Annotated in this window: 51 protein-coding genes (2 of these 51 cut by a window edge); 35 read left to right on the plus strand and 16 right to left on the minus strand. The window is 55.1% G+C overall.

Annotation, left to right across the window (positions count from 1 at the left end):
• Nucleotides 1-1,125 carry the 3' portion of a DUF4397 domain-containing protein gene (locus NNL38_RS21005; protein ID WP_255390811.1) on the plus strand. 267 nt of this gene lie to the left of the window's left edge, so 1,125 of the gene's 1,392 nt are visible here — the last part of the coding sequence; the start codon falls outside the window, past its left edge; the stop codon is at nt 1,123-1,125.
• A gap of 431 nt (nt 1,126-1,556) precedes the next feature.
• Here the strand turns inward: NNL38_RS21005 and NNL38_RS21010 are convergent, their stop codons facing one another.
• The gene (locus NNL38_RS21010) at nt 1,557-2,168 is read right to left on the minus strand and encodes a TetR/AcrR family transcriptional regulator (RefSeq protein ID WP_255390812.1); all 612 of its coding nucleotides are present in this window, start codon (nt 2,166-2,168) and stop codon (nt 1,557-1,559) included.
• A 108-nt stretch (nt 2,169-2,276) separates the two neighbouring features.
• On the opposite strand from NNL38_RS21010, the gene NNL38_RS21015 reads away from it, so the two are divergent.
• From NNL38_RS21015 to NNL38_RS21040, 6 genes are all read left to right on the plus strand, one after another.
• A complete protein-coding gene (locus NNL38_RS21015; RefSeq protein WP_255390813.1) occupies nt 2,277-3,440 on the plus strand; it encodes an MBL fold metallo-hydrolase in 1,164 nt (387 codons plus the stop codon).
• A 144-nt stretch (nt 3,441-3,584) separates the two neighbouring features.
• Nucleotides 3,585-4,052, plus strand: coding sequence for an arsenate reductase ArsC (locus tag NNL38_RS21020; RefSeq protein WP_255390814.1), 468 nt, complete (start codon nt 3,585-3,587; stop codon nt 4,050-4,052).
• A gap of 591 nt (nt 4,053-4,643) precedes the next feature.
• On the plus strand, nt 4,644-6,308 hold the full coding sequence (locus NNL38_RS21025; RefSeq protein ID WP_255390816.1) for a GGDEF and EAL domain-containing protein: 1,665 nt from the start codon (nt 4,644-4,646) through the stop codon (nt 6,306-6,308).
• A gap of 80 nt (nt 6,309-6,388) precedes the next feature.
• On the plus strand, nt 6,389-6,679 hold the full coding sequence (locus tag NNL38_RS21030) for a DUF3303 domain-containing protein (RefSeq protein ID WP_255390817.1): 291 nt from the start codon (nt 6,389-6,391) through the stop codon (nt 6,677-6,679).
• Nucleotides 6,680-6,890: 211 nt separating this feature from the next.
• The gene (locus tag NNL38_RS21035; protein ID WP_255390818.1) at nt 6,891-7,313 is read left to right on the plus strand and encodes a GFA family protein; all 423 of its coding nucleotides are present in this window, start codon (nt 6,891-6,893) and stop codon (nt 7,311-7,313) included.
• A gap of 172 nt (nt 7,314-7,485) precedes the next feature.
• The gene (locus NNL38_RS21040) at nt 7,486-8,208 is read left to right on the plus strand and encodes a hypothetical protein (protein WP_255390819.1); all 723 of its coding nucleotides are present in this window, start codon (nt 7,486-7,488) and stop codon (nt 8,206-8,208) included.
• Between the two features lie 94 nt (nt 8,209-8,302).
• Here the strand turns inward: NNL38_RS21040 and NNL38_RS21045 are convergent, their stop codons facing one another.
• Nucleotides 8,303-9,616, minus strand: coding sequence for an anaerobic C4-dicarboxylate transporter family protein (locus NNL38_RS21045; RefSeq protein WP_255390820.1), 1,314 nt, complete (start codon nt 9,614-9,616; stop codon nt 8,303-8,305).
• Between the two features lie 336 nt (nt 9,617-9,952).
• Here NNL38_RS21045 and NNL38_RS21050 point away from each other — a divergent pair, with 336 nt between their 5' ends.
• Entirely contained in the window at nt 9,953-12,328 is a 2,376-nt protein-coding gene (locus NNL38_RS21050) for a Lon protease family protein (RefSeq protein ID WP_255390821.1), read from the plus strand.
• Nucleotides 12,329-12,421: 93 nt separating this feature from the next.
• On the opposite strand, the gene NNL38_RS21055 is transcribed toward NNL38_RS21050, so the two are convergent.
• Together NNL38_RS21055 and NNL38_RS21060 are read right to left on the minus strand one after the other, a co-directional pair.
• Nucleotides 12,422-13,684 carry a hydroxymethylglutaryl-CoA reductase gene (locus NNL38_RS21055; protein WP_255390822.1) on the minus strand — a complete coding sequence of 421 codons (1,263 nt, stop codon included), beginning with the start codon at nt 13,682-13,684 and terminating at the stop codon, nt 12,422-12,424.
• A 91-nt stretch (nt 13,685-13,775) separates the two neighbouring features.
• On the minus strand, nt 13,776-14,186 hold the full coding sequence (locus NNL38_RS21060; RefSeq protein WP_255390823.1) for a helix-turn-helix domain-containing protein: 411 nt from the start codon (nt 14,184-14,186) through the stop codon (nt 13,776-13,778).
• Between the two features lie 101 nt (nt 14,187-14,287).
• Here NNL38_RS21060 and NNL38_RS21065 point away from each other — a divergent pair, with 101 nt between their 5' ends.
• On the plus strand, nt 14,288-15,196 hold the full coding sequence (locus tag NNL38_RS21065) for an aldo/keto reductase (RefSeq protein WP_255392300.1): 909 nt from the start codon (nt 14,288-14,290) through the stop codon (nt 15,194-15,196).
• Nucleotides 15,197-15,316: 120 nt separating this feature from the next.
• Here NNL38_RS21065 and NNL38_RS21070 read toward each other — a convergent pair whose 3' ends face one another.
• A complete protein-coding gene (locus NNL38_RS21070; protein WP_255390824.1) occupies nt 15,317-16,267 on the minus strand; it encodes a universal stress protein in 951 nt (316 codons plus the stop codon).
• Between the two features lie 144 nt (nt 16,268-16,411).
• Nucleotides 16,412-16,786 (minus strand): DUF3316 domain-containing protein, encoded by a 375-nt coding sequence (locus NNL38_RS21075; protein ID WP_255390825.1) that lies wholly within the window; start codon nt 16,784-16,786, stop codon nt 16,412-16,414.
• A 309-nt stretch (nt 16,787-17,095) separates the two neighbouring features.
• Here NNL38_RS21075 and NNL38_RS21080 point away from each other — a divergent pair, with 309 nt between their 5' ends.
• The 9 genes from NNL38_RS21080 to NNL38_RS21120 all read left to right on the plus strand — a co-directional run bounded on the left by NNL38_RS21080 (nt 17,096) and on the right by NNL38_RS21120 (nt 29,235).
• Nucleotides 17,096-18,433, plus strand: a complete 1,338-nt coding sequence (locus tag NNL38_RS21080; protein WP_255390826.1) for a glycine cleavage T C-terminal barrel domain-containing protein — start codon at nt 17,096-17,098, stop codon at nt 18,431-18,433.
• A gap of 68 nt (nt 18,434-18,501) precedes the next feature.
• Nucleotides 18,502-19,386, plus strand: coding sequence for a methylenetetrahydrofolate reductase (locus NNL38_RS21085; protein WP_255390827.1), 885 nt, complete (start codon nt 18,502-18,504; stop codon nt 19,384-19,386).
• Nucleotides 19,387-19,488: 102 nt separating this feature from the next.
• On the plus strand, nt 19,489-21,210 hold the full coding sequence (locus NNL38_RS21090) for a formate--tetrahydrofolate ligase (RefSeq protein ID WP_255390828.1): 1,722 nt from the start codon (nt 19,489-19,491) through the stop codon (nt 21,208-21,210).
• Nucleotides 21,211-21,305: 95 nt separating this feature from the next.
• The gene (locus NNL38_RS21095) at nt 21,306-22,286 is read left to right on the plus strand and encodes a dipeptidase (RefSeq protein WP_255390829.1); all 981 of its coding nucleotides are present in this window, start codon (nt 21,306-21,308) and stop codon (nt 22,284-22,286) included.
• A 52-nt stretch (nt 22,287-22,338) separates the two neighbouring features.
• Nucleotides 22,339-22,977 (plus strand): 4-vinyl reductase, encoded by a 639-nt coding sequence (locus NNL38_RS21100; RefSeq protein WP_255390830.1) that lies wholly within the window; start codon nt 22,339-22,341, stop codon nt 22,975-22,977.
• Between the two features lie 9 nt (nt 22,978-22,986).
• Nucleotides 22,987-25,047: an NADH:flavin oxidoreductase gene (locus NNL38_RS21105; RefSeq protein WP_255390831.1), complete on the plus strand. Its 2,061-nt coding sequence runs from the start codon at nt 22,987-22,989 to the stop codon at nt 25,045-25,047.
• 57 nt (nt 25,048-25,104) lie between these two features.
• A complete protein-coding gene (locus NNL38_RS21110) occupies nt 25,105-27,045 on the plus strand; it encodes a (Fe-S)-binding protein (RefSeq protein WP_255390832.1) in 1,941 nt (646 codons plus the stop codon).
• A complete protein-coding gene (locus tag NNL38_RS21115) occupies nt 27,042-28,421 on the plus strand; it encodes an electron transfer flavoprotein subunit alpha/FixB family protein (RefSeq protein ID WP_255390833.1) in 1,380 nt (459 codons plus the stop codon). Before NNL38_RS21110 ends, NNL38_RS21115 begins: the two co-directional genes overlap by 4 nt.
• The gene (locus NNL38_RS21120) at nt 28,408-29,235 is read left to right on the plus strand and encodes an adenine nucleotide alpha hydrolase family protein (protein ID WP_255390834.1); all 828 of its coding nucleotides are present in this window, start codon (nt 28,408-28,410) and stop codon (nt 29,233-29,235) included. The genes NNL38_RS21115 and NNL38_RS21120 overlap by 14 nt, the downstream gene beginning before the upstream one ends.
• 9 nt (nt 29,236-29,244) lie before the next feature.
• On the opposite strand, the gene gbdR is transcribed toward NNL38_RS21120, so the two are convergent.
• On the minus strand, nt 29,245-30,288 hold the full coding sequence (gbdR, locus tag NNL38_RS21125; protein WP_255390835.1) for a choline metabolism transcriptional regulator GbdR: 1,044 nt from the start codon (nt 30,286-30,288) through the stop codon (nt 29,245-29,247).
• 622 nt (nt 30,289-30,910) lie between these two features.
• Here gbdR and betI point away from each other — a divergent pair.
• The 7 genes from betI (at nt 30,911) to NNL38_RS21160 (ending at nt 40,632) form a co-directional block, all read left to right on the plus strand.
• Entirely contained in the window at nt 30,911-31,513 is a 603-nt protein-coding gene (betI, locus tag NNL38_RS21130; protein ID WP_255390836.1) for a transcriptional regulator BetI, read from the plus strand.
• A gap of 70 nt (nt 31,514-31,583) precedes the next feature.
• A complete protein-coding gene (gene betB / locus NNL38_RS21135; protein ID WP_255390837.1) occupies nt 31,584-33,044 on the plus strand; it encodes a betaine-aldehyde dehydrogenase in 1,461 nt (486 codons plus the stop codon).
• Between the two features lie 65 nt (nt 33,045-33,109).
• On the plus strand, nt 33,110-34,831 hold the full coding sequence (gene betA / locus NNL38_RS21140) for a choline dehydrogenase (protein WP_255390838.1): 1,722 nt from the start codon (nt 33,110-33,112) through the stop codon (nt 34,829-34,831).
• A gap of 193 nt (nt 34,832-35,024) precedes the next feature.
• Nucleotides 35,025-35,975 carry a choline ABC transporter substrate-binding protein gene (locus tag NNL38_RS21145; protein ID WP_255390839.1) on the plus strand — a complete coding sequence of 317 codons (951 nt, stop codon included), beginning with the start codon at nt 35,025-35,027 and terminating at the stop codon, nt 35,973-35,975.
• A gap of 114 nt (nt 35,976-36,089) precedes the next feature.
• Entirely contained in the window at nt 36,090-36,935 is an 846-nt protein-coding gene (gene choW, locus NNL38_RS21150) for a choline ABC transporter permease subunit (RefSeq protein WP_255390840.1), read from the plus strand.
• A gap of 2 nt (nt 36,936-36,937) precedes the next feature.
• The gene (gene choV / locus NNL38_RS21155) at nt 36,938-38,131 is read left to right on the plus strand and encodes a choline ABC transporter ATP-binding protein (protein ID WP_255390841.1); all 1,194 of its coding nucleotides are present in this window, start codon (nt 36,938-36,940) and stop codon (nt 38,129-38,131) included.
• Nucleotides 38,132-38,400: 269 nt separating this feature from the next.
• A complete protein-coding gene (locus NNL38_RS21160) occupies nt 38,401-40,632 on the plus strand; it encodes a DUF7151 family protein (protein ID WP_255390842.1) in 2,232 nt (743 codons plus the stop codon).
• 81 nt (nt 40,633-40,713) lie between these two features.
• Here the strand turns inward: NNL38_RS21160 and NNL38_RS21165 are convergent, their stop codons facing one another.
• Together NNL38_RS21165 and NNL38_RS21170 are read right to left on the minus strand one after the other, a co-directional pair.
• Nucleotides 40,714-41,328 carry a glutathione S-transferase family protein gene (locus NNL38_RS21165; protein ID WP_255390843.1) on the minus strand — a complete coding sequence of 205 codons (615 nt, stop codon included), beginning with the start codon at nt 41,326-41,328 and terminating at the stop codon, nt 40,714-40,716.
• On the minus strand, nt 41,325-42,650 hold the full coding sequence (locus NNL38_RS21170) for a YbfB/YjiJ family MFS transporter (protein ID WP_255390844.1): 1,326 nt from the start codon (nt 42,648-42,650) through the stop codon (nt 41,325-41,327). The genes NNL38_RS21165 and NNL38_RS21170 overlap by 4 nt, the downstream gene beginning before the upstream one ends.
• 166 nt (nt 42,651-42,816) lie before the next feature.
• Between NNL38_RS21170 and NNL38_RS21175 the strand changes: the two genes are divergently transcribed.
• Entirely contained in the window at nt 42,817-43,698 is an 882-nt protein-coding gene (locus NNL38_RS21175) for a LysR family transcriptional regulator (protein ID WP_255390845.1), read from the plus strand.
• Nucleotides 43,699-43,763: 65 nt separating this feature from the next.
• Nucleotides 43,764-44,429: an SDR family NAD(P)-dependent oxidoreductase gene (locus NNL38_RS21180; RefSeq protein ID WP_255390846.1), complete on the plus strand. Its 666-nt coding sequence runs from the start codon at nt 43,764-43,766 to the stop codon at nt 44,427-44,429.
• Nucleotides 44,430-44,515: 86 nt separating this feature from the next.
• Here the strand turns inward: NNL38_RS21180 and NNL38_RS21185 are convergent, their stop codons facing one another.
• Entirely contained in the window at nt 44,516-45,472 is a 957-nt protein-coding gene (locus NNL38_RS21185; protein ID WP_255390847.1) for a GlxA family transcriptional regulator, read from the minus strand.
• Between the two features lie 123 nt (nt 45,473-45,595).
• On the opposite strand from NNL38_RS21185, the gene NNL38_RS21190 reads away from it, so the two are divergent.
• Together NNL38_RS21190 and NNL38_RS21195 are read left to right on the plus strand one after the other, a co-directional pair.
• Nucleotides 45,596-46,114, plus strand: a complete 519-nt coding sequence (locus NNL38_RS21190) for a cysteine hydrolase family protein (protein WP_255390848.1) — start codon at nt 45,596-45,598, stop codon at nt 46,112-46,114.
• Between the two features lie 396 nt (nt 46,115-46,510).
• Complete coding sequence (locus NNL38_RS21195; protein WP_255390849.1) at nt 46,511-46,840, plus strand: hypothetical protein; 330 nt, start codon at nt 46,511-46,513, stop codon at nt 46,838-46,840.
• Nucleotides 46,841-46,890: 50 nt separating this feature from the next.
• On the opposite strand, the gene NNL38_RS21200 is transcribed toward NNL38_RS21195, so the two are convergent.
• The 5 genes from NNL38_RS21200 to NNL38_RS21220 all read right to left on the minus strand — a co-directional run bounded on the left by NNL38_RS21200 (nt 46,891) and on the right by NNL38_RS21220 (nt 51,048).
• Entirely contained in the window at nt 46,891-48,066 is a 1,176-nt protein-coding gene (locus NNL38_RS21200) for an alpha/beta hydrolase (protein ID WP_255390850.1), read from the minus strand.
• Between the two features lie 216 nt (nt 48,067-48,282).
• Nucleotides 48,283-48,900 (minus strand): SCO family protein, encoded by a 618-nt coding sequence (locus NNL38_RS21205; RefSeq protein ID WP_255390851.1) that lies wholly within the window; start codon nt 48,898-48,900, stop codon nt 48,283-48,285.
• The gene (locus NNL38_RS21210; RefSeq protein WP_255390852.1) at nt 48,893-49,294 is read right to left on the minus strand and encodes a hypothetical protein; all 402 of its coding nucleotides are present in this window, start codon (nt 49,292-49,294) and stop codon (nt 48,893-48,895) included. Before NNL38_RS21210 ends, NNL38_RS21205 begins: the two co-directional genes overlap by 8 nt.
• Nucleotides 49,287-49,856: a hypothetical protein gene (locus tag NNL38_RS21215; RefSeq protein WP_255390853.1), complete on the minus strand. Its 570-nt coding sequence runs from the start codon at nt 49,854-49,856 to the stop codon at nt 49,287-49,289. The genes NNL38_RS21210 and NNL38_RS21215 overlap by 8 nt, the downstream gene beginning before the upstream one ends.
• Nucleotides 49,857-49,866: 10 nt before the next feature.
• The gene (locus NNL38_RS21220) at nt 49,867-51,048 is read right to left on the minus strand and encodes an MFS transporter (RefSeq protein ID WP_255390854.1); all 1,182 of its coding nucleotides are present in this window, start codon (nt 51,046-51,048) and stop codon (nt 49,867-49,869) included.
• Nucleotides 51,049-51,228: 180 nt separating this feature from the next.
• Here NNL38_RS21220 and NNL38_RS21225 point away from each other — a divergent pair, with 180 nt between their 5' ends.
• On the plus strand, nt 51,229-52,203 hold the full coding sequence (locus tag NNL38_RS21225; RefSeq protein WP_255390855.1) for a LysR family transcriptional regulator: 975 nt from the start codon (nt 51,229-51,231) through the stop codon (nt 52,201-52,203).
• Here NNL38_RS21225 and NNL38_RS21230 read toward each other — a convergent pair.
• Nucleotides 52,200-52,610: a VF530 family protein gene (locus tag NNL38_RS21230; protein WP_255392301.1), complete on the minus strand. Its 411-nt coding sequence runs from the start codon at nt 52,608-52,610 to the stop codon at nt 52,200-52,202. The genes NNL38_RS21225 and NNL38_RS21230 overlap by 4 nt on opposite strands.
• Nucleotides 52,611-52,819: 209 nt before the next feature.
• On the opposite strand from NNL38_RS21230, the gene NNL38_RS21235 reads away from it, so the two are divergent.
• The 5 genes from NNL38_RS21235 to NNL38_RS21255 all read left to right on the plus strand — a co-directional run.
• The gene (locus NNL38_RS21235) at nt 52,820-53,680 is read left to right on the plus strand and encodes a hypothetical protein (protein WP_255390856.1); all 861 of its coding nucleotides are present in this window, start codon (nt 52,820-52,822) and stop codon (nt 53,678-53,680) included.
• A 232-nt stretch (nt 53,681-53,912) separates the two neighbouring features.
• A complete protein-coding gene (locus NNL38_RS21240; protein ID WP_255390857.1) occupies nt 53,913-54,365 on the plus strand; it encodes a TlpA family protein disulfide reductase in 453 nt (150 codons plus the stop codon).
• A gap of 75 nt (nt 54,366-54,440) precedes the next feature.
• Nucleotides 54,441-55,694: a hypothetical protein gene (locus NNL38_RS21245; RefSeq protein WP_255390858.1), complete on the plus strand. Its 1,254-nt coding sequence runs from the start codon at nt 54,441-54,443 to the stop codon at nt 55,692-55,694.
• A 200-nt stretch (nt 55,695-55,894) separates the two neighbouring features.
• Nucleotides 55,895-57,562: an Lcl C-terminal domain-containing protein gene (locus NNL38_RS21250; protein WP_255390859.1), complete on the plus strand. Its 1,668-nt coding sequence runs from the start codon at nt 55,895-55,897 to the stop codon at nt 57,560-57,562.
• On the plus strand, nt 57,559-57,671 hold the beginning of the coding sequence (locus tag NNL38_RS21255; protein ID WP_255390860.1) for a cytochrome c peroxidase. 2,500 nt of this gene lie beyond the right edge of the window; 113 of the gene's 2,613 nt are visible here — the first part of the coding sequence; its start codon is at nt 57,559-57,561; its stop codon lies off the right edge, out of view. The genes NNL38_RS21250 and NNL38_RS21255 overlap by 4 nt, the downstream gene beginning before the upstream one ends.

Below are 57,671 nucleotides of genomic sequence, written 5' to 3' on the forward strand. Positions count from 1 at the left end.
GTTGCTGTCGATGCGCTGCTTCCCGGTGATGAACAAAGCAGGGTGATCGAAGTCAACTTAGATTTCGCGCCGGAGATGCAGTATGACATCATTGCCCTTAATAATGCGGCCAATATTGAGCCGGTGGTGCTGAGCCGGGAAGATATTGCCCCCGGCAGTGAAGAGATCCGCCTGGATGTGCTTCATGGCCATCCTGATGTCGGTGCGGTTGACATTTACTTGACCACTGCAGAGAGTCTGGATGACGCGTCTCCGGCCATCAGCGGGTTGGACTTTAAGCAAGACAGCGATGATTTGCCGGTCACTTTGCCTGCCGAGACCTACCGAATCCGGGTGACCTTGAGTGGCGATCCGAACGTTGTGTTTGACAGTGGTGAGCTGGCCTTGAGTGGCGGCAGTGATTTGATGATTACCGCTGTGCCGAATGTGGATGCCGGAGCCGTGTCGCCGGTGAACCTGTTGGTCGTCGATGGGGAAGCCAGTCAGGTGTTCCGTCATGTTGATGAGCAAGCGATTGTCAGAGTGGTTCATGCTGTTTCGGATGCGACGGGGACGCCGGTGGACGTACTGGCTTCCGGTAGTGCCGTTGAGGGGCTGACCAATATCGGGTTTGGTGAATTTCGCAGTCAGGCGTTGACGCCGGAGAGCTATGATCTGAGCGTCGTGGATACCGCCACCCAGTCTGTCGAACTGTTTGCTGCGCCCGATACATCGTTTGATGCCGGAACGGCAACCAGTATTTATGCGGTCGGAAAGCTGACGGATATGTCGATCGAGCCACTGGTGATCGCTGAAGACCTGCGTCCTGTCGCCTTGTACGGCAAGGTACGGGTCGTCCATGCCAGCCCAACGGCGGGTGAGCTGGGCGTGGTGGATGTTCATGCATCTACCGACGGAATGTTCAGTGAGGCCACCGTCATCCTGGATAATGTGGACTTCAAGGATACGGCCACGTTGAATGTGCCTGCCGGGACCTACTCGCTGGCGGTTATTTTCGACGGGGACACAACGTTCATCCCGGCAGTAGAAGCCATGGTGACGATTGATGCCGGACGTGTGTACTCGGTGGTGGCAACGGATGATTTCACAGGGCTGCTACTCAATGTCGATAACATGCTGCCGTAGCCCGTTCCGCGGGTAAACGCGCGGTGGCGTTGTAAATGTTGTTGTAAGTGTTGTTTGATGCGCCTGTGTCGGCTAAGCCTGCCGGCACAGGCGTTTTTTGTTGGACAATCATGGTGAGTGCCGGTTTAGCAGGCGCTTATGTTTGAAAAGGCAGGCTTCAGGAGGCAAAAAAAAGGGAGCGTTGGCTGATACTCCCGAGCCTCCGAAGTCGGAGGGGCCATAAAATGTTGAACTTGCCTCAAGGGATGGCTTTCAGCGCAAAGTGCCGTCAGGCAAGTTGGTTCAAGAGCACTAACCATTACGGCGAACTTCAGCATACAGATCACCCAGTCGCGAAAAAATTCCTGCGACTTCGCCGGTATTCCATTTCATTGCCATGTACATTGCGATTGGGCGGTAGTCCCGCCCGGTGATGACGATACTTTTTGGGTTTAAGCGGCGATCTCGTACGTGTTCACAAACTGTTTTACTGCCATCCGGATGGCAAGTTCTCTTTCGGGCTCACTGGTCGGCGGCTGGTGGGCAAACAGCTGCGGATAGAAAGTAATGCTCTTGAGCGAGGCGAGAAATTGCTCTGAAGCAATATGCGGGCACTCAACGCTGAGCTTTCCGGCTTCGATCCCGCCTCGGATCCATTTCTCCAGTCCCTTGCAGTTCTCCAGTTTTTGCACATCCTGCAGGATCAGCGAGGCGTATTTTTGCGAGCGGATAGACTCCGAGCACACCACGCGGGCCAGCGAAATAAAACAGTCGCTTGAGACCAGCGCCACTTCCTGCCGGGCAATATCAGTCAGCTGCGCCTCGACACTCTGGTCAGGGTCGAATGATATCTGGTTAATGTGGATCACATTGGCAAACAGCTGCTCGACCATGGCGCTGAACAAGGCTTCTTTAGTGGGATAGTACTTGTACAGCGTCCGCTTGGACACTTCTGCCTTTTTCGAAATGGCTTCCATACTGGCTTGTTCCAGTCCCTTGGCCTGGAAAATCTCGATGGCGGCGCAAAGAATATTTTCTTGTTTAATTTCAGTTATTTTAACCATTTCAGTACCAATGACGAATAAAAAAGTAAACGGCCGTGTTTACTTTGGTCGGATTATCGTTATGATTATAAGTATACACCACCGTTTACTTTTGGGGCTAGCTGAAAAATGAAGACTTCACTCAAGGCATCTGTAACCGCTGTCATTGTTGCGCTGGGCCTGGGCGCGGGTTGCAGTGGCCAGGTCAATGGTGACTATGTACAGAGCGAAGACACCCGACTAGCGCGGATTGCAGCTTCCCCCCAATTTGTGGACGGTAAGGTGGTGTCCCGCCTGCCGCAGGTTGAGACGAAAGAAGGGATGCTGAAAACGATGTGGAAGTTCTTTACTCAGCGTAAGCAATACAAGCCGGGGAAAGCGCTGGCGTTTGAACCGGTTGATACCGAATTGCTGGCAGAGCGAAGCAGCTCGCTGCGGGTGACCTGGCTGGGGCACTCTTCCTTGTTTGTCGAGCTGGATCGGTCCCGGATCCTGATCGACCCGGTATTTGAATACGCTTCACCCAGCCTGTTTTCGTCCTGGTTTGGCCGCAATGTCCCGGCGCCGGTCAGTCGTGAGGACTTGCCTCAGCCAGATGTGATCCTCATTTCTCATGATCACTATGATCATCTCGAAGAGAGTACGGTCCGTTTCTATGCCAAGCAAGATGTGACCTTTTATGTCCCGCTGGGGGTCGGTCGCTATCTGGAAACATGGGGCGTTCACCCTGAGAATATCCAGGAGTTTGACTGGTGGGAGAGTGAGCAGCTCAATGGCGTAACCTTTACCGCGGCGCCGGCCAACCACAACTCCGGACGTGGCCTGTTTGACCACAATACCACACTGTGGTCATCCTGGGCGATCCAGGGCAATGCCGGCAGCGTGTTCTACAGTGGCGACTCTGCCTATGGTGAGCATTTTAAGGAGATCGGTGAACGTCTGGGGCCGTTTGATTTGTCCTTTATTGAAGTGGCGGCCAATGTGAAAAACGGCAAAGGCTATCCGGTGGAAGGCTGGGGTCATATGCAGGCGAGTCATACCCTGCAGGCTCACCAGGATGTGCGGGCTGATCAGCTGATGCCGGTTCACTGGTCGACTTACGAGCTGTTCCTACATCGCTGGGACGAGCCAGTGACCGATTTGATTGCCGAAGCGGAAACATCCGACGTAGCGCTGGTCACCCCGATGGTCGGCCAGTCACTCGATTTTGCTCAGCCGGTGCAGACTACGTACTGGTGGCAGAAAGATAGTGGATGGCTGGATTTCTCGAAGCTGGCGCAAGTAGCGTACTGAAGCGCTTCTGACTTCCTGCGTCAAATGTTCAGGCGGTGAGGTGTAGTCTCGAGATGACGCCGGGGGCGATTGCAAGAAAACTGTCATCATGTATCCCGAGCTTATTCTCTACACTCATCAGTGATACCTCAGTAGGGGAAGCCGATGAAGATTCTGTTCATTTGTCGTCATAATGCCTGCCGCAGTATTCTGGCCGAAGCCATAGCTAAGCGTTTTTTGCCGGAAGGTTTCGAAGTGGCCAGTGCCGGTAGCGAGCCCTTGGGTGAGCTCCATCCATATATGAATACTTACCTCAAAGCGATGGGGCTGGATCCGACGGATTTTCGTAGCAAGTCGTGGGAAGAGCTGACCGGTTTTCATCCGGACATTGTGATTTCGGTGTGTGATGAAGCCCATGGCGAAGCCTGTCCGAACTGGCTGGCTGATGGGATCCGGGTCAACTGGGCGCTGAATAATCCCTTGGAAGCGACCAGCCAGGCTGATTTTGACAAGGAATGCCACGTGGCGTCCTTGTCGCTGAAGCGGCGCATAGACAAGCTGGCCAGCTTTGATTTGGCGGCGATGAGCCGGGAAGATATCACGGCCGCGCTGGCGCAGCTGCATCGTATATAATACCAATCGTAGTAAATAACTGGTCATCCTAGCTTGTTAAAACGCTCGATAACTGCGTTAGAATTTTTAATTGTAGAATCACTACTTATCTAAAAATTCCGCTTTGCTCTCAAGCTTTTTTCCTACGCTATTTCTGATCACTTACTTACTGTGATTGGTATAATCCCAGTCAAATTGCATCTGAGATTTTCCTTCTGATCATGCGCAACGATTTGAAAGGATACACTGTCGATGAATCGACAATACTGATGTGATTGCGGCCGGCGGCGTAGCTGGTTGTTGTCATTGGTGAAAATATCGCCAAGCTCACAATAAGGAGTATAAAAAGTCCACCATAGCCTCCAGTCCCTCTAATGATTAATTACCTATTAAAAGTTAGCGGCTTAGGGAATAGGCAGGTTATCGTTTGTTGATTTTATGATGATAGGGGATGTCCCGGTGCTCTTTTGTGCAGAAAATATAGTTGGCGCGAATTGATTCAGTCTGTATCTTGTTGGCTGAATCTGGGGGGATTGTGCTCACTGAGTCGTGTCAGGCCAACCAATAAGTGTCTCAGTGGTGTGCTGATAATAATAAGAGATGAGAGTACACATGGAAGATGTATTGCAATTGCTGCCGGTGCTGGAGGTCGAACACAGCATTGTCACTGCGTGTAATGAGGCCTTTACGGAGCAAGTCGGCTATTCTCCGCAAGCGGTTGTCGGAAAACCGCTCGCGTCGATTTTGTCTCAGGTCCGGAGTTCACCTCGCCGGTCGGTCACAGTTGACCAATTCCTTGCCCAGGTTGCGCGTGGCGGGTCTGGGGAGCTGGCGCATGCCAGTTTGTCCGACAGCCATCACTACCCACTGCCGGTGAAAGTGCATTGTGCCTGTCATGGTGAGCCCGGTCAGTACCGGCTTTGTTTTCAGATCCTGGAAAATAAATCAGTCGATCCGATCACCGGGTTGCGCAATGGCTGGGCGATTCGTTGCCGGACCAATCACTTGCTGGAAGTTGCTAACCGCCATCCGATCAACCTGGCGTTGATTGTCCTGAGTGTCGATAACTTTTCGGCGATTAACTTTCGTTATGATTTTGATATCGGCGATTTGTTTCTTACCGTAGTCGGGCAGAAGCTGCAGCAACTGGTGGGGAGCCAGAGCCTGGTGGTGCGTTATTCCAATGCCAAATTCGGTCTGCTGGTCGAAGATCAGGCCGGGGTTCCTGCATCTGTCTTTAATGCCCGGGTGAGCCGGTTGTGTAAGGCCCTGTGCCAGATCGGGGATAAGCCGCTGCAGCTCAGTGCTGATCTGACTATCCAGCGTTCGGTGAGTATTGGGGTCAGTGCCGAGGGGATCTGTTATCCGGACTATCATGCCATGGAAGTGGCTGCGGAAAATGCGCTACAGGAAGCCAAGAAAGTCAGCCTGTCGAATTTTGTCTTTGCCGAGAAGCAGATCAGTGGCGGGATTGTGTATCACAAGCTCATCATCGATGCGTTTCCGCAGGCCATTGAAAACCATCAAATCCAAATCCATTACCAGCCCCAATACTCACTGAGCAGCGGTCGGCTGATTGGCCTGGAAGCCCTGTCCCGCTGGCATCATGCCGAGCTGGGCTATATCGCCCCGGATGTGTTTGTCGCCATTGCTGAAGAGATAGGGTTGCATTATGAGTTTGATCTCTGGGTTTTCCAGCAAGTGTGCCGACAGCTCGCGGCATGGCAACATCAGCAGATTCCGGTGGCAAAGGTGGCGATCAATATCTCGTTCAAGACCCTGGAAATGGCGACGTTTATCGAACGTCTCGAGCAGATCCTGGCTGTGACGCACTGCCCGACCGATCATCTTGAACTGGAAATTACCGAAACGGCCAATGCCAGGAATATCACGCAATTACGCCAGAATATTGTCCGGGCCCGGCACTTGGGGATCAGTATTGCTGTGGACGATTTCGGAACCGGATATTCCTCACTTCAACTGATCCGCAATTTCTGCCGCTTCCTTGATAAACTCAAGCTTGACCGAACCCTGACGGAAAATATCTGTAATACCGCATTGGATCGGGAGTTCGTGCAGCAGATCATCGCCCTGAGCCGGGTGCTGAATGTGAAAGTGCTGGCTGAAGGGGTCGAAACATCGGAGCAAGCGCAGTTGTTACGCGAGCTAGGATGTAATTACGCCCAGGGCTATTATTATCACAAAGCGTTGCCGGCCCATGCGATTGAGCCACTACTTTGTCAAAGCCTGGCCCAGGTGCACCAGCGGGCTGACTGAGCCGGGTGTGCAACACATCGTTTCTCGGTCGCTGAACACCACCTATACTTATCGTCAGTCCTGCCACGAGGGTACAGACGATGACCTTTCTTGTGACCTGGCAGCTGCATCAGGGCAAGCTGCATCCCATTCTCGCCCATTTTTCCCAACTGACTGATGAACAGGATCAGGAGATGATGGGGGAGCACGTCAAAATGATTGGCCGCTGGCATGATTTGGTGAGTGGCACCGGGGTGGCCGTGTGTGAATCCGATAATATCGAGGAAGTCATGGCTTACGCACTGCGCTGGAATAATGATATGGATATCTCGGTTCAGGTGGTGGTGGATGATGCTCAGGCGAAAGTGCTGGGAAGTCAGCTGCTGTCTTAATTTTCACATCCTACTGTCATCTTGGATTGTTAAATGTGTTCATCATCAGCAGGTTTGCTGCGGGTGGACACATTTTTTGATGCCTGTTTGATGTGCTCAATGGTTTTATTTTTATTCCGTCTGGTTTTGCTGAAAGCCAAAGCGGGTCACGGTAATTTCCCGTCTGCTTGAGTAGAAAGGGAAATTGTCCCGACGTCTGAACAAGGAGTAAATGATGGAACAACACCAAGCGGTGTCAGGCAGTTGCCTGTGCGGAAAAGTGACCCTGAAAGCCGAACAGGCGGATTTGCATGTTGGCGCCTGTCATTGCGGGATGTGCCGCAAGTGGGGCGGCGGCCCTTATCTGGCCGTGGAAGCCGGTGATCAGGTGACCATCGACGGTGAAGCCTTTGTGAGCCGTTTTGCCTCATCCGAATGGGCAGAGCGCGGTTTTTGCAGTGTGTGCGGTACCCATTTGTTTTATCGGTTGAAAGACAAGAATCAGTATATTGTGCCGGCCGGACTTCTGGATCAGCAGGATAAGCTGGTGATGAGTCATCAGATATTCATCGATAAAAAGCCTGAGTATTATGCGTTCAGCAACTCGACCGAAAATATGACCGAGGCGGAGGTTTTCGCCAAGTACGCCCCTTAACACTTGGCAACTTGTCTACACTTGAGGTATCTGACGACGTCGATATGAGGCCGGATACTTCAAGTTTTTCAAATATACCAATCGAACAACGCTCTTATTTCATCCCACCCTGTGTCTTTGTTTCTTTTCCATCGTTGGCATTCACCGATTGATACAAAAAAGGATTGAAATCATGCTCAATTTTGCGAATAGCCAGGCCTTGAAAACAAAACAAACGAAAGTGACCACGGCTGCCAATATTATCAAAGATGTGATTTTGCCGGATTTGAATGAGCTATATTCCCCGGCCGAGATTGAGATCCTGCAACAAGCCCAGCAGCTGATGGACGACGGCAAGCACCGGATCCGGCAGTTGAAAGACAAGCGGCGCCGGGAGGAAAAACAGCGGGAAGATGTCGAATCTGACCTCCACCACAGAGCTTATCAGCAGGCGTTTAAAGCCCTGGAGCGGATGTCGCTGTCTGAACTGTACCGGCTCAACGTCAGCCTGGGTAGCCAGTGCTCGTCGATTGAGGAGTTGATTGAAGAGTATGACCACCGACATCACCTGGCGACCGTGCAGAGCTGGCTGGATACTGAAGTTGATGCTGAACGTTACCTGGCCCTGACGCCGGAAGAAGCCCGGGAAACCTGGCGGGTGGGGATTGCCAGGGCGGCCGTTGAGATCATTAGCTGGCCGAACCTGAAATATCACCGCGACTACCAGGCGCGGGGCGGACGTTTTACCGAGCCGCTCGGGATACCGGACGACTTCCCGCAGGCCATCTACGCTGAAAGCCGCGAGGCCAGTCGTTACAAGCTGTCTCTCGGGTGCTGTCAGGTGCTTCGGGCGCTGAAACGCTATGAAGCCAACCTTGAGCAGGTGCGGTTGATCCTGGCCGGTCTCGGCGCCTGAACCGGGCAAGCGCTACGGATAACTCTACTAACAGTAAAAAGCCCTGCGAATGCAGGGCTTTGTTGTTGGGGTTTTATCGTTAGGGCTTGGGCGCTCAGAGCACAATTCCGGCAAACAGGAAGCCGAACAGGATACTGAACACCATGCTCAGCAGGCCCGGGATCATAAAGCTGTGGTTAAAGATATATTTACCGATCCGGGTGGTGCCGGTGCGGTCAAAATCAATTGAGGCGATGATCGGGCCGTAATTCGGAATAAAGAAGTAGCCATTGACGGCCACAAAGGTGGCAATGATCACTGTTGGTGGCAAGCCGAGGGTGATGGCAACCGGAACCAGCACGGCAGTGGTCGCGCCCTGGCTGTTGACCATGACCGACAGGGCGAACAGGGCAAAGGCGAAGGTCCACGGCGCAACTTCTACCAGACCGGCGACCGCTTCTTTGACCATCTCGTCATGGCCACCGATGAAGGTATCCCCCAGCCAGGCAATCCCGAAGATGGCGACAATTGCCCGCATCCCGGCGTGGAACACAGAGCCCTGAGTGATCGCATAGCCGTCCGGCTTGCACAGCAAGATGATCAGGGCAGCCACGGAGAGCATCACGATTTCAATGGTGTGCGCCATCCCCATGGCGTGGCCGTCAAACTGCGGCCGCAGCGACGGAAACGCACCCATTACGACTACGGTCAGGGCTCCAAGCAAAAACAGGGATACGGCTTTTTTGGCTTCCGGCTTGATTTCCAGCTCGGCCACTTCCAGTTCCTGCTCCATTTCGGCACGAAAAGCCGGATCGGCCATTCGGCGCTGAAACTCCGGATCGTCTTTCAGCTCTTTGCCCAGTTTGTTGACAATCACGCAAGCGGCGGTCAGACCTAAGCTGGTGCCGGGAATCGTGACCATCAGGACATCGGCCAGGGTAATGCCTTGCGGCTCTAAGAAGGCCACCAGGGCGACCACGGCGGCGGCAATCGGGCTGGCAACAATCGCAAATTGTGAGGCGATCACGGCCATGCCCATCGGGCGCTCCGGACGGATCCCGCTGCGGCGGCTGACTTCGGCAATCACCGGCAGCACGGAGTAAGCCACGTGCCCGGTCCCGGCCATCATGGTGAACACATAGGTCACCACCGGTGCAATAAAGGTGATGTATTTCGGATTGCGGCGCAGGATCTTGGTGGCGATCTTGATCAGTAAATCAAGGCCACCGGCAGCTTGCATCGATGCAGCGGCTGCAACCACCGCCATGATCATCAGCATGACATTGATTGGCGGGCTGGTCGGCTCGATGCCGAAAATAAAGCTGAGGACGGCCAGGCCGATCCCCCCCATGACACCGAGGCCAATGCCGCCGATGCGGGCCCCGATTAAGATACATAATAAGACAATCAATAATTCTACAATAAACACACCAATCTCCTTGATGACCACGTTTAAGACTGGGATCCATGATATCGGTTTACGGTATTGCACAACCGTATGTCCATCACACTCCTATATCATAACCATATAAAATAAAAGGACATTTGTTATGGACTGACTGTGCTTGTAATGCGTTAGTTGTGGGTTGTGTGGCCGGAGTTAAGCAGCTGGAAGCTGGGTGTTAAATAAGTCAGGGTTGTACATAAAACGAGCGGTTGGTTCCTGATGCAGGTGGCTTTGCCCGGTAAACGTAAGGTAAGTCACTAAAATATAATCATTTGCTGTCTACACTGAGGATATCTGAGGTCATAAAGAGGGATGTTTATGTCAGTGAAACCTCTGCGCAGTGACAAACTGTATCGCGCATCAGCCCTGAACGGGCTGGCGGCGGACTGTACCTCGACCAAGCATTTAACACCGCTGGATGAAATTGTGGGCCAGGAACGGGCCCAGAAGGCGGTGGAGTTTGCCATGTCGATAAAAGAAAAGGGCTACAACATCTACGCCATCGGCCGCAACGGGCTGGGGAAGCGGACGATGATTTTGCGGTATCTGAACCGGCATGATCCCAACGGCAGCAGCGTGCCGTTGTATGACTGGTGCTACGTGGCGAACTTTGAAGAAACCCGCAGCCCGAATGTGCTGAAGTTGCCGCCGGGAACCGGTCATCAGTTCAAAAAAGAGATTGAAAAACTGATGACCCGGCTGGTCAAGGCGTTGCCGCTGGCGTTTGACAACGAGATGTATTACAGCCGCTCGGAAACGCTGAAAAACCAGCTGACCCAGAAGCAGGAGAGCTCGCTGCTGACGCTGACCAATGAAGCCAAAGAGAAAAGCGTCAGCCTGTCATTGACCACCCAGGGCGAATACCAGCTGGTGGCGATGAACGGCGAAGAGCCGCACACCGAAGAAAGTTTTGCAGAGCTGTCGGATGAAGAGCAACAGCAGTTTGATCACATCATCAGCGATCTGGAGAAAAAGCTGCGGGGGATCGTGCGTCAGCTGACGGAAATGGAGGAAGAGTTTTCCGATAAAATCCAGAAGCTGAATGAGGAAGTGGCGCTGGATGTGGTGGTGCACTTTATCAAGCCGTTGAAAAAAGTCTACAAAGGGCTGCCTGAGGTCAAAGCCTATCTCACGGCGATGCAAAAAGACATTCTGGAAAACCTGGACATCTTTCTCGAAGAGAGTGAAGAGCAGGTGGCGCTGGCCTACGCTGCGCTGGATAAGAAAATGCCGCGCCGCTACCAGGTGAATGTGCTGGTGAACCAGGATCCGGAGGCCAAATTTCCGATCGTGGTGGAAGACAGTCCGAGCTATCACTCAATTTTTGGCTATGTCGAAAACGCCACCTACAAAGGTACGGTGTTTACCGACTTTTCACTGATCCGCGCCGGCAGCCTCCACCGTGCCAATGGCGGCGTGTTGCTGATGGATGCGGTCAAAGTGTTGGAACGACCGTATGTCTGGGATGGCCTCAAACGTGCGCTGCGGGCTCGCAAGCTGAATGTGAATTCGCTGGAGCGCGAAGTGACGTTGTCCGGCACCATTTCGCTGGAGCCGGAAGATATTCCGCTCAACGTGAAGATTATTCTGTTCGGGGACTATCAGACCTATCAGCTGCTGCAGCAGTACGATCCGGATTTCAGCGAGTTGTTCCGGGTGACCGCCGATTTTGAAGATGAAATGGCGCGCACGGATGCATCAGAGGAGCAGTATGCCCGGTTCATTTCCAGCATCGTCAATGAGAGCGAGATGCTGCACTGTGACCGCAAGGCGATTGCCCGGATTATCGATTACAGCTCTCGGCAGGCGGGGGATCAGAACAAGCTGTCGCTCCACTCAGCCGATATTGCCAACTTACTGCGTGAGAGTAATTACGTGGCGAAATCATCCAAGGCGACGATGATCCGTGCCAACCACGTTGAGCAGGCGCTGCAGAGTCAGGAAATGCGGGTGAGCCGGCTCAAAGATCAGGTGATGCAGACATATCAAAATGGCACCACCCTAATTGATACTCAGGGCGCGGTGATCGGCCAGATCAACGGCTTGTCGGTGATCTCGACCACAGATTATCAGTTCGGTGCGCCGAACCGGATCACCGCCAGCACCGCGTTCGGCGATGGCGAAGTATTCGATATCGAGCGCCAGGTCAAGCTGGGCGGGCGGATCCACTCCAAAGGCGTGATGATCCTGTCTTCTTACCTGGCGTCGGTCTTTGGCCGGACCAAAGCCATTCCGCTCAAAACCCACCTGACCTTCGAGCAGTCTTACGGTGGCGTGGACGGCGACAGTGCGTCAATGGCGGAGTTGTGCGCCATTGTGTCAGCGTTTTCCCATATGCCATTACGTCAGGATGTGGCGATCACCGGTTCCATGAACCAGTTCGGTCAGGCGCAGCCGATAGGCGGGGTCAACGAGAAAATCGAAGGCTTCTTTGATGTCTGCGTGATTAAGGGACGTCAGCCGACGCAAGGGGTGATTATTCCGCAGTCCAATGCCCATAACCTGATGCTGCGTAAAGATGTGGTCGAGGCGGTGGAAAAAGGCGAGTTCCATATCTGGGCGATTAGCCATGTCTCGGAAGCGATTGAGATCCTGACCGGCAAGCCTGCCGGAGCATGGTCGGAAGAGACTGGCTATCCGCTCGATTCCGTATTCGGCCAAGCGCAGGTCAAGCTGAATGCGCTGCGGGTTTAGCGGGACAGCAAAAAGTCATACCAATTAAAGTAAGTAAGTGATCAGAAATAGCGTCGGCAGTCGTGCCGACGCTTTCTTTTATGCGGGCATGGGTCAGCCGCGCGCGAGCTTGTGGTGGGCACGCGAGAAGTGGCCGGCACAAAAAGCGCCGACGATCGACAGCTCGCCCGCCAGGCACAGGGTGGCGCAGACTTCGGCCAGCGCCTGCGACTGGCCGCTACCGGCCAGGCCAAGCAGATCCAGACAGGCATGCTGGCTCGGCAGGGAGGTGCCGCCGCCGACGGTGCCCAGCATCAGGTTCGGCAGCGTCACCGAAGCATAAAGATCACCATTCCGAGCCACCTCAATCCGGGTGATACCGACCGCTGACTCAGCCACGCAGGCGGCGTCCTGGCCGCAGGCAATATAAAACGCAGCCAGGGCATTGGCATAATGGGCGTTGATCCCGATGCTGCCGCTGAGCGTGCCGCCGACTGTGGTCATGCGGGTGAAGTCGGCCATTTGCTCGGGGGTGGTGTGGAGATACTGTTTCACCAGTGCCGGACTGATGTGAACTTCAGCCGTGACTTTCTTGCCGCGCACACTGCGCAGGGTCTGTGCGGTGGCTTTTTTATCGCCGGACAGGTTGCCGTCCAGATAGGCCTGCTCGGGTTTCACCGGGGTATTGTGGAGAATATATTCAAACACCGCGTTGGTCGAAATGGTCACCATGTTCTGGCCTGACGCATCGCCGGTCAGATATTCGAACACCAGGTAAACGTGGTTGCCTTCAATGTTGACACTGATATCCGACAGTTTGCCGTGGCGGGTCGTGGACTCGGCCACTTGCTTGAAGTCGCCATACCGGGTGACGGCCCAGGCGACGAACTGCCCGGCGTGGGCCAGATCGGCAAAGGCAAAGCATGGCGTGCGGGTGACCCCTTCGTTCAGCAACATGGCGGTGGCCCCGCCGGCCTGGGTGATCAGCTGGGCGCCGCGATGATATGAAGCAACCAGGGCTGCTTCCGAGGTCGCCAGTGGTACGGTGTAGTCGCCTTGGGCAAACAGGCCGTTGACGCGCAGCGGTCCGGCAATCCCGACCGGCAGTTTGACCGTGCCGATAAAGTTTTCGATATTTTTCTGATAGCGGGACATTTGCGCCTGCGTCGCGGGATCGAGCAACTGGGCTTTGGCGCCGTCGTTGTCCAGGATCTGCCAGCGCTTCGCCACACTGTTTGGGGTCAGGAACGGGGAGCGGGGAAGTTTCCGCACCGGGGTGGTGTGATCCGGGCTCAGGCGTTGCTGCATTTCTTCGGCAGACAAATGGCTGAGCACGGAGGTCAGGTAATCCCGGCGGTGCAGGTTGAGTTTCGGCATAGCAATACTTCTTCGCTAAAGTTGGCCGCTGATTGTACCGGGAAACAGCGCAATGACTACTCCTGCCAGCGGCTTGGGGATGATTCGGAACTTAGTGGCCGGGCTCATCTTGCCGAGCCAGCGCCAGAAAACTCGCCATGGCGCTGAGGTCGAGGAAGCCATCTGCTTTCTTATGGGCCCGGAGAAACTGGTATCCGGTGACGAACTGGTGCAATCTTGCCGCGTCTTCAGTCGACACTTCATGGCCATGAACATGGGCATAGGCAGCATGCAAGGCGTCGCGGTCCACCACTTCGGCCTGGCGGTACAGATAGCCGCAACCCGTGGCCAGCCATTCGAGCGAGCAGTTGGCTTTCATCGCAATTTGGTTGGCTTTGCTCAGGCTCGGCTCGCTGCCGTTTAAGTACTTGCGGATCAAGGCTTCACTGAGCTCGACCCGGCGGGCAAAACCGCTGATGCTCTCTTCACCAATCAGCGACTTCAGGCGGGATGCAAATGACATAGTTCGTACTCCGGTTCGAAGGGAGGGGGTTATAACATTGCGACAGGGGTGAAACAAGCCTAGGATGGTCGGCAATGATTACGCAAGAGGGAGCCGACCACATGGTGGCAAAAGTTGAGTTAACGCCGCAGGGGCCGCAATTTTCTGAGCTGGTCCAGGGCTATTGGCGTCTGGCGGACTGGGGAATGACCCCGGCGCAGCGGCTGGATTTTCTGAAGCAGCACCTGGATTTGGGGATCACCACGGTGGATCACGCCGATATCTATGGCGACTACCGCTGTGAAGCCCTGTTTGGTGAGGCGCTGGCGCTGGATCCGAGCGTGCGCGATCAGCTGGAGATTGTCACCAAGTGTGATATCAAGCTGTGCTCCGATCAATATCCGGCGCGCCGGATCAACCATTATGACACCAGCAAGGCGCATATTGTCGACTCGGTTAACAATTCCCTGGCCCGTCTTCAGGTTGAAACCATCGATGTCTTGTTGATCCACCGCCCGGACGTGTTGATGGCAGCCGATGAGGTGGCCGAGGCGTTTGCCGAGCTCAAGCAACAAGGCAAAGTGCAGTACTTCGGGGTTTCGAACTTTACCCCATCGCAGTTTGAACTGCTGCAATCGCGCCTGGATGCGCCGCTGGTGACCAACCAGGTGGAGATCAATCCGCTGAACTTTGAAGTGGCCCATGACGGTACGCTGGATCAGTTGCAGATGAAACGCACCAAGCCAATGGCCTGGTCGTGTCTGGCCGGGGGGGAGATATTCATCGGTCAGTCAGAACAAGCCGTCCGTGTGCGCAACGAGCTGGAAGCGATCGGCGAGGAAGTGGGGGAACAAAGCATTGATCAGGTGATTTATGCCTGGGTGCGCCGCTTGCCGTCCAAACCGCTGCCGATTATCGGCTCTGGCAAAATTGACCGGGTGCAGGCAGCCGTGGATGCACTGAAGATTGAACTCAGCCGTGAACAGTGGTTCCGGGTTTGGGTGGCTTCCAAAGGTCACGGGGTGCCTTAATACCAATCGCAGTAAATTTCGCTGTCAAACAAATCATGGCCTCGCGAATACTCGTGAGGCTTTTTTTGGATTGCTGTAAGTGACGTTGTCACTGTCCTGCATTGTGATCGACTGTTTCCGTCAGCCCTGATCCCCCAGCAACGGGCTGCGGAAACGATCCGGTTTGAGGGTCAGCACTGAACACTGGATTTTATCCAGCATAAACTCGGCGGTGTTCCCCATGACAAATCCGGCAATCCCGGTCCGGGACAGGCTGCCCATAATCACCAGGTCAATGTCGTGATTGTTGATATACTCCGGCAGCACGGTTTTGGCACTGCCTTCCAGCATAATCATCTGCATCGGTACCCGGTTACGCGAATAGTCAGCCATCAGTTGTGCCAGTCGGTCTTCCCGAACATCGCGGAGCTGTTGGGCGATCACTGCAATCTCCAGATCGCTGCAACGGCTCCACTCGCGCAGATAGCCTTCACTTTCCAGTTCCCAGGCGTGGCACAGCGACAGCCGGGCTTCATTGATGAGGGCAAACTCATAGGCATACTGCAGCAGTTTTTCATTCAGCGCAGTATTGTCGACGTGGGTGACATCCATTGAAACCAGGATATTGTCGAGTTTCGGCGTCTCCTGCTGCTGATGCAGTGCCCAGATTGGCACTTCGGACTCACGCATCAGGTGCCGGGTGGAAGTGCCCCATTGGCAGGCTGATTCTTTGTGAACCCGGTGGGCATCAATCACGATCATATCCACCTGAAGCTGCGAGGCCGATTTAATGATCTCTACATAAGGCACCCCGGTCACCACCTGAGTGTGAAAATCAATATCCGGATATTGGGATTGCAGCTGCTGTACGTGCTGATCCAACAGCTTCTGACATTCACGGGTGGCGTTTTCAAGCAAACTGAGAGTCGAAACCGAATAGCGGCTGAGATCCGCCAGTTCGGCTAACTCTTCGATCACGGTCAGGAGCGTCACACGGGCCTGCACCTGATTTGCCACATGCAGGGCCTGATGAAATGCAGCATCAAGCGCCTGTTTGGGGGCCAAGGGAAAAAGAAAGTGGCGGTAAGTCATTTCAGCCTCCGGAGCTCTGTTGGTCTATCAGACAGTTTGGTCTACCGGCGGCTGATTTTTCCACTTAGATCTGAAATTTATCGGTAGTTGGGTTGGCAAGGCGAAGGGGAAAACGGGCATGGAGTGATAAACCGCTGATCGGGATCAGCGGTCGGCATGGGTCCGGTAGTGATAACGCACGACTACCATCCCCTGATACTCAATTTGACCAGGATCGCGGGACAGCTCCTGAACGGTGACATAGCTGTCGTCGATCTTGACCGACCGGACATCGAGTCGGTTGACGGGCACCCGCAGGGTCCGGTGCAGCTGATAGGCACTCTGGCGTGACAATGCAGATTTGATTTGATGGCCCTGCTGATAGGCGGTTTCTTTGCTTGCCACCAGGTCGGTCCGCAGGGTTGAAGTGCCGTTCTGGCGTTGATAGCGGTCGATCGACTCAAAGTGATCGGCGGCAAGGCCGGTGCTCAATAAAGTGCCGAGAAATACCAGGGCGGGGATCGTGAGGTTTTTGTTCATAGCTGTTCTCCTCCACGCGAAGTCTGAGTATGTAAGACAGTGAGTCTGTCGCGGCTGGAGGAAATCGCGCAGTCTGCCTCGTGATGTGCCCCTACTTTTTGTGAGTTATTTTAGAACGCTAATTTATATTCCTAATTTTACGACTGAAGGTCCGGGGCCGCAAATCATGCGGGTCTGAAAGTCCCCCGAAAGAAGTAGTCGTCTGTCGTCGCGACGCTTTTAGTGCGTTTTATGTCGTAGACGGACAGCTTGATTTACCCAGAAGCGTCACATTTAAGGGGGACACCATAAGGGAATGAGGGCTACGAAATGACCAAGTACGACAGACGTTTACTGCAAGCTCGCGCTGGCGCCGCGCGGCATGAAAGCCGGGTGGATCAATCTCACCGCCGAGTGCCGATCAATCTCAGGCAATCCGGTCCGACGCCGGTCGAAATGCTGATTTCGACCCGGGTACGTAAATCGCCATACTGGCATTTATCGGTGGAAGCCGGTTGCTGGCGGGCGACCGTGTATAACCGGATTTATCACCCGCGTGGTTATGTGCTGCCGGAAGATGGCGGCGCCATGGTGGAGTATGACTCGCTGGTGAACGATGTCACGATGTGGAATGTGGCGGTGGAGCGCCAGATTCAGGTCAAGGGACCGGATGCCGAAGCCTTTGTCGATTACGTGATCACCCGCGACGCGACCAAGATCGAGCCCATGCACGGCAAATATGTGATTTTGTGCAACGACGAAGGCGGAATCCTTAATGATCCGGTGTTGCTGCGTCTGGCTGAGGATGAGTTCTGGTTCTCAATTTCCGACAGTGATCTGGAGATGTGGCTGCGCGGGGTCAATATCGGCAAGCAGTTCGATGTCTCGATCGCGGAAATTGATGTTGCCCCGGTGCAAATCCAGGGGCCGAGGTCGGAAGCCCTGATGGTGGATCTGTTCGGGAGTGCGGTCAGCGAAATTCCGTACTACGGCCTGATGGAAGCGGAGATCGCTGGCTGTGATGTGGTGATTTCGCAAACCGGCTTTACCGGAGAGAAAGGTTATGAAATCTACTGTCGCAATGTGACCGAAAATGCCGAAAAACTTTGGTACACCGTGTTGGAAGCCGGCAAAGCCCACAATCTGCGGGTGATCGCCCCGGCCCATCACCGCCGGATTGCCGCCGGGATCCTCTCCTGGGGACAGGATGTGGATCAGGAAACCCTGCCGTTCCAATGTAACCTGGCTTACCAGGTGCCGCGGAATAAAGCAGCGGATTATATCGGCAAAGCCGCGTTGGAGCAGGCCCGGACGCAGATTGAAGCTGGTAACCCGCCCTTTACCCTGACCATGGTCGGCCTGGTGCTGGGCGGCGAGCCGGTGACCGATTATGCCAACGACTTCTGGCTGGTGTATGACGAGGCTGAACAGGCACCTCTGGGCTATGTTTCTTCCCCTTGGTATTCACCGGAGCTGCAAACCAACATCGCCCTGGCGCATGTACCCTGGACAATGCGCTCGGTCGGGAACCGGTTCATGGTCGCACTGCCTTCGGAGTATGGCGGTGAGCTGGTGGCCGCGGAAGTGGTGAATGTCCCGTTCCGGCCTTCGGTGAACCCGAATTCGCGGGAAGTGGCGAAATCACGCGGCAGTGATTTTGTCGATTAGTCACTATGCACGAGAAGCTATGCGCGAAAAGCCATGCACCAAAAGCCATGCACGTAACGGGAGCAGTAATGAAGCCAGATGCCTTACAACATCCCGGTTGGGAGCATTACGAAGTCGATGTCGAGCCGACCATGCGCCAGCTGATGGCACAGGCTTCACTGGAAGCGACGCCGAGCCAGGTGCTGGGACTGGCCGCTGCGCCGGAATGGCTGATGCCGGGGACCCGGATTTATGTCCCCTTCCTGCCCAAAAGCCGGTTTGAGGAGACGCTGGCGGCCTGTGAGCGACTGCAACAGTGGGGGATGGTCGCCATTCCCCATATTCCGGCCCGTGCGGTCCCCGGGGAAGCGCAGTTATCGCAGTGGCTGACATCGCTGATCGGGCTCGGGGTCTATCACATCCTGCTGATTGCCGGCGAGCGGGCGACGCCTGCCGGGCCGTTTGCCAACACCCTGGCACTGCTGGCCTCCGGGATCCTGGCCCAGTTTCCGCTGCAGGGGATCGGGGTGGCAGGGCATCCGGAGGGGCATCCGGTGGCAACGCTCGATGAGCTATCCGATGCCCTGATCTTCAAACGGGAGTATGCCCGGGCCAACCAGGTTGAGTTATGGATTGTGACCCAGTTCAGCTTTGATCCCGATATCGTGATCCACTGGCTGGAAAGCTACCGTGAGCTGCTTGGTCCGGTGCCGGTGTATCTGGGGATGCCGGGGCCGACCCGGCTCAAGAACCTGCTGTTTTATGCCGCCCAGTGTGGCGTGGTGGCTTCCATGGCTGCCCTGCGCCGGAATATGAACGCCGCGCAATTGCTTAAGCCCTGGACGCCTGCGCCACTGGTTGAGGCCATGGCCCGGTATCAGATGATGAATCCGGCGACGCCGTTTCGCGGCATTCATTTGTATCCCTTCGGGGGGTTGAAGCAGTCTGCGTACTGGCTGCAAGGGAAACAATGACTAGGGCAATTGCTTAAGGTCATTTGAGACACATGATAAACACTGCCGGCGCGGTGCCGGTTGCAAGCCTGTGACCGGACAACTTGGCTGGAGGAGGTGGCGGTGAAGAACGAGATGAATATAGCCCTGATCCCGCCGGATAATATCCCGCCGCCCGGTGCGACGGATCTTGAGATCGCCCGGGCGGTGACGCCAAAACCCGTGATCGAGATTGCGGCGGAGCGGCTGGGCCTGCTGCCGCATCAGCTGATCCCCTATGGTCATTACAAAGCCAAGGTGGACTTGATGCAGCTCGATGTCAGCCAGCCAAGAGGTAAGCTGGTGCTGGTCACCGCCATGACCCCGACCCCTGCCGGGGAGGGGAAAACCACCACCAGTATTGGCCTCTGCGATGGCCTGAATGCGCTCGGGATCAATACCAGTGTTTGTCTGCGTGAGCCTTCACTCGGCCCTTGTTTCGGAATGAAGGGGGGCGCGGCTGGTGGCGGTCGGGCGCAGGCGATCCCGATGGAAGATCTCAACCTGCATTTTAACGGTGATTTTCATGCGGTGACGGTTGCCCACAACCTGCTGGTTTCCCTGATTGATAACCACTTGCACTGGGGCAATGAGCTGGCGCTCGACCCACGCCAGATCAGCTGGCGGCGGGTGATGGATCTTAATGAACGGGCGCTGCGCAATATTGTCTGTGGGTTAGGTGGCACCGCCCATGGGATACCGCGTGAGTCCGGGTTCGATATTACCGTGGCTTCGGAAATTATGGCGGTGTTGTGCCTGGCCGAAGATCTGCACGACCTCCAGCTGCGCCTCAGTGCGATGGTGATCGGAAGGCGGCGGGATGGCAGCGTGGTGACGGCGGGTGAGCTGGGCGCCGATGGTGCCCTGACCGTATTGCTGAAAGACGCCATGATGCCGAACCTGATCCAGAGCCTGGAGCACAACCCGGTGCTGGTGCATGGCGGTCCGTTTGCCAATATCGCCCATGGTTGCAGCTCGCTGATGGCGACCCGGACTGCGCTGGCCCTGACGGATGTGGTGATCACCGAAGCCGGTTTCGGGGCTGATCTCGGGGCTGAGAAGTTTTTGGATATCAAATGCCGGTTGTCGGGGTTGGCCCCGGATGCGGTGGTGCTGGTGTGTACGATCCGGGCGCTGAAAATGCAGGGCGGGATCGCCAAGGCTGATTTAGCCCTGCCCGATGTGGTGGCGGTGGAAGCCGGCTCGGTCAACCTGTTGCGTCATATCCGGAATGTGCAGCAGTTCGGCTTGACCCCGCTGGTTGTGGTGAACCGGTTTCCGACTGACAGCGATGAAGAGCTGGCAGTGATTCAGCGCTGCGGGCTCGCCTCCGGGGTACGGGTGGTGTCTGCCGAACACTGGGCTCGCGGCAGCGACGGGGCGCAGGCGCTGGCCCTGGCAGTGCAGGAGCAATTGTCTGCGCCGAAGCCTGAGCTGACCTTGCTTTATCCCGATGAGATGCCGCTGGATGAGAAAATCTATACCGTCGCGACCCGGATGTATGGCGCCGGGGAGGTGCAGTACAGCTCGGCGGCATACCGTCAGCTGGAGGAGATCCATCAGCTCGGATTCGGCCACCTGCCGGTCTGTATTGCCAAGACGCCGTACAGTTTTTCTTCAGAACCGGCGATCCTGGGTGCGCCGGTCAATCACACCCTGCCGGTACGAGAGCTGCGCCTGATGGCCGGGGCCGGGTTCGTGGTGGCGGTGTGCGGCGACATTATGACCATGCCGGGGCTGCCCCGTCACCCGGCGGCGCTGAATATCCGGCTGGATGAGCGGGGTGAGATTATCGGCTTGTGCTAACGGATTGTTACAGCACATGATGCCAGCGACCGGAGCGCTGAGCGCTTCAATCGGGCGAACACGTAGGGAAAGCAGATTGAATGGGGGAGATGAGGATGTCTGACGCGATGCAACTGCACCAGCAGTCGATCATTATTGACGGACTGGTCATTGCCAAATGGGACCGGGCGTTGTTTGAGGACATGGCCCGGGGCGGAGTGACTACGGCCAACTGTACCGTCTCCGTGTGGGAAGGGTTTCAGGCCACGGTTGATAATATCGTCGAGTTTAACCAGTTTTTCAACGAACATGATGACTTGATTAGGCCGGTTCGCAGCACCCGGGATATCTACCGGGCCAAGGAAGAAGGCAGAACCGGGGTGATACTCGGCTTTCAGAATGTCCAGGCGTTTGAAGATCAGCTCGGTTATATCGAGATCTTCAAACAGCTCGGGGTCGGGATCGCGCAAATGGCCTATAACACCCAGAACCTGGTCGGTACCGGCTGTTATGAGCGCGACGGCGGCCTGTCCGGGTTCGGCCATGAAGTGGTCGCGGAGATGAACCGGGTCGGCATCATGTGCGATTTGTCTCATGTCGGCGACAAAACCTCGCAGGAGGTGATCCTGGCGTCTGAAAAACCGGTCTGTTATTCCCACTGCCTGCCGCTCGGGCTTAAGGAGCACCCGCGCAATAAGTCGGATGAAGCTCTGAAGTTTATCGCCGATCACGGCGGGTTCATCGGTGTCACTATGTTTTCACCGTTTCTGAAAAACGGGATCCACTCCACCATTGAGGACTATGTCGAGGCGATTGACTACATCGTCAATCTGGTCGGGGAAGACTGCGTCGGGATCGGCACCGATTTTACCCAGGGCCAGGATCAGGCGTTCTTCGAGTGGCTGACCCATGACAAAGGGTATGCCCGGCGTTTAACCCGGTTCGGCGAAATCATCAACCCCAAAGGGATCCGTACCCTCGGTGAGTTTCCCAACCTGACCCGAGCGCTGCTGGCCCATGGCTGGTCGGAAAGCCGGGTGCAAAAAATCATGGGCGAGAACTGGGTGCGGGTGCTGAAAGATGTCTGGCATGAATAACCTGAAGGCCTGACTGCTGCTGCCGCTTGCGTTGCCGTGAAAGGAGAAACTGATGTCGATGCGATCACCGAACACCCACAGCCCGGAAGTGCCGATTGAAGTGGAGGACGAGACTGGGATCTGGCGAACCAACGGGCTGCCGATGCTGTATGTACCGCGCCATTTTCTGATCAATAACCATGACGCGGTGGAGAAGGCGCTGGGCATGGAAAAGTATGCCGCCATTTTGTATGACGCCGGGTATCAGTCGGCGTATCACTGGTGTGAGCAGGCATCGCAGACCCTCGGGTTGCACGGCGCGGCCGTGTTTGAGCACTACATGCTGCGGTTGTCGCAGCGCGGCTGGGGACAGTTCACCGTCGAGCAGCTCGACGTCGCTCAGGGACGAGCCCGGATACGGCTGGCCCATTCGGCGTTTGTCTGCCACTACGGCAAGGTGGATCGCAAAGTCGATTACATGTTTACCGGCTGGTTTGCCGGTGCCATGGATCAGATCACCCAACAGCTCGGACAGCCTATCGCAACGGTCGCGGTTCAACGGCAAAGCGAAGCGGAGATTGGCTGTGATTACGGGGTGTTTGAAGTCATGCCGAAAGCTCGGGTACAGGACTATATTCCCGAGCAGGCTTTGGAGCCGGTGCAGATTCAGGTACAGGCTCAGGGCCGAGGTCAGGATCGGGACAGGGAGTAAGGAGTCACTATGGCGCAATTTGACGCAATCTTTCAGCCGCTGGCGATCAACCAGCTGATGATCCGCAACCGCATCGTCAGTACCGCCCATGCCGAAGTCTATGCCACCGACAATGGCATGCCGACCGAGCGCTATATCCGCTATTACGAGGAGAAAGCCAAAGGCGGCATCGGGCTGTGCATTTGCGGTGGCTCAAGCCCTGTCTCGATTGACAGCCCGCAGGGCTGGTGGAAGTCGGTGAACTTAACTACGGATGCGGTGATCCCGCATTTGCAGCGGCTGGCGGATGCTGTTCATCGTCACGGCGCTCACATCATGATCCAAATTACCCACATGGGGCGTCGCTCCCGCTGGGATGGTGGTGACTGGCCCCACTTGCTCAGCCCGAGCGGGATCCGCGAGCCGGTACACCGGGCCACCTGCAAAACCATCGAGCCGGAAGAGATTGAGCGGATCATAGCCAACTTTGCCGCGGCGGCGCGCCGGGTCAAAGCTGCCGGGTTTGACGGGGTGGAGTTGTCGGCAGTGCATCAGCACTTGATCGATCAGTTCTGGAGCCCGCGGGTGAATCATCGCACCGATGAGTGGGGCGGCAGTTTCGAAAACCGGCTGCGGTTTGGGCTTCGGGTGCTGGAAGCGGTGCGGGCGGAAGTCGGGCCTGATTTTGCAGTCGGGATGCGGATTTGCGGCGATGAGTTTCATCCCGACGGTCTGACCCATGAAGACATGAAGGCCATTGCTGGCTACTACGATGCGACCGGGATGGTGGATTATTTCGGCGTGGTGGGCTCGGGCTGTGACACCCACAATACCCTGGCCAATGTGATCCCCAATATGACCTATCCGCCGGAGCCGTTTCTGCATCTGGCGGCCGGGATCAAGCAAGTCGTGAATGTGCCGGTGATCCATGCTCAGAGCATCAAAGATCCAATCCAGGCCGAGCGGGTGCTTGAAGCCGGGTATGTCGATTTTGTCGGCATGACCCGGGCCCATATTGCCGATCCGTACCTGATCGCCAAGGTCCGGCTTGGCCAAGTGGATCAGATCCGTCAGTGTGTTGGCGCCAACTACTGTATTGACCGGCAATATCAGGGGCTGGATGTGTTGTGCTTGCAAAATGCCGCAACTTCCCGCGAAGCGACCATGCCGCATATGATCAGCAAAACCCGTGGGCCAATCCGCCGGGTGGTGGTGGTCGGCGGTGGCCCGGCCGGGATGGAAGCGGCGCGGGTCTGTGCTGAGCGCGGTCACGAGGTGGTTTTGTTCGAAAAAGCAGGCGAGTTGGGCGGGCAGATCACTCTGGCAGCCAAAGCGCCGCAGCGGGAGCAAATCGCCGGGATCACCCGTTGGTTTGCGCTTGAACTCAGCCGGCTTGCAGTGACGCTGAAACTGGACACCGAAGCGGATGCCGAACAAATCCTGGCTGAACAGCCGGATGTGGTGATCCTGGCCGTCGGCGGTGAGCCGTTTGTCGATCAGTATCCGGGTTGGGGCGCCCGGGATGGCCTGGTGGTTAGCAGCTGGGACGTGCTGAGCGGCCGGGTGGCACCGGGGAAAAATGTGCTGGTGTACGACACCATTTGTGAGTTCAGCGGGATGTCGGTGGCGGATTATCTGGCCTCGAAAGGCGCGCTGGTCGAGCTGGTCACTGATGATATCAAGCCCGGTGTGGCGATTGGCGGCACCACCTTTCCCACCTATTACCGCAGCCTTTATGAGCGGGAGGTGATCATGACGCCTGATCTGCGCTTGGATCAGGTCTACCGTGAAGGAGACCGCGTGATTGCCCGGCTGGAGAATGAATATACCCAGCAGCAGGAAGAGCGGGTGGTGGATCAGGTGGTGATTGAAAATGGGATCCACCCCAGTGAGCAGCTTTATTACCAGCTTAAAGCGGCCTCGCTGAATCACGGCCAGATGGATTTAGAGGCGTTGTATGCTGCCGAGCCGCAGCCGGATCTGAGCCGCCATGGCGAAGGCTATCTGCTGTACCGGATCGGCGATTGTGTGTCACAGCGTAACATTCACGCGGCGATCTATGATGCCTTGCGGCTGTGTAAGGACTTCTGACTAGGGGTGGAAGAATCGGGAGTTGGAAGAATCGGCTTGGATCTGCCGGGAGGAGCGATGGTGGCAACCTGGATAACTGCATTGTTGTGGCTGAGTCTGCTGGTGATGGGGGTTGGCGCGGTGCGCCGGATCCGCCTCTGGCGCCAGGGGCGGCCGAACCCGGTGCCTTTCTGGACCGGACTGGTCAGCGTGCCGCGACGCTATCTGGTGGATTTGCATCACGTGGTGGCGCGGGATCCGGCGATGGCGACCACCCATGTCGCCACCGCGGGCGGCTTTGTTGCTGCGATGGTGTTGCTGATCGGGATCTATCTGCTCGGACTGGCGTCCAGCTTTTTTCATGTCCTGTTGCTGATGGCCTGCGGCGTGATGTTGATTGGCGCGCGAAGAGTCGCCCGGCGGCGTCGGACACCCTTACCGGCACATCTCTCAGCCGGGCCCTGGATGCGGCTGCCGAAAAGCCTGATGGTTTTTGCCGTCACCTTTGTGGCGCTCAGCATTCTGGCACTGGTCGGCGTCGAACAGCTGCCGTGGCTGGGTGTGGTGCTGTTGGTCGCTGTCTTGTGTGTGGCGCTGGCCGATTTGCTGTTTGGCATGACCTGGGGCGGACCGATGAAACATGCCTTTGCCGGGGCGCTGCACCTGGCATTTCACCCCCGCCCACAGCGCTTTGGTGGTGGCCGCTCAACCGGACTGAAACCGCTGGATTTGAGCGCGGACCGGCTCGGAGTGGAAAAAGTGACGGACTTTCACTGGAACCAGCTACTGGGCTTTGATGCTTGTGTCCAGTGCGGCCGTTGCGAGCAAGCCTGCCCGGCCTTTGCTGCCGGGCAGCCGTTGAATCCGAAGAAACTGGTTCAGGATCTGGTGGTCGGGATGGCGGGCGGTTCAACCGCCGATTATGCCGGTAGTCCGCATCCGGGCCAGTCGGAGCAGGCTGCGTGCGGCGCACCGGATCAGCCGCTGTTTGCCTCGTTACTTGATCCGGAAACCGTGTGGTCTTGCACCACTTGTCGGGCCTGCGTCGAAGCCTGTCCGATGATGATTGAACATGTCGATGCCGTGGTCGATCTGCGCCGCCATCTGACGCTGGTTGCCGGTGCTACTGCTGGCAAAGGTCCGGAGGTGTTGTGTAACCTGATCGCCACCGATAATCCGAACGGCAATCCGCCAACGCATCGCCACAACTGGGCGGTGGATCTGAATCTGCCGCTGTTGCCGGAAGTGAAGCAAACCGATGTTTTGCTGTGGGTCGGCGACGGCGCATTCGAACGGCGTAATCAACGCACCTTGCGGGCGCTGGTGGCTCTGCTGCGCCGTGCCGGGGTGGCGTTTGCCGTGCTCGGCAATGATGAGCTCGATTGCGGCGATCTGGCGCGGCGGCTCGGTGATGAAGCGACATTTCAGCGCCTGGCAACGGCCAATGTCCGCACCCTCAATCAGTATCAGTTTGCGCGCATCGTGACGACTGATCCCCATGCATTTCATGCGCTCAAAAATGAGTACCCGGACTTTGGTGGCCATTATCGCGTCTGCCACCATACCCAATTGCTGGCCGAGTTGCTGACTGTGCTGGCGGCAGACGGCCGACTGGCGGACTCCCCGCTGGCCGGGACGGCATTGACCTATCATGACCCCTGCTATCTGGGCCGCTATAACGGCGAGTATGACGCCCCGCGGCAGGTCTTGCAGGCCTTGGGCGCAGAGATCAAAGAAATGGACCGCTCCGGCTATCGCGCTCGTTGCTGTGGTGGGGGCGGGGGCGCGCCGGTGACTGATATTCCCGGCAAACAGCGGATCCCGGATATGCGGATGGCGGATGTCCGGGAAACGGGCGCGCAGCTTGTGGTGGTGGCCTGTCCGCAGTGTTGCCTGATGCTCGAAGGCGTGGTCGAGCCCCGGCCGCAGGTGCGCGATGTGGCAGAGCTGTTGCTGGAGGTGATTGAGGCACTTCCTGAGCCTGATACGCCGTTCACCGGAAAGGCGGAGTTGGCATGAATGATATGACTGATCCCATCAAGCGCTGTGATCCGCGGCAGGCCCGGATCCTGCGTAACCGTCTGCATCCGCAATATCCGGCGCTGTCTGAGCAAATGAGCAGTCGGCAACTCTCTGGAGGTCGGATTGAAGCAGAAGGCAAGATTCGCCGAATTGATCCGCATCAGCGGGGTGAGATCGGGCCGTCTGGGATCCGTCGCATTGATCGTTCGCTCAAGAACGTATCAGAGATGACTTCCCAAGCTTTGCAAGGGGGGATGAATGCATCGTCGGTGCTGACTGGCGCTTTTACTGCGCCCCGGAAGGCAAAACTGCTGCCGGTGCATCAGGTAACGGACCCGGATTTTTATATTGTCGTGGTGCCGGAGTTTGAAGGGGGGCAGCTGTCGGAAGCCGACCGCGCTTTGCTGGGGGTGGCGCAGCAGCTGGCGGCTCAGGATCCGGGTACAGCTGGCGCTGTGGTTGCGGTGGTATGGGACCGCGATGTGGGCGATAAAGCCCAAATGCATGAGGCGTTTTCCCGGGCTGGTGCTGATCGGGTGTTGGCGCTGCCGGCGCCTTCGGGGTATCAGCCGGAGTACCGCCTGGCTGGTCTGGCGGCTGCAGAGCAAGTACTCACCCCCCGATTCTGGTTGTTCGGAGAATCAGGCTGGCGCAGCGCGGAGCTGGGGCGGCGTCTGGCAGCCCGGTTGGGAGAGCGAGCAGCGACCAGCGTGGTTGAGATGGCGCTTGACCCGGAAAAAAACGTGAATGGCTTGTGGTGTCGTTCGGGCCACTCCGGTCAGGAGTATCTGCGCGAACTGACCCGGATCTGGCTGGTAGCCACGCCGTTAGCTGAGCCGCTGGAAGAGGACTGCCGGTATCAGGCGAAGGTTTTGCCGGTGCCAGATGTTGCGCCGCAGGAAGCGAAAATTACCGATCTCGGTCGCCAGGCGGTCGCGCCGGGGTCGGTTCCACTGGCGGAAGCGGAGTTTATCCTGGCCGGCGGCAACGGGGTGACAGACTGGCCGCTGTTTCACCGGGTGGCAGTCGCGCTGGGGGCGACGGAAGGGGCCAGTCGGGTGGCGGTCGATGATGGATATATGGCCAGGGCGACCCAGGTCGGTGCTTCCGGGACGCTGGTGTCGGCACGGGTCTATCTGGCGGTCGGGATCTCCGGGGCGATTCAGCACTTGCAGGGGATCAGCCAGTGCGAGAGCGTGATTGCGATTAATGTCGACCCCGGCTGTGCCATGGTCGGGCGCGCCGATCTCAGCGTGATCGCGGATAGCAGCGCTGTGTTGCAGGCGCTGATTGAGGCCTGTGGCGATGCTCGTGGTGGATCGGATCCTGCTGAGCAGCCACCAGATGGGGAGGTGTGGGATGATGCGGTCTGAAACGTTGCGGGTGTTGGTGCTGGTCTCCGTCGGGTGCCATCCGGTGAGTGGGAGAACATGCCGGGCGAGTCTGGATGCTCAGGCGCTTGAGCTGGCGCTGGGGACCCCCGGTTCTCAGGTGGGTGTGGTGCATGTGGGCGATCCGGCAGAGCCGGCACTGCGCGAGTATCTGGGCATGGGGCCGGTGCAGCTGACGGTGCTGAGTTCGGTCGAGCCTGCGTCAGATGTCCTCTCATTGCTGGTTTCGTATATTCGCCAGCACGCGCCGGATCTGGTGCTGTGCGGTGAACGGGCGGAATGGGGGGAAGCGTCGGGGTTGGTGCCTTATTTACTGGCAGAGCAGCTGGGCTACCCTTTGCTCCCACATATTGTGGCGTTGGAAGCGCAAGCCGATGAAGAAACTGACGAACTGAAGTTGACCCAGGCCCTGCCGCGCGGACAGCGTCGTCAACTGGCTGTTGCTACCCCGGCGGTGCTGACTGTGAGCAGTGCTGCGCCTGCGGCGCGGCAAAGCGCTTTTATTCGGGCGCGGGATGGGGAGATCCATTCGCTGGCTCTCGACGGAGAACCGACAGCAATAGAGGGGGGGCTCAAACAAGGCTCTGAAAGAGAGGCCGCCCGATGGCCGCAGCGCCAGGCCAGAAAGCGGCCGAAACCGCTCAAGGTTCACCGCGGTAAAACGGCTGCGGAGCGGATGAAAGCAGCGATTGCGGTCACCGCTCAGCAGGAAGGGCAGGTGCTTGAAGGTGTTGAGCCAGAGCAGGCTGCCGCAACAATTCTGGCCTTACTGCGACAAAAAGGGCTGGTGAAATAGACGCAAGGCTCAGATCCCGCTGTTATAGAGGGATTCAAGATTGTCAATAATGACCGGCAGGGGCGCTAGCACTGGTCCGGGTTGGGCAATCGGAACGCCGATCCGCTCGTGGCGCGGTGCCAGCCCGAAACAGTCGCGATAGCATTTGCTGAAATGGGGCGTGGAGACGAACCCGCAGGAGACTGCGATTTCGACGATTGACATCTTGGTTTGCTTCAGCAGTTGCCGTGCCCGGCTGAGCCGCAGTTGCAGGTAATAGCGGGAGGGCGAACATTGCAGGTGTTTCTGGAACAAGCGTTCCAGCTGGCGGCGGGATAAAGCCACAAAACCGGCCAGCTCGTTCATACTGAGGGGCTCTTCGAGGTTGGCTTCCATCAGCGAGACAATATCCAGCAATTTGGGCTGGGCGGTGCCGACCAGGTTGCGGAGCGGAATTTTTTGGGTCTCCTGTCCGTTGCGGATCCGTTCGCACATAAACATCTCTGAAATCGCCGCACTGAGTTTATGGCCGTGCTGTTGGGCGATTAGGGTCAGCATCATATCCATTGGTGCTGTACCGCCGGAACTGGTCATGCGTTTCGAACTCAGGGTAAACAGTTTGTCGGTGGTTTTGACAAACGGGAACAATTCCTGAAAGCCGGCTAAATATTCCCAGTGGATGGCGCAAAGCTGGTTGTTCATGAGTCCGGCCCTGGCCAGTACATAACTGCCGGTACAAATTCCGCCCAGGGTTTTCCCCTGGCGATCCAGCCGGTTGAGCCAGTTCATCAAATTGGGAGAACAACTATGTTCAATATCGACCCCACCACAGACAATCACTGTATCGAGCGGCAGTTGGGAGGGGATTCTGTCTCCGACGTTCAGTTCCAGTCCGTCGCTGGCCGTGACGGGGTCTCCGGACTCGCTGAGGGTCGACCATTGGTACAGGGTTTGCCCGGACAACTGGTTGGCCATGCGCAAAACTTCGATCGCCGAAGCCATGGCAATCATGGTGAAGTTTCGGGTGAGGTAAAAGCCGATATACATGGGCTTCGATAACGTACTTGAGGTCATGAATCGGTACTCCTGAGGCATATGCGATGCAGATTTCAGATTGGCGACTGCGCCCAAGGTGAACACGCGAAAATACACCCCTCCTTTTTATGTAATCCAGGGTTAACAAAAAGTAAAATTTTAAATGAGGCCTGGCGCTCAATTTGTCTAAAACTTAGGACTGGTACTGGTGATCAACCCGGTTGATTGCTCAGCCGGGTCGCTTCAGGGTTGGTGTTTAAAACACCAAATGTTAGAGGTCTAATTAAAACCTTCCTTTTAAGATCCGGAACTTCAGATTTCAGTGATGAATGTCGAAAAATGACCTGACTTTCGGGTGATCAAAGCAAGATTTTTCCGCTGTATTTTGAGGGGAAAGTGGATTCCTGTTTTCACTGCACCGTAGAACCCTTGTCGAGAAACGCATTACAACCAGGTCGTTTTTACTCAAAACAATTTAAAATTCTTAAAATAAACTAAATTATATATAATTCTATTTATTTCAATATCTTAAGTGCACTCAGGTGTAACCTTTAATGTTGTAAAAGATTACTGCACGAAACAATTTCCTTGATCTAACACGAAGATCGTGTAGATTTATTTTTAATTAAACGTTCAATCAAAAAACATTTGAGTAACATTTATGCCGAAGGTAGGGATGCCAGAGATACGTCGTCCGCAGTTGGTCGAAGCGACCATGGCGGTCATTGATGAGGTCGGTTTGTCCGGGGCCAGTGTGGCTCTGATCAGCAGGAAGGCCGGGGTTTCCCCCGGGATCATCAATCATTATTTCGGTGGGAAGCATGGCTTGCTGGAAGAGACCATGCGCTCGGTCCTGCGTCAGTTGTCCGCGACCTCGATTGCTTATTTGAGCGCGGTTGACCCCCAGGATGTGACGGCACGGATCAAGGCGATTGTGGCGGCCAACTTCGACAGCTATCAGGTTGAAAATAAGGTGGTAAAAACCTGGCTGGCGTTTTGGGCTCAGTCGATGCATGACCCGGCGCTGTACCGGTTGCAGCGAGTGAATGAAAAACGCCTGCTATCCCATTTGCGGCGTGAGCTCAAGCGGGTGCTTCCGGCGCAGGACGCGGCGTTTGTTGCCCAGGGCATTGCGGCGCTGATCGACGGGATCTGGTTGCGCGGGGCATTGAATCCGGACGGCATTTGCCCGCAGCAGGCGCAGCGGATCATCCTGGATTATCTCGACAAGCAGCTGGTGGCGCTGAACGCATCAGGCCAGTGAGCACGATTGACATGCGGCCGGGCGGTCGCATCACGGCAATGACTAACGTAAGAATTCTGAAGGCAGTTTGATGAAAGTAAAATCTCTTTACCTCAATGGTCAGGCGGTTGAGACAACCTCTGGCGAAACCTTTTTGACCTACAACCCGGCGACTGGCGAGCCGCTGGCGGAAATCGGTCAGGCTTCAAGCGAAGATGTTGAGCGCGCGATTGCCTCGGCGCACGAAGGCTTCAAAGTCTGGTCGGCCATGAGCGGTGCCGAACGGGGCCGGATCCTGATGCGCGCCGTCGCGATCCTGCGTGAACGCAACGACGAGCTGGCTGCCCTGGAAGTGAAAGATACCGGTAAGCCGCTGCAAGAAGCCATTGAGGTTGATATTACGACCGGCGCCGATGTGATTGAGTATTACGCCGGGCTGGCTGCGACCATTCACGGTCAGCAGCAGGATCTGGGTCACAACCAGTTTTTCTACACCCGTCGCGAGCCGCTGGGTGTGTGTGCCGGGATCGGTGCCTGGAACTATCCGATCCAGATCGCGATGTGGAAATCCGCGCCGGCGCTGGCGGCCGGGAACGCGATGGTGTTTAAGCCGTCGGAAGAAACCCCGCTGACCGCTCTGAAACTGGCAGAAATTTTCACCGAAGCTGGGGTGCCGGATGGCGTGTTTAACGTGGTGCAGGGCGATTACCGGGTTGGTCAGATGTTGTCGCGCCACCCGGACATTGCCAAAGTCTCCTTTACCGGCGAATGCGGTACCGGTAAGAAAGTGATGGCCGATGCGGCGGGTACACTGAAAGACATCACCATGGAGCTGGGCGGTAAATCGCCGCTGGTGGTATTCGATGATGCCAGCCTGGATAACGCGGTCTCTGCCGCCATGATGGCGAACTTCTACACCCAGGGCGAAGTGTGTACACACGGTACCCGGGTGTTTGTTCATGACTCAATTTATGATGCGTTCCTGGAACAGCTGGCAGCGCGCACGGCCAAGTTGGTGATTGGCGATCCGGCGGATATGCACACCCAGATTGGCGCGCTGATCTCCCGAGATCACATGGAAAAAGTGCTGGGCTTTATTGAAGCCGGTAAGACATCCGGGGCCCGACTGATCTGCGGCGGTGCGCGGGAAACCGGCAATGGCCTGGAGAACGGTAACTTTGTCCAGCCGACCATTTTTGCCGACTGCACCGATGACATGCCGCAGGTGAAAGAAGAAATTTTTGGTCCGGTGATGTCGGTGCTGCGCTTTAGCGATGAAGCAGAAGTCATTCGCCGTGCCAACGATACCCAGTACGGCCTGGCTGCAGGGGTCTTTACCCAGAACCTGTCACGTGCCCACCGGGTGATTGCTCAAATCGAAGCCGGGATTTGTTGGGTCAATACCTGGGGTGGCTCACCTGCGGAGATGCCGGTCGGTGGCTACAAGCAATCGGGGATTGGTCGTGAGAACGGGATCGAAACCCTGAACCACTATACCCAGAACAAGAGCGTTCTGATTGAACTGGGCGATCTTGAATGTCCGTATGACTAACGCGCTGGCCCCGGTGCTAACCGGGGCTTTTCACAGCCAGAAGACAGCATGACAGGAGAGCTCAAATGACTACAACATATGATTACATTATTGTCGGTGCCGGCTCAGCCGGGTGTGTGCTAGCGGACCGACTGACCGCTTCGGGCGAGCACAAGGTGCTGCTGTTAGAAGCGGGCGGTACGGATCGCAGCATTTTTATCCAGATGCCGACCGCGCTGTCGTATCCGATGAACAGTGACCGATATGCCTGGCAGTTTGAAACCCAGCCGGAAGCCGGACTTGATGATCGCCAGCTGCATTGTCCGCGCGGCAAGGTCCTGGGTGGCAGCTCATCCATCAACGGGATGGTTTATGTCCGCGGACATGCCTGCGACTTTGATGAATGGGCTGAACACGGCGCCGAGGGCTGGCGCTATCAGGACTGTCTGCCGTATTTCCGTCGCGCCGAGTCCTGGATTGGCGGCGAAGATGATTACCGTGGTGGCGATGGCCCGGTGGCCACCTGTAACGGCAACGACATGAAACTCAACCCGCTGTACGAGGCATTCATTGATGCCGGTCAGGAAGCGGGTTACCCGAAAACCGATGATTACAACGGTTATCAGCAAGAAGGCTTTGGCCCGATGCATATGACGGTTAATCACGGCGTGCGGGCATCGACTTCAAACGCCTATCTGCGCCGGGCGATGAAGCGTCGTAATCTGACGCTGAAAACCGGTGTGGTGACCCGAAAAGTGCTGTTGAAAAACAAGCAGGCGATCGGGGTGGAGATTGAAAAGGGCGGCAAGATCGAATCGATTTACGCCAATACCGAAGTGCTGCTTTCGGCCGGTTCAGTCGGCTCACCGCAACTGCTGCAACTGTCCGGCATTGGCCCGAAAGCTGTGCTGGAGCAGGCCGGTGTTGACGTGGCCCACGAGCTGCCAGGCGTCGGCGAAAACCTGCAGGATCACCTGGAAGTCTATTTCCAGTATGAGTGCGAGCAGCCGATCACCCTCAACAGCAAGCTGGGGCTGATCAGCAAAGGCTTGATCGGCACCCGCTGGATCCTGCGCAAAGACGGCCTGGGCGCCACCAACCATTTTGAATCCTGTGCCTTCATTCGCTCTCGCGCCGGACTGAAATGGCCGAATATCCAGTACCACTTCCTGCCGGCAGCCATGCGCTATGACGGTCAGGCGGCCTTTGATGGCCACGGTTTCCAGGTCCACGTCGGTCCGAATAAACCGGAAAGTCGTGGCCGGGTCTGGATTGGCTCTGCGGATCCGTACCAGAAGCCGAACATTGAATTTAACTACATCAGTACCGAGCAGGATCGCCAGGATTGGCGCGACTGTATTCGCCTGACCCGTGAAATTCTCGCCCAGCCGGCGATGGATCCATATCGCGGCACCGAGATCCAGCCGGGTGAGGCGGTGAATACGGATGCTGAAATCGACGCCTGGGTGCGCCAGAATGTCGAAAGCGCCTACCACCCTTCCTGTACCTGCAAAATGGGCGCGGACACCGACCCGATGGCGGTGCTGAACTCAGCTTGCCAGGTTCGTGGCATTGACGGCTTGCGCGTGGTTGACTCCTCCGTTTTCCCGACCATCCCGAACGGCAACCTCAATGCGCCGACCATCATGGTGGCGGAAAAAGTGGCCGATGCCATTTTGGGGAACACACCACTGGCTCCTTCTGATGCACCGACCTGGATCGCGCCGAACTGGGAAAGCCAGCAGCGCTCCGGCCAGGCGAAGCGCCCGCTGGAGAACAGTCAACAACCAGCAGCTGTCGTAAGCTGACCGAGTTGTCCGCCGGGCCCTAGCTGAGTAGACGCTTCAGGAGCCCGGCGAAAGTAAGACGGACGGCGAGTATTCGCCGAATTGAATCACACAGGCTTATCTTCTGCGACGCCATGACAGCGGGCAGGGAGGCGCCTGGGGCCTTTTGCGGCCTGAAAAACCTAAAAAGATAAAACGGAGAAAAGGAAAAGTCATGAAGACAAATACAACCCTGAAAACACTGGTTATGGGTAGTTCGGCTCTGGCTCTGAGCCTTTCCGCTTCTGGCGCGATTGCTGCCCAGTGCGAGACTGTACGATTTTCCGATGTCGGCTGGACCGATATTACCGCCACCACTGCAGTGACTAGCGAAGTCCTGAAAGGCCTGGGATACAAGACCTCGACCCAGTTGCTGTCTGTACCGGTGACTTACTCCTCTATGGCGAACAAAGATATCGACGTTTTCCTCGGTAACTGGATGCCGACCATGGAAGCCGATATTGCCAAATATCGCGCTAACGGTACGGTTGAAACGGTTCGTGCCAACCTGGAAGGGGCGAAATATACCCTTGCGGTGCCGAAATACGTCTATGACGCCGGGGTGCACAGCTTTGCTGATCTGGCGAAGTATGAAGACAAGTTCCGTGGCCGCATCTACGGCATTGAACCGGGCAACGACGGCAACCGCCTGATCCAGAAAATGATCGATGACAACGCGTTCGGCCTGGAAGATTTCCGCCTGGTGGAATCGAGCGAAGCGGGCATGGTGTCGCAGGTCAAGCGTGCGGTGAATCGTGAGCAGTGGATCGCCTTCCTGGGCTGGGCGCCGCACCCGATGAACAGCAACTTTGAGCTGGTTTATCTCGATGGCGGCGACGACTACTTCGGTCCGAACTACGGCGGTGCCAACGTTTATACCAACGTCCGTCAGGACTACCTGGAGACCTGTCCGAATGTTGGCCAGTTGCTGAAAAATCTTGAATTCACCCTGGAGATGGAAAACCAGCTGATGGGTGACATCCTCAATGACAACGTCAAGCCGAACAAGGCGGCGAAAGCCTGGCTGAAAGCCAACCCGCAAGCGCTGGAAAAATGGCTGGACAAGGTGAAAGCCCGTGATGGCGGTGATGCCACTGCAGCGGTAACGCGCTATCTGAAAAGCTAAGCACAGAAATCAGCCCTGCCCTTGCGGCCGTAAGAATCTGTATGGCCGCAAGGGCAGGGCGATGAAAACAACGAAGACTAGAAAGTAAAAACAGACCCCGAATAAGGAGTTCCCGTGGACTTTATCACAGAGCATAAGATCCCGCTTGGTAGCTGGATGGCGACTTTTGTCGATTGGCTGACCTACAATGCCGCCGGATTTTTTGACTCGCTCTCATACAGCCTGGAAACCATCATCATGCTGTTGGTGGACCTTTTCAAATGGTTTCCGCCAGCTGTGCCGATTGCCATGACTGCTGCACTGGCTTGGTTCCTGCACCGCAGCCTGCCGCTGGTCGGTTTTGTGGTGGCATCCTTGCTGCTGATTATGAACCTGGGTTACTGGCCTGAAATGCTGGAGACCTTTGTACTGGTGCTGACCGCCACCATGATCTCGGTGCTGGTCGGGGTTCCGGTCGGCATTGCAGCGGCGCACAAGCCGTGGCTTTACACCATTATGCGACCGATCCTGGATCTGATGCAGACGATCCCGACCTTTGTTTACCTGATCCCAACCCTGGTGCTGTTCGGCCTTGGCGTGGTCCCGGGACTTATCTCTACCATTATCTTTGCCATTGCCGCACCGATCCGCCTGACCTATCTCGGGATCAGCCGTGTTCCGGAAGAGCTGGTCGAAGCGGGTAAGGCCTTCGGGGCCAACCGGTGGAAGCTGCTGTTCAAAGTGGAGCTGCCGGCGGCAATGCCAAACATTATGGCAGGGATCACCCAGTGCATCATGCTGTCGCTGTCGATGGTGGTGATTTCGGCCCTGGTGGGTGCCGACGGATTGGGTAAACCGGTGATCCGAGCCCTGAACACCGTCAACATTTCGCAGGGCTTCGAAGCGGGCCTGGCGATTGTTCTGGTCGCGATTATTTTGGACCGCCTGTGTAAAACCCCGAGCCAGAGTAAAGAGGGATAACCATGACTGCCATTCGAATTAAAAACCTCGACGTTATTTTTGGCCAGCAGAGTGCCAAGTCACTGGCGTTGCTCGACGAAGGCAAAAGCCGTCAGGAAATCATTGAGGCTACCGGCGATGTTGTCGGGGTGGATAATGTCAGCATGGATATCCAGGAAGGCGAGATTTGCGTGCTGATGGGGCTGTCCGGCTCCGGGAAGTCGAGCCTGCTGCGTACCATCAACGGCCTGAACCAGGTCAGCCGCGGTGCGCTGGAAGTGAAAGACGGGGATCGGATCATTGATCTGGCGACCTGTGATGCTGATCAGTTGCGTCACCTGCGCACGGAGCGCATTTCTATGGTGTTCCAGAAGTTCGCCCTGATGCCCTGGCTGACCGTGCTGGATAACGCCGCCTTCGGCCTGGAAATGCAGGGGATCGGCAAAGCCGAGCGCCGCCGCCGCGCGATGGAGAAGTTGGAGATGGTTGGCCTGGCCGAGTGGCAGGACAAGTATCCGCACGAACTGTCCGGCGGGATGCAGCAGCGTGTCGGTCTGGCCCGCGCTTTTACCATGGACAGTGACATCCTGCTGATGGATGAGCCGTTCTCGGCACTTGACCCATTGATCCGTAGCCAGCTGCAGGATGAGCTGCTGGTACTGCAACGCAAGCTGAACAAGACCATTGTATTCGTCAGCCATGATCTGGATGAAGCGCTGAAAATCGGCAACAACATTGCCATCATGGAATCAGGCAAACTGATCCAGCACGGCAAGCCGGAAGAGATTGTGCTCAAGCCAAACACCCGGTACGTCCAGGATTTTGTCGCTCATACCAACCCGCTGAACGTACTGCGCGGCCGCTCGTTGATGACCGACGCCGGGGCACTGGAGAAGCTGGATGATATGTTGGTACTGAACCGGAATGATAAGACCTGCGTCAGCACTTCAGCAGAAGGCGAAGTGCTGGCGGTGACCCGTCAGGATGAAACCCTGAGCCTACAGCAGTGGCAGGAAGGGGATAACCTGGATGCGCTGGAAGCGAACCAGGTGGTGATGACCACGCCGGACATCTCGATGCGTGACGCATTGGAAATCCGCTACCGTACCGGCCAGCCGATCCTGCTGGGCACCCAGAAACGTCTCGAAGGCGTGCTGTCGGACAACGATTTCTATCATGCCTTGCTCGGAAAACACTTCTCAGCCGAGCTGGCATAACGCGCGACAGTATCTCATACATTGAAACCAAAACGGCGACCTTCGGGTCGCCGTTTTTGCTTTCAGGAGAGGGGGATTGTAATGCGCAAATGGCCGGGAAGCATCGGTCTCGATTTGAAATGAGTGGTTAATTGAATGAATAGAGGGGAGAAGAAATAAAAAATATGAATCATATCAATATATTGGTTTGAATTGGTTGATGGTTTTTATGCGTCTGATTTAGTATCTTGCACTTTATGAAACTAATTGACTATTTAAAGGGATAAAGAGTGAAGCTAGGTTCTGTTTTTAAGCTCTCTGTGGTTGCGGCGAGCGTTGCGCTGATTGTCGGCTGTAATGATGATGATTCTTCATCTAAGAAATCGATTGAAAACAAAGAAGGGGCTATCAGCACGCAAATTCTGCCGGTGGTTTCCGTTGAAAAAATTGCTGAAGGTGATACGCAATGTCCAGCCGGTGGGATTAAAGTGCTGTCTGGTCTTGATGAAAACCAAAATGATGAACTGGATGAAGCGGAGGTTTCCTCGACGCAGTATGTTTGTCACAGTCAAGATGGCAATAACGGGGAAGATGGCAATACAGCGTATGATGCTTTAGTGGCGGTGGTTGCGGTTGCCAAAGAAGATAACACCTGTGCCATTGGTGGGCAAAAAGTGCTGGTTGGGTTAGACACCAATCGGAACAGCGTCTTGGATGCGGATGAAGTTCAAAAAACGCAGTACCTGTGTAGTACAGGCACGGTAGACACCCCGGCACCAATCATCAATGCCCTCACAGCATCGGCGTCAACGGCTTATCCGGGCCAGACGGTCACGCTGAGTGCAACGATTTCGAATCTGTTGAACACAGATAAAGTGATTTGGACCGATGCATCCGGTAATGAACTGGCGCCGAAAGATCCGGCTCAGCCAGAGGTGATTGAAATTGTTGCTTGCGAGGCGTCAGGACAGGAAAAATATACGCTGCACGTTGAGCAAACCAATGATGCCGGCGATACAATTATTCAAACCAAATCAATTTTGATCACAGTTGGCCAGGCAACCACACAAACACAGACTGTGGTGCTATCAACCCAACAAGTTTTCCTGCCACAAGGGTTCAGCACCCAACAAGCAACCGGTGATATCAACGGGGCGGTGATTTACGGCGAGCCGGCTGTGCAGCCGCAAGCGATGACCTTTGCAAAATCTTTGGCCCCGACGCCTGAGCACATTGATCTCGTTGGTTTTGTTGCTGAGCGTCCGTCGTTGAATGCTGGGAAAAGTGCAGATGCGATTCTCAGTAGCTTGATGAGCGCAGTATCGAGTGAGTTGCCACGAAACAGTGTGTCTCAATTTGCCAAGACGGTACTTGCTAACGGGGATGTTTCTGCCAGTTATAATATTGCTTTGCCTTCAGGGGAAGAGAAGAAAGGCACTGAGCTGTTGAGCGTGCTGTTGAAGCTAATGGCGGTGAATAAAGTCGGGGGGACAGTCGATGACTTAATTCCTGCGTCTACAGAAGTGGCGGTCAATGACTTCCAGCTAGATGTTGTCTTTAGCTATGATGAGCCAAGTGACAGCTTGGTGGTGACTTCAACGCTGATCGCGAAAGATAAGTATGCACTGTATTCTGATCTGATTACATCGACTACTTCGGAAAATATTACAGCGACTGTGGATTCAACGCTTGAAGTTCAAATGGATTCATTTGAAGCCGTTGACCAAACCGCGAGCCGGGCGGACTTCCTGTTTGTGATTGATAACTCGGGCAGTATGGGTGATGAGCAGGATGAAATCAGTCAGTTGGCCTTGAGCTTTAAAAATACGGTGGCCAATGCCGGAATTGATTATATGGTCGGGACGATCACGACTGACTCGGATACGCTCAGAGGGAACGGTTTTACCAATGACGTACTGCAGATTGAACAAGATTTAAAACCCGGCACAAATGGGAGTGCAACTGAGCGTGGCATCTACTGGTCTGAAAAAGCGTTGTTAAGCTCGGTACTTGGTGACGACGAAGATGGTACAGTGACTACTGCGGGCTACCCACGCCAAGGTGCTTCGCTTTCTGTGATTATCATGGGTGATGAAAGAAGCCAGTATCGTGGGACGTTTGATGTTCAGAAAAACCTGTTCGTGGATCGTGGTTATCGGGTATACAGTGTTGTTGACCCCAGCGTTGCGAGATACAGCCAGTATGATGATCTGGCGGTCGCAACCTTTGGCAGTGTACTGAATATCAATGAAGTGTCTGAGTATGACACCTTTATGGAAACGGTGGCGAAGAATGCCGGCGCGACCAGTGCGGGTTATCAGCTGACGCTGGCAGACAGCCATAAGATATTGTCATCCTCCATCTCTGTCACGGTTGATGGCCAAAAGGCCCAGCGTGACTCAGCGAATGGTTGGCAATATTATCCACTGTCTCAATCGATTGTGTTTACCGGCAGTGCAATCCCTGTTCAGGGGGCAAAACTGATTGTTGCATATCAATACGTAGAAACAGCGAAACCATAAGTAATATCCTGACCTACAACAAAGCCCTGAACGATGAAAATCGTTCAGGGCTTTTTATTTTTCAAAGTCCATGGCTTTGACTTATTCAAACCGCGTGGCTTCAAAACTTTTCCGAGCTTCGATTTGTGTCATCCAATCCGCCAAGGCCGGGAAATCCGAGCGCCAGGGGATTTCACTCAGGCGGAAGTCGAGGTAGGCCAGCGCGACACCAATCACCACATCACAGATACTAATGTCGGGTTGCGTTTGATGCGGGTGCTCGCTTAGATGAAGGTCAATCGCCGCTAACAGGCGGTGGATGGCCTGTATGCGTCGCTGGGCGAGTTCATGCTGATCAGCGCGGTTGCCATCATGTTTGCGGGCAATCACCGTTTGAAAGGCGGCATCCATGAGTGCTTGACCAAACCCGAGTAAGGTCAGGGATGGTGGATGAGGTTGCAACTGAGATAAAAGCTGCAGTCCGCCCGGCGCCTGTTGATCCAGATAGAACAGAATATTGAGCGTTTCGGTGATGGGCGCACCGGTATCGGTCACCAGCACCGGGATTTTGGCCGCCGGGTTGACGGCGAGCAGCGCCTCGGGGGATTGCCAGGGGTCGACCCAAACCAGTTCAAGGGGTTGGTCGAGTTGTTTCTCAATGGCTGTGATACGAACCGCTCGGGCGTAGGGTGAAGTAGCATTCAGATAAAGTTTCATTGGTCTTCCATCGTCTGTGGAGTGGTTGGTCTGGTGGATGGTTGAGTAGGTTGCAGCTGGGCGTTGCCGGGATGCACAAGGTTTTGCGTTTTAGGGGTCTCAATCGCAGGGTTCTGATTCGCAAGGTCAGGCTTTGCTGCGTCATGGGGTACGGCAGAAACGTGGCGGCTGAACCCGATCGCCAGCATACCGAGGGCCATTAACCCGGCCGCGAGCGGAAACTGGGGTGCGTAGCTGCCGGATTGATCATAAAAGGCCGACATCGCCATCCCGGATAGGGCCTGAACGACGGCAAACCCGGCGGTCGCCAGTCCCCATACCTGTTTGTGCTGCTGAACCCCGACAATCTCGGCCAGATACCCGGAAGTGAGCGAGACGATCCCCGGGATCATCGCGCCGACCAGAAAAGATGACAGGGAGAGCCACAGTTGGGAATGACTAGCGACTGGGATGACAATCGCCAGCGTCTTGAGCAGATAGGCACTCAACAGCGCCCGTTGCCAGCCGCCGAATTTGACCAAGCGGCTCGCAATCACCGGACCCAGCATCGCGCCAGCCCCCAGAGTCGCCCATTGCAGCAATGCTGCGTCGCGGCCAATGGCCAGCTCGCGGGTCAGATAGTCGACCCAGAAAATGGTGTGTGGAATAAAGCCCGCGGCATCAAAACCATAGGCTATCACAATCAACCAGACTGCTGAGGGCAGCGGAGAACGTGATTGAGCCGTATCCGTGGTGTGTGGCATGGCGCGTGCCGGGAGTCGTTTCAGGCCCAGCCCGCCGAGGGCGGCAGCGCATAGCGACAGGCCGCCAAGCGCCAGCCAGGTGGTCGACAGGCCAAGGGATAACAGATAGGGCATCAGGCTGGCAGAGAGCAATATCCCCAGACCGATGCCCATGAAAATCATGGTTGCAACAACCGGTCGATTGCGGGCATTAGTATATTGCAGTGCCAGCGAAGGGCCGACCACCATCAGGATCGCCCCGGCCATGCCGGCGATAAAGCGCCAGAAGGCAAACCAGCCAAACGCTGCCGGGCTGGCACAAAGCACAAAGCTGGCTGTGACCAGCCCCATCGCGGTGAGAATCGTGCGCTTGGCACCCAGCCATTCTGATAATTGATGGGCGGTTAAGGCGCCGATCAGGTAGCCGATCAAATTAGCAGCGCCAAGATAGCTGGCCAGCGCTGGTAAGAACCAGCCTTGCTCAGACAGGGCCGGGATCAGGGGCGTATAGGCAAATCGCGACAGGCCAATCCCAAGGATGGTGGCATTCAGGCCAACGCATAACGCGCTGGCCGCTGTGCTGTCAATTCTTTGATTCATAAGCACGTCCTTTGCTCAAGCGCGGGCGTTGTGGTGTGAAATGTCACTCCCGGGCAATTGCCCCATCTTTGCATGTTGCCTGAATATCAAAAAACGATTTTTGGTGATTGTAGAAATCACTTTTTGAGATATATTGAACGATGTGTCTGGTGCAGGGAGCTCCGAAATGCAGCTAAAATCATTGAAAATGTTGGTGACTGTGGCAGAAACCGGCAGTTTTGTCGCCGCGGCTGAGCAGTTGCACACGGTGCAGTCGAACGTGACGGCGCATGTGAAGAAGCTGGAAGATGAACTCGGCGTGCAGCTCTTGCTGCGTAAGAAAAGCCGCGCTGTGTTGACCCCGGCCGGGCGGGAGCTGATGAGGTACGCCGAGCAGATGCTCCGGCTTCATGATGAGGCCTGCCAGGTATTTCACCAGGGTAATCCTCACACCGGTACGCTGCGCATTGGCGCGATGGAAACCACTATGGCGCTGCGTTTACCGCCGGTTTTGGCGCAGTTCCACGCCGAATCCCCACAGATCGATTTACAACTGCAAACCGGACCCACGGCCCAGCTGTCGCAGCAACTGTTGGAGGGGACGCTCGATTGCGTGTTTGTCGCCGGAGGGATCACCCATCCTGAGTTTGTATCAACGCCGGTATTTACTGAGCATCTGGTGCTGGTGTCGGCCCGACCGCTTCAGGGGCTGCCGAGCCACACCGAGTTGCTTGGTGCAACGTTCGTCGCGTTCCGCCAGGGATGCAGCTATCGCCATCGCATCGAGCTGTTTCTGGCCGAAAATGACATCGCCGCAGCGAGAGTGGTTGAATTCGGCACGTTGGAGGCGATTTTGGGCTGTGTCGTCGCCGGGATGGGTTATGCCTTGTTGCCTGAAGCCACGGTTCTGGCGTATCAAAGTCGCTATCCCATTCATTATTATTCGCTCCCGCAAGGCTTAGGTCTGGTCGAAACTCACTTCGTGACGCCGAAACCCTCAGCCTGGAGTCCGGCCTTGTCTCGCTTTGCTCAGACGCTGGAAGCGGTTAACGGCGAATGTGCGGCTTGAGTTGAATGGATGCCGGGCCAGCGGTGTAAAATAAACAAGTCATTTTTTCAATCAAAGGCAGGGGTATGATTGTTATTACAGGTGCAAGCAGCGGTTTGGGGGCTGCCCTGGCGCAGCGCTACAGCTGTGAGGGCAAGCGGTTATTGTTGACAGGACGCAATCATCAGCGTTTGTTTCAGGTTGCCGGTAATCTGTCTGGAAACGTCGAAGCGAAAGTCACCGATCTTTGTGATCCGATGGCAGTGTCTGCGCTGTTTGACGAGCTGGATCCGATCCCGGAGATGGTGATCCACTGTGCGGGCAGCGGCCATTTCAGCCCGATTGAACAGCAAGATCCGCAAGCGATCAGCGCGCTGCTCGACAACAACGTCAAATCGACGATCTTCCTGCTGCAGGCGCTGGTGAAGCGTTATCGCGAACATCCGGTGAAGGTGGTGGTGGTGATGTCGACCGCAGCGCAAGTTGCCAAGGCCGGGGAATCCACCTACTGTGCAGCCAAGTGGGCGGTGCGCGGACTGGTCGAGTCGGTGCGTCTGGAACTGAAAAGCAGTCCGATGAAGCTGATTGCGGTGTATCCGGGCGGCATGGCAACGGATTTCTGGGCCACCAGCGGCAAAGACATCGATACTTCGGGCTTTATGACGGCCGAGGAAGCGGCGCACATGCTTAAACAGGCACTGATCAGCACCGAGCACGGCTTCGTGTCTGACATTACCCTCAACCGAAACTGATTGGTATTCTCTCCGTAGTGTCACAAAAGCCAGCCAGGTGCTGGCCTTTGTGGAGGTTGAAGCACCGTTTAACGGCGGTGCGGATGCTAGTGCGGATGTTGATGCGGGCGATGGCCCGGGGATTCTTCGCGGGAAAATCGCGCCCTGAACTCGCGTGGTGTCAGTCCCATAATCTTCAGAAATGTTTTACGACAGGCGCCGGGATCTTCATAACCGACCTGATGGGCAATCCACTCAAAAGGATGTTGCGAGCCTTCCAATAATTCACAGGCTTTCTGGACCCGAAGCCGCTGCAAATATTGGTTGGGATTAAAGCCGGTTGCTTTCTGGAACCGCCTTTGCAGGGTACGTTCGGTCAGGTTGGCTTGCGCTGCCAGATCGGAAATGGCAAGCGGGGTACCATAGTCGTGGTTCATCCGTTGCTGAACCGTCACAATGGCCTGATCGCCGTGCAGCAGAGCCGGGATGAAGCGCTGATAAAACCGTTGTTCGCGCCGCGCGGTATCGACAACCAGTACCTTGCCGAGCTGGTGCATCACGCTGGACGAGGTATATTGCGTGACCAGCTCCAGTCCGAGATCCAGCCAGGACATCAATCCGCCGGCGGTGATGATATCGCCATGATCGATCAGGATGTCGTTGGTGTTGAGTGTAATCTGCGGAAACTGCTGGTGGAATGGTTCGGCCAGTCCCCAATGGGTAGTCATGGCACGGGTGCCGACTACCGTGGTCGCGGCCAGAATAAAGGCGCCTGCACAGGCTGAGGCGAGTCGGGTGCCTTGATCATATTGGGCTTTGAGCCAGTCGGTGAGCTGTAGCGGCGGGCTGAGGTAATCTTGCTGTTGGATGCTCGGAGGTAATATTATCACCGCAAATGGCTCCGAGATTGCGACATGTTCACGACAAATGACAGGTTCAAAGTCAACCGGGATCTGCTGCTCCCGGCAAATTCGGCTGGCCAGTATAAACATCTCTTCTAACCCGTAGACGGCAGATTTCAGTGCATTGGCATAGTGGTAGATGCCGATACGAATCGTTTCCATAGGCGCTCCAAGATTGTCGTTTTTGGCCTGAATTGTGTCATTTTAGACACTGCCGGGCAGACCGCAAGTGCGAAATAATCATCACCAGTACAGAACAACCCCTGATAGACAAGGAGAAAAACGATGTCTCAGAAAGCACTGTTGGTGATTGATTTACAAAATGACTACTTTCCGGAGGGCCAGTATCCGCTCTGGAATACCGCGCAAGTCCTCACCAATATCCAGGCTGTGATTGCCAAAGCGCACGCTGCGACAGTGCCGGTGATTTTGATCCAGCATGTGGCCGATCCGGCGAAAGGCTGGGCGCCCTTTTTCAATGCTGACAGCCAGGGTGTTGAAATTCATTCTGATATTCAGGACTGCACGCCGAATAGCACCGTGGTGGTGAAAAGATTTGCGGATAGTTTTGAGCAAACGCAGTTGGCAGAAATCCTGGCAAAGCATCAGGTCGAAGAGCTACTGATTTGCGGCATGATGACCCAAAACTGCGTCACCCACACCGCGATTTCAAAAGCCGCGGAATCCTATAAAGTCTCAGTGATTGAGGATTGCTGTACCACCGTCGATGAAATGGTTCACAAGATCGCCCTCAACGCGCTGTCGGTTCGGGTGCCGCTGATTGACAGCCAGCAGGTGTTCTGATTTCGCCGGTGGCGGGCGTACGCTTGACGTTACTAAGATAAAACGTCGATGGCCGAGCTGGTAGGTGTTCACTGGCTCGGCTGTTCTGTATGTGGGGACTATGGTCGTGAGCATGATGGGACTCACCAAGTAGGGGACTTTTGCTTTGGTTGATCCAACGAATTAAGTTAAATTGGTTCAGTGCCTCGCATAACGACAATTTTTCGGATGAATTGTCTCTACTTGGTTCACTCAAATAAAATATGATTGACCTGTGGACTCCATCCGGAATACGGCAAGCTGAATACTGGTTACCTAAAGTGTGTTTGAGGATCTACGTCCGGCAGAATAGACAGGTGTTCCACTTGAGAGGTGTGAATTTTCGAACCGGATTGAAACTATCAATAAAAGGGAAACATGTTTCTGATTTTAGCTATTTTAGGCGGGTTTTATTTTATCTTCAGATTCTATCGAGAAGGCCAACCTATTGGCTGGAATCGAGTCTTGGTCACCGTATTCTTCATCGGCTACACGCTAACTTACTTGTATGTACCACCGTTTTTAGGCATGAATAATCAGTACACGGGTCGGATGTATGAGTTAGTCCCTATCGGATGTTACTTTTTTGCACTTTTGCCCGATATGGAAGAAGCATGTACAGAAGAGAAGGCGATAGTCTTCTTTGCATGGTTTGGCCTCATTGTTATCGCTTCTCTTTTGGCATGCTTTAAGCTGTACGTTTGGTGAACAATACGAGGAAGAGACCATATCATTGACAAAGTCTCTTTTGAATCATCTTATTTTTGGATGATATTTTCGTTCGGCTCTGGCGGCCAACGGTTCGCTTGCTTCAGGTGCGTGTCGAAATAATCTTTTAGTTTACGATTAATTTCTTGACCAATGGGATAGCCATTCACTTTCCCGGACTCATCTGCCATGGTGTAAGTCAGATCGGTAAAGCTCATATGGTTCGCGTCGTTAAAAGTTAATGAACACACGGGAATCGTGTCATTAAATAAGGAATCGTTGAGACCCGGATACGACTCACCTTGGTTGGCGTAAAAGAAACACGTGGGGACTTGACGTTTCTCATTCATCGTCCAGTTAAACAGCGCTCCATCAAGATTGACGCTCACCTTGATTGCTGGATTTTTGTTGGCCAGAATAACCGATACATTACCACCGTAAGAATGACCGAAACTGGCGATTGCCTCTAAGTCTAAATGGTTTTGGAGGGGCGTCGAAATTGCGCCGGACTGGATTTTATCGAATGCCCGGATCAAGATCATATTATTGGCATACCAGGTATCAAAACGCTTGGTGGTGTTTGACACTTGTGTTTTCAGGGCGACCCCCAGCGCATCTTGCCACTCAATTTGAGATTTCGCTGTCGACATACGCTTTAAGCCTGCGATAAACGTAGCCAGATCAGCTTCGTCAACCGCTTGAAAAGCATTTTCAGCAAGCTGAACAATCACTTCTCCTGTTTCCCTTTCTATGGCCATCGTGTCTTCCGGGTGACCGAGCGCAAGGGTGATGTAGCCATGGCTGGCGAGGTACTCAAACCGAGTCATACTTTGACGCGGAAACGTACTAAAGCCATGATTGTAGATTAGAACTGGATGTTTCCCCGTAGCTGTGGGCAAATCAACAAAAGACCAAGACGGCGGGAGTCCTTGATATTCAGTTTCAGGAAAGCCTTTGTCCTGAAGTACCTTAGCTACTGCCGGGATCACATAAGTTGCCCGCTCACCCGTTGCCCGTGATCCACTGGGATACCAGGCAGACACTTGAATCCATTTATTATGTTCAGTGATTTCAAATTGATGAAAACCAATTTGGTACCGGCCGTCAGGTTTTGGAAAGACCGCTGTCTGCGGTTCTCCTTGCTCGGCATAAACAGTGATTGGCCATTGTAATAGCACGAGAAAACTGGTGAGCGCCAGCTTCAATAATCTTAATTTCCATTTCATGAATCGTCATCAAATATCTCTTGATGAATAACTATTTCATTTAAATCTATTGATTGAAACATGAATTAAAATAAATGAATCAATTTGAATGAGATATTAGCGCTCATGAATAAATCAATGAAACAGGTGATGACGATTTGTTATACACGCCGAAATTTGACAATAAAGATGCGAGTTTCCACAACAACAAGCTATCGACAATTCTAAACAACATCATCAGCGATCCGCTTCAACCCTGAATGCAAGCTCCCGCGCCAAAGCGGTCGCATCAAATCCCGGGGGGAAACGGCCGCGAAAAACGCCCTCCGGATCAATGATGGAAAATTTGATGGAATGCGCAACGCTGTAATCTTCATCATCCGGCGAGACTTCAAATCGGATGCCAAGGCTGTCGGCAAATGCTGTTATCTGCGCTTCACTGCCCGTGACGCCGAGAATGGACGGCTCAAAGTAGCGCACATACTGGCTGAGGTCATTCACTGAATCCCGGCTGGGATCAACCGAGACAAACACAAAGGCAATGTCCGTGTTGGTCGGCGTGTCAGCCAGGTTGGCGACGAGTTGGGCCAACTGCGCCAGACTGGTCGGGCAGATATCAGGGCAGTGTAGAAAGCCAAACAAGACAATGGTCCAACGCCCGGTGAGGGATTGTCGGGTAAACGTACCCGCCTCAGACTCCAGGTTAAAGTTCGCCACCGGGCGAGGATTGTCGAGCCATTCGATCGTTTGTTGCTTGCTGGGTTCGGGCGGCACCACAGACACGGCGATATTCAAGGTGAGCCCCATGGCCATGCCCAGGCAGAGCAGCAAGGCTGTGAGCATGGATTTACGCATGGGCTTGTCCTTTATTGCAGGTATAAACCAGCCAGATTCCCAACAGTGCCGGTAAGGTCACGCCGCCAAAGTCAATCACCAGGAACTCAGGCCCGCAGATCCCCACCCACACTTCCCAGAAGTGGAATATCGCGTGGCTGGCCAACCAGGCCGTTGGCATGACCCACAGGACCCGACGATGTTGGGTGTACATTGCTCCCCAAATGAAAGCCACCCCGATCAGCATGTAAATCATCCCGATATCGCGCAGAAAATGCTGGTTGAACGGCCCTCGATCCGGCACCCCCGGCACCAGCCAGTACCAGGTTTCGGGGTCGATCATCATAAAGACGCCATTTCCCAGCGCTGCCAACCCAAGTAGTAATGCGATGCCGATGTTGAGTTGGCTAACCATGCTCAGCCTCCCGGTCTGGCGCCGCATCCCGGTTCGGCGCGAATGCCGATTCGCTGACCAGAATGCGACTGCAGGCTTTCCCATATCCCAGGGTGTATTTCAGGGCCGGATAAACCCGATAGGCGCTGATGGCAAAACCAAGTGTGATCAGTCCCTGATTGCCCCATAAATCGCGTACTTTTTCCCGCAAGTCATCTGCCTCGGGATTGTGAGCCAACACCAGCTCAGTAAACTGCACCACCAAGGCGATCTCTTTTGGCAGCTTGTCCAAGTCTTGATCAATAATCGCCTGCACGATGTCGGGGCTGACTTTGGCTTCCAATGCCATATCAACGACAAGCTGGGTGCATGGCCCGCAATCTTCCGAAAGAATGGCGCGGATTCTGGCGGCATACAGCGGCCCCGCGGGGACATTCCCTGAATGGGATGCCATAGTCTGAAATCCCATAAACTTCAGAAACGCGCCCAGATTGGTTGCCAGGATATCCTGCTGATACCGGACGTCGTAGTCGTACCGGTTCTTGAGGGCCAGCAGCATTTTGTTGAATGTATATCGAATCATATTGGGTTCCTTATTGATATTGAGAAGTCATTTCTTCTGTTCCCGTTTTTTCCTGCGCCAGTACCGGCTTGAGCACCAGGAAACAGCTCGACAGGAATGTCAGGGCGCAGGCGTAGAGCATCACGGTGAAGTTCCCGTGATCCAGCAAGCTGGACGCGAGCAGTGGCCCGGATGCCAGACCGACCGAAGACACAACGGCGGCGATGGTTGAAAGTCGCCCGCTACGGTCCATTTCAGCCGTGACGGCTAACAAATAGGATTGAACCGCGGGCCAGGAGAAGAACAGCAAGGCCATCGCGGTCACGTACAGCAGTGGCGTCAGTGGTGACATGCTGAGTAATAGCGCTGAGATAACCGACAACACCACACCGGCAATCACCCAATACAGACGGCCGAAACGCTTGCCGCCGATGACCGGCAACATCGCGCCCAGCAACCCCAATAATCCGGTTGCAGCGATAGACAGACTGACATGGTCGGCATCAATGTCGGCTCCTAGGCCAATGAGTCCGACATACGCCCAAACCGCACTGGCGGCAATCTGATAGACGGTAATGGCCAGCATCAACAGCAGCGAGTTGCTGCACCATTCGGGCAACGGCATCGACGATTCGGCGGACTTGTTGTCCCGGGGAAGAGACGGCAGAAATGGCATCATGGCCAAGCTGAGCGCGACAAAGCCAGCCATGACTCCAAAGACCGCATAGGCGTTCAGCAGCGCCTCGAGCGACGGCAGTCCGTAAATCACTAAAGATCCGATACTGAACTGGATCAAGAGCAGGGTGCCAAAGGCGCGATCCGGGTTGTTCAACCGGGCCAGTACGGAAAAGCCGATCCCGACACAGAGCCCGCCAAACGTTCCGGCCAGAAACCGCCAGCCAAGCATCACACCATAGTGATCCACCCACAGGGTGCTGATATCAATCACCGCCAGCAGAGCCAGAAACAGATACATGGCTGGCTGCCAGTGGATCCGGCGCACCAGGAAAATGGCGATCGTACTGCCCAGCAGTCCGCCATAGCCATTGAGTGCGACGACCTGCCCGGCCTGGGCATCACTGAAGCCCAGGCCGCCCGCGAGTGCATTGACGACACTGGGTAAATAATTGATATAGGAAAGCCCGGCCATCGCAATGAAGGCCAGGAAAAAATAGGCCAGGGGATGATTGGTGGGTATTTTTCTTACACTCATGAATTTCAACATAATGCTTGATTCCATCACACTGTTTGTCGTTGATGGTTGCAGTGTATGCATCTGAATATGCGGGAAAAATAGGCCGGATTCCCAAAGAGTCGTGAATTCTTTTCACGAATTTTCTTGTTATAGTCAGTCAATAGATAAACGAATGGATGAACGGATTCGGGATAGCACATGGATAAATTCAGATCTTTGGAAATCTTTTTAGCCACATGTGATGGCGGGAGTTTCGCGGCGGCGGCAAGAATGTGTAACACGGATCCGTCGACGGTCAGCAAGGCCATTGGTCGGCTGGAAGCGCAGCTCGGATTGACGCTGTTTCAACGATCCACCCGACAGCTGCGCATTACCCCGGCGGGGCAACGCTATGCCGATACCGTGCGGAAGATGATTCAGGACCTGACGAGTTGCGAAGAAGAGCTGAAGCATTCGAATGATACGCCCAGCGGGACGTTGCGGATTAATTCCGCCGTTTGCTACGGTCACCTTTATCTACGTCCGCTGTTGCAGGCATTTAGCCAGCAATACCCGGCCATTCAGCTGGAACTTGAGATCAATGACTTACACGTCGATATTATCGAGAGCAATATTGATGTCGCGCTGCGGACGGGCTACGTGAAAGACAGTCGTCTGGTGGCAAGGCGTCTTAGCCCGATGGACTTTCTTGTTTGCGCGTCGCCGCAATATCTGGATGCGCACGGCACACCGCGTTGCGCCGATGATTTTCAACAGCACCACTGGATTGGTTTTCGGATCAAAGAGACTCAGCAGCTCCAGCCGATCTTTTTGCCGGATGAACACGGGGAATACCAGCCTTATGAGCTGGAACGCACGCACATCACCGATGACGGTGAATCGATGGCGTATCTCTGTATGGATGGGCTGGGGTTTGCCCAACTGCCACATTTTCTGGCCAAACAGGGTCTGGAGAGCGGCAGCTTGGTTTCTTTGTACCCATATTTCAGGCCGCCGCAACCCGATAATGGTGTATTTGCTATTTATCCCAAGCGGGAATATTTACCGGCTAAGGTCAGGGTATTTATTGACTTCATGACCACGGCGTTAGAAACCATGGGAGAAAGTACCCATCACACCTGGGCAGAAACTTGGCCGCCGGTGATGCTTCCCGGAGAAAACTCATGTGATTAACGGCGAGTGTGGCGACCACGGGATGAGCGCTCTTTGTGCGCAGACGCCGCTTTGGCTTGTGATTTCAAAATAGAATCCACCGTCAGTGCCATGGGCTCTTTTGGTTTGAGGCCGTGTGGGAAGGTACGCGCACGTGGCGGCAATTCAAACTCTTCGCTGGATGCACGCGGCATCCGCTTAAACCGGTAAAGGTAAAAGTTCTCCAGTTTCTCTCTTGCCCACTCGGTTTTCTTTAAATATTTGACACTGCTGGCAATGGACGGATTGGTATGAAAGCAGTTAAACCGCATGGCGGTATCCAGAATTTCCCAGCCGTAAAAATCGACCAGCTCCTGCAGCAATGTTTCTAACTTCAGACCGTGCAGGGGGTTATTTTGCTGTAACTCAATTCTTTGTTCTTCCGTCATCATCATACGTTTCTCAGTCTCTCATTCGCCGACGCTGGTTGGTGGGGTGGTTTTCGCACGAGTTTTCAATGGCGCGCCGCGCTGGCACAGATGATTGAACCGTGACATGAAAATTGGAGGCCGGGACTATAGCAGAAATTGCCTCTCTTCCCTATGATTATCGTTCTGTATATCGAGGATAAGGATTGGTGATAAAGATCAGATTATCTATGAGCCGAGACAAAGTGATCGGTAAGCGTTCAATCCCTTTTCTCATCATCGCGATCTGTGTCGCATTGACCTTTGTGCCGGTGTTCTATCCAATCGAGGTTGACCAGCGCGGGCTGGAATTGCCCCCGTGCGCGGATGAACCTGTGGTTATCACCCCGATCCATTTTTTCGTGTCGGAAGGTGTGCTCAAAGATCAGACCATGGATGAAGTGCAATTCCGGCTTCACGACGCCATTCAGACAAGTAACGAAATCCTGACAAACTCCTGTGTGCCGATGCGACGTAAACTCGGGGAAATTCAGGTCGTCGATTTTACCCAAGAGGTGATGTGGATGATTGAGCATGTTTATCAGGGACTGGCTCGTCAGGTTGGGAAGCCCGCTCTGGAACGGCTTCATGCTCAGCCCAACCATTTTTATGGCGTGATGCTGGGCAAAAGCGACCGCTATTTTGATGACTTCTCCGGCGAAGCGGCGGTCGAGCTGAACGATCGCATGTTTGTGATTGCCCATGATGCCGATGATGACACGGTCGAACATGAACTGGGCCACTTGGCCTGGGCGCAGCATCAGGAACTGATCTGGTTCTCATATTTGTCGCTCCGGTTGAATCGAACGACCTCCGAAGCCAATCAAAACAAGTTGAAGCCCTACGCTCGCGGTTATAGCTGTTCAGGTGAAGGGACGGTAATGAGTTATCACGACCTGAGGTTGCCGATTTACTCAAGCCCGGACATTGATTATCGGGGGAATGTTTGTGGGGATGCAAACAAGGCGGATAATGCCCGCATCATGCGGGATTATGCTCAGGCCTTGAGACAACAGATACTCGCCGGCCAGGACGTGCAAGTGAACAAGTGATGTCCGCAGCTTCCTTGAAGACGGCGAAAGGCGTCAATCTGTCGGTAGAATAACCAGTCATTCACATCTTCTTACAGATTTGATGCAAATCAAACTCTTGCCAGTTATCATTTTGTTAATAAGAAAGTGTGCGCAACTCGGAATCATAACTTGCATTTTTAATGTATGTTAGTGGCGTTTCGTTGAGCGCAACTGAGCGTTGTTCATTCATTTTCACAACCGGATAGACCCCATGATCAAAAAAATGACGTTGCTGACCTTACTCCTGGGCGGGCTGCTGAACACATCGCTGGCGCATGCCTTTGAGGATGCATACGGCGAAGCGTTGTCCTGGCAGGGAAAATGGAAGGTGGTGAACTATTGGGCGGAATGGTGTGGACCATGCCGTCGGGAGATCCCGGCGTTTAATCAGTTATCGACGGAATTTGACGGGCAAGTCATGATGATCGGCGTGAACTTCGACAGCCTTGCCGGGCAGGATTTGATTCAAACGTTGGAACGGTTGGACATCCGGTTTCCGGTGCTGAGCGAGCCGTCGAAAATCAAGGCCAATTTGCCACAACCGGTTGTGTTGCCGACCACCTATATTGTCAATCCTCAAGGTGAGCCTGTGAAGATGCTGGTGGGCGAGCAATCCCGGCAGGACATCCAACAGGCGCTCGCGGCGGTACAGAACGCCACATAACGAACGACCCCCGCAGCGCCTGCTGCACCCCAACCCGTATTCAATTACTTTATTCATGATGATTAAGGACTTCCGATGAAGCGAATGATCTGCGCTTTGAGCTTGCCGTTACTGCTTGTTACGGCTTGTACTTCCCAATCCCAACAGGCTCAATTTCAACAAGAGCAGCCCCAGCAACCCAGCGTCAACCAGCTGGTCAGCCCGGCCGGGGATCACAGCAGCTTGTCGCGCCTGTTTACCAACAGTGACGGCCAGGTGTACCTGTCCTGGGTGGAAGAGAATGCGGAGACTCAAGTCAGCCGCTTGCGCTACGCCACGCTTGAGGATGGTCATTGGCATGAGCCGGCCACCATCGCGTCCGGGGATAACTGGTTTGTGAACTGGGCGGACTTCCCCTCCATGATTGCTGACGGTGATCGCCTTGCCGCGCACTGGCTGCAAAAGCGGGCCGATGGCAAATATGACTACGATGTCAAAGTGGCTTTTTCCGGCGATCACGGTCGTCAGTGGGGAGAGGCGATGACGCCGCACAAAGACGGTGTCAGTGCTGAACATGGTTTTGTCAGTATGCTGCCGCTGTCCGGCCAGCAAACCTTTGTCACCTGGCTTGACGGCCGTTATACCAAAAGCGGGCACGGCGAAGGCAGTCACGCTCACGGCCATGGTGGCGGTGCAATGACCCTTCGCGCCGGGATCTTTGACAGCAAAAGCAACACCGTCGATGAATGGGAGCTGGATCATCGGGTGTGCGATTGCTGCCAGACCAGTGCTGCGATGACCAGCGAAGGGCCGATTGTGGCCTACCGGGATCGCTCCGAATCCGAGATCCGCGATATTTCCGTCGTCCGCTATGTCGATCAGCAATGGACACAGCCAACTGCGGTGTACGCAGATTACTGGCAAATCGAAGGCTGTCCGGTCAACGGCCCGGCGATCACCGCAGCAGACGAGCAGGTCGCTGTGGCCTGGTTTACCATGAGTGGCGATGTGGCGCAGGTGAAATTGGCGGTTTCAAACGATGCGGGAGCGACTTTTGCTGCGCCGGTGATGATCAGCAAAGGAAATACCATGGGACGGATTGCGATCACCACGCTGGATTCCGGTGATATTGCAGTGGCCTGGATGGATCAGCAAGGCGAAAAAGCGCTAATTAACGTCGCGAAGTACAGTCAGCAAGGTGTGCTGCTGAATAAGGTGGTCGCTGCAGAGACCCCTGCGGCCCGCTCGACCGGCTTTCCTTCACTGACGGCCGCGGGTGAGAACCTGTATCTGTCGTGGACCCAGGTGGGGGAAAGCAAACAGGTGAAGACGGCTCAGATAGCGCTGTAAACCGTATCCTGAGTGAAGTACACACATGATGGCGATTCAAAGGGCATGGGGCAATCCTATGCCCTTTTTGTTGGAGGATCAGCCTATACGGCGCATGCCCTGTGATTAATGCGTACTGCTAATGCGAATTATTTTCACTTGCAATTGATTATGCGCGATCGTAATATCTGCGCCCACTCATAATCACATGCAATATAATAATGAAATACAATCAGTTATCAGTATTTTTCACTGTCGCTTTTTTGGGTGGCTGCAATAGCCACGCCACCAGTGAAGACACCGGGACGCAGACCTCCAAGCCAACCCAGACGCAAGGTGAATCGTCTGCCCAGACGGCACAAACGTTGGAGCTGACCAGCGAGCATATCCAACAACTCGATGTATCGACCCTGACATTTGAAGCGCCGGGTGTTTCCGTTCAAACCGCGGGTCAAGTCAGCCAGATCCAGACCAACTTTGGCCGGGCCTCGGTCGATCCGGGTACGGGCCTGTTTGTGTTTCAGCCCTACACAGCACAGGTCGCGCTCAAGCAAGCGGATACCCATCCGGTTTCCCTTCAGGCTTCCGCCCTGCACTATCATTTTGAAATCCGTTATCAAGTTGATGGCGTGGCGTACCAGGTGTCCGGATACGCGTTGCCTCAGCATCAGCAAGCCGATCAGACGTTCGTGCCGCGTTATCTGAAGGTCGATACCGAAGGACAGGTGCTGAGCCCGGACGAGCAGGTGATGACCCTGGCCAAAACAGATTGGTCCTGTGTGCAGGACGCGCAAACCGGCCTGACCTGGCAAACATTGCAGGCTAGTGGCGAGTTTGCGTTTGATTCCAGCTATTACTGGGGCGATCGCAGCCAGCACCATCGGGATTTTGCCCAAGCGTCGTGTGGCCTGACCGGCACCTGTAATACCGACACTCTGGTCGCTGCGGCAAATCAGCAGCAGCTGTGCGGTCAATCTGACTGGCGGCTGCCGACCCGGAATGAGTGGAAAACGATTCTGTCCCAGCAGTTAACTGATGAAGCCCAGCGACTGTCGCCGATCGACAGCTTCTATTTTCCTTTTGTGGATGCCAATTATGATGAAGCGTATTGGACCGGCACCTTCACCCAGTATGCGAACGGCCATGACGCCGATGCGACACCGGGCGATTGGCAGGGCTCGAATTCGACGGTGGGCGATGCCCATGTGATGTGGATGGGCAGCGATTTTGCGGATGACCGGATGCCGCCGCGCTCAACCAATGAGCCGCGCCTGACCATGCTGGTCAGCGGCGCGGTGATTGCCGATGAAGCCAAAGATAGCATTGATGAAGTCACGGCGACCCTCAAGCCGGAGATCAACGCCGATGGCGATGAAGATGCCAACTGGCAGAACCGTTTCGTCAAAAACGGCGTATCCGGTCAGCCGCTGGTGGACCAGTCGGCTCAAGTGTGGGCGTGTACCACAGATACCTACTTTGCATCGGAAGTCCCAAATACTCAGATCCTCTGGCAGCGGGTGGACAAAGACCTGCCGGGGATGACGTTTGAGCAGGCCCGCAGCTATGTTGACACCATCAATGCCGCGACTCTGTGTGGCCGTAATGACTGGCGTCTGCCGACGGAAACCGAACTTAAATCGATTCTGGTAGATAGTTTTGTATTCGACATGGAAGGGATGTCTTACCGGGCGGGCTACGTGAACTCTATTTTTAACGACACCGTGGTCGAAGAGAACAGTTATTACTGGACGCAAACTGCTGGTGAATATTTTCCGGAAACTCAGCATATGGCCGTGGCATTCCAGTCGGAATGGGCAGAAAGCAGCGGTGAAACGAACAGCTCGTTGTATCGGGTACGCTTGATCTCAACCTCGGTGAAGCAGCAATGAGCGGCTCGAATCTGAAATTCAGTGCGGTCGCGCTGGGTGTATCCCTGATGCTCAGTGCCTGTAACGGCTCCGAGGGCCAGCCGTCGTCAGCGGTTGGTCGTGAAACGAG

Source organism: Photobacterium atrarenae (assembly GCF_024380015.1).
Taxonomy (GTDB): domain Bacteria; phylum Pseudomonadota; class Gammaproteobacteria; order Enterobacterales; family Vibrionaceae; genus Photobacterium; species Photobacterium atrarenae.

Coding starts and splice junctions, on each gene's coding strand:
- gbdR (WP_255390835.1), bottom strand. CDS start 30,288: ATGACCTCAAGTACGTTATCGAAGCCCATGTATATCGGCTTTTACCTC.
- NNL38_RS21035 (WP_255390818.1), top strand. CDS start 6,891: ATGATGGAACAACACCAAGCGGTGTCAGGCAGTTGCCTGTGCGGAAAA.
- NNL38_RS21205 (WP_255390851.1), bottom strand. CDS start 48,900: ATGCGTAAATCCATGCTCACAGCCTTGCTGCTCTGCCTGGGCATGGCC.
- NNL38_RS21010 (WP_255390812.1), bottom strand. CDS start 2,168: ATGGTTAAAATAACTGAAATTAAACAAGAAAATATTCTTTGCGCCGCC.
- NNL38_RS21230 (WP_255392301.1), bottom strand. CDS start 52,610: ATGACGGAAGAACAAAGAATTGAGTTACAGCAAAATAACCCCCTGCAC.
- NNL38_RS21040 (WP_255390819.1), top strand. CDS start 7,486: ATGCTCAATTTTGCGAATAGCCAGGCCTTGAAAACAAAACAAACGAAA.
- NNL38_RS21195 (WP_255390849.1), top strand. CDS start 46,511: ATGTTTCTGATTTTAGCTATTTTAGGCGGGTTTTATTTTATCTTCAGA.
- NNL38_RS21235 (WP_255390856.1), top strand. CDS start 52,820: ATGAGCCGAGACAAAGTGATCGGTAAGCGTTCAATCCCTTTTCTCATC.
- NNL38_RS21085 (WP_255390827.1), top strand. CDS start 18,502: ATGAAGCCAGATGCCTTACAACATCCCGGTTGGGAGCATTACGAAGTC.
- betB (WP_255390837.1), top strand. CDS start 31,584: ATGAAAGTAAAATCTCTTTACCTCAATGGTCAGGCGGTTGAGACAACC.
- NNL38_RS21120 (WP_255390834.1), top strand. CDS start 28,408: ATGATGCGGTCTGAAACGTTGCGGGTGTTGGTGCTGGTCTCCGTCGGG.
- NNL38_RS21220 (WP_255390854.1), bottom strand. CDS start 51,048: ATGAGTGTAAGAAAAATACCCACCAATCATCCCCTGGCCTATTTTTTC.
- NNL38_RS21170 (WP_255390844.1), bottom strand. CDS start 42,650: ATGAATCAAAGAATTGACAGCACAGCGGCCAGCGCGTTATGCGTTGGC.
- NNL38_RS21030 (WP_255390817.1), top strand. CDS start 6,389: ATGACCTTTCTTGTGACCTGGCAGCTGCATCAGGGCAAGCTGCATCCC.
- NNL38_RS21105 (WP_255390831.1), top strand. CDS start 22,987: ATGGCGCAATTTGACGCAATCTTTCAGCCGCTGGCGATCAACCAGCTG.
- NNL38_RS21055 (WP_255390822.1), bottom strand. CDS start 13,684: ATGCCGAAACTCAACCTGCACCGCCGGGATTACCTGACCTCCGTGCTC.
- NNL38_RS21060 (WP_255390823.1), bottom strand. CDS start 14,186: ATGTCATTTGCATCCCGCCTGAAGTCGCTGATTGGTGAAGAGAGCATC.
- NNL38_RS21110 (WP_255390832.1), top strand. CDS start 25,105: ATGGTGGCAACCTGGATAACTGCATTGTTGTGGCTGAGTCTGCTGGTG.
- NNL38_RS21080 (WP_255390826.1), top strand. CDS start 17,096: ATGACCAAGTACGACAGACGTTTACTGCAAGCTCGCGCTGGCGCCGCG.
- NNL38_RS21250 (WP_255390859.1), top strand. CDS start 55,895: ATGAAATACAATCAGTTATCAGTATTTTTCACTGTCGCTTTTTTGGGT.
- NNL38_RS21225 (WP_255390855.1), top strand. CDS start 51,229: ATGGATAAATTCAGATCTTTGGAAATCTTTTTAGCCACATGTGATGGC.
- NNL38_RS21240 (WP_255390857.1), top strand. CDS start 53,913: ATGATCAAAAAAATGACGTTGCTGACCTTACTCCTGGGCGGGCTGCTG.
- NNL38_RS21115 (WP_255390833.1), top strand. CDS start 27,042: ATGAATGATATGACTGATCCCATCAAGCGCTGTGATCCGCGGCAGGCC.
- NNL38_RS21020 (WP_255390814.1), top strand. CDS start 3,585: ATGAAGATTCTGTTCATTTGTCGTCATAATGCCTGCCGCAGTATTCTG.
- NNL38_RS21050 (WP_255390821.1), top strand. CDS start 9,953: ATGTCAGTGAAACCTCTGCGCAGTGACAAACTGTATCGCGCATCAGCC.
- choV (WP_255390841.1), top strand. CDS start 36,938: ATGACTGCCATTCGAATTAAAAACCTCGACGTTATTTTTGGCCAGCAG.
- NNL38_RS21190 (WP_255390848.1), top strand. CDS start 45,596: ATGTCTCAGAAAGCACTGTTGGTGATTGATTTACAAAATGACTACTTT.
- NNL38_RS21015 (WP_255390813.1), top strand. CDS start 2,277: ATGAAGACTTCACTCAAGGCATCTGTAACCGCTGTCATTGTTGCGCTG.
- NNL38_RS21065 (WP_255392300.1), top strand. CDS start 14,288: ATGGTGGCAAAAGTTGAGTTAACGCCGCAGGGGCCGCAATTTTCTGAG.
- NNL38_RS21095 (WP_255390829.1), top strand. CDS start 21,306: ATGTCTGACGCGATGCAACTGCACCAGCAGTCGATCATTATTGACGGA.
- NNL38_RS21210 (WP_255390852.1), bottom strand. CDS start 49,294: ATGGTTAGCCAACTCAACATCGGCATCGCATTACTACTTGGGTTGGCA.
- NNL38_RS21185 (WP_255390847.1), bottom strand. CDS start 45,472: ATGGAAACGATTCGTATCGGCATCTACCACTATGCCAATGCACTGAAA.
- betI (WP_255390836.1), top strand. CDS start 30,911: ATGCCGAAGGTAGGGATGCCAGAGATACGTCGTCCGCAGTTGGTCGAA.
- NNL38_RS21070 (WP_255390824.1), bottom strand. CDS start 16,267: ATGACTTACCGCCACTTTCTTTTTCCCTTGGCCCCCAAACAGGCGCTT.
- NNL38_RS21075 (WP_255390825.1), bottom strand. CDS start 16,786: ATGAACAAAAACCTCACGATCCCCGCCCTGGTATTTCTCGGCACTTTA.
- betA (WP_255390838.1), top strand. CDS start 33,110: ATGACTACAACATATGATTACATTATTGTCGGTGCCGGCTCAGCCGGG.
- NNL38_RS21100 (WP_255390830.1), top strand. CDS start 22,339: ATGTCGATGCGATCACCGAACACCCACAGCCCGGAAGTGCCGATTGAA.
- NNL38_RS21200 (WP_255390850.1), bottom strand. CDS start 48,066: ATGAAATGGAAATTAAGATTATTGAAGCTGGCGCTCACCAGTTTTCTC.
- NNL38_RS21175 (WP_255390845.1), top strand. CDS start 42,817: ATGCAGCTAAAATCATTGAAAATGTTGGTGACTGTGGCAGAAACCGGC.
- NNL38_RS21145 (WP_255390839.1), top strand. CDS start 35,025: ATGAAGACAAATACAACCCTGAAAACACTGGTTATGGGTAGTTCGGCT.
- NNL38_RS21180 (WP_255390846.1), top strand. CDS start 43,764: ATGATTGTTATTACAGGTGCAAGCAGCGGTTTGGGGGCTGCCCTGGCG.
- NNL38_RS21025 (WP_255390816.1), top strand. CDS start 4,644: ATGGAAGATGTATTGCAATTGCTGCCGGTGCTGGAGGTCGAACACAGC.
- NNL38_RS21245 (WP_255390858.1), top strand. CDS start 54,441: ATGAAGCGAATGATCTGCGCTTTGAGCTTGCCGTTACTGCTTGTTACG.
- NNL38_RS21215 (WP_255390853.1), bottom strand. CDS start 49,856: ATGATTCGATATACATTCAACAAAATGCTGCTGGCCCTCAAGAACCGG.
- NNL38_RS21165 (WP_255390843.1), bottom strand. CDS start 41,328: ATGAAACTTTATCTGAATGCTACTTCACCCTACGCCCGAGCGGTTCGT.